Source organism: Bradyrhizobium sp. Crot121, assembly GCF_059512385.1.
On sequence record NZ_JCAMOR010000007.1, the window covers coordinates 115,344 to 173,014 of the forward strand.

Annotated in this window: 46 protein-coding genes (2 of these 46 cut by a window edge); 14 read left to right on the forward strand and 32 right to left on the reverse strand. The window is 58.1% G+C overall.

Going from position 1 to position 57,671, the window contains the following annotated elements:
• The 3 genes from rfbA to AC5ZGW_RS09775 form a co-directional block, all read left to right on the forward strand.
• Nucleotides 1-850 carry the 3' portion of a glucose-1-phosphate thymidylyltransferase RfbA gene (gene rfbA / locus AC5ZGW_RS09765; RefSeq protein WP_130223731.1) on the forward strand. It extends 26 nt beyond the left edge of the window, so only the last 850 of its 876 coding nucleotides appear in the window; the start codon falls outside the window, past its left edge; its stop codon occupies nucleotides 848-850.
• A gap of 25 nt (nucleotides 851-875) precedes the next feature.
• Complete coding sequence (gene rfbB / locus AC5ZGW_RS09770) at nucleotides 876-1,958, forward strand: dTDP-glucose 4,6-dehydratase (protein ID WP_463326807.1); 1,083 nt, start codon at nucleotides 876-878, stop codon at nucleotides 1,956-1,958.
• Nucleotides 1,959-2,020: 62 nt separating this feature from the next.
• Nucleotides 2,021-2,587: a hypothetical protein gene (locus AC5ZGW_RS09775; protein WP_245474660.1), complete on the forward strand. Its 567-nt coding sequence runs from the start codon at nucleotides 2,021-2,023 to the stop codon at nucleotides 2,585-2,587.
• A gap of 10 nt (nucleotides 2,588-2,597) precedes the next feature.
• On the opposite strand, the gene AC5ZGW_RS09780 is transcribed toward AC5ZGW_RS09775, so the two are convergent.
• From AC5ZGW_RS09780 to AC5ZGW_RS09825, 10 genes are all read right to left on the reverse strand, one after another.
• Complete coding sequence (locus AC5ZGW_RS09780) at nucleotides 2,598-3,335, reverse strand: class I SAM-dependent methyltransferase (protein WP_028166697.1); 738 nt, start codon at nucleotides 3,333-3,335, stop codon at nucleotides 2,598-2,600.
• A 163-nt stretch (nucleotides 3,336-3,498) separates the two neighbouring features.
• Nucleotides 3,499-4,479, reverse strand: a complete 981-nt coding sequence (locus AC5ZGW_RS09785) for a glycosyltransferase family protein (RefSeq protein ID WP_130225299.1) — start codon at nucleotides 4,477-4,479, stop codon at nucleotides 3,499-3,501.
• Between the two features lie 88 nt (nucleotides 4,480-4,567).
• Nucleotides 4,568-5,872, reverse strand: a complete 1,305-nt coding sequence (locus AC5ZGW_RS09790; protein WP_130225300.1) for a glycoside hydrolase family 71/99 protein — start codon at nucleotides 5,870-5,872, stop codon at nucleotides 4,568-4,570.
• 162 nt (nucleotides 5,873-6,034) lie between these two features.
• Nucleotides 6,035-6,475: a hypothetical protein gene (locus AC5ZGW_RS09795; protein ID WP_130225301.1), complete on the reverse strand. Its 441-nt coding sequence runs from the start codon at nucleotides 6,473-6,475 to the stop codon at nucleotides 6,035-6,037.
• A 36-nt stretch (nucleotides 6,476-6,511) separates the two neighbouring features.
• Nucleotides 6,512-10,327 (reverse strand): glycoside hydrolase family 99-like domain-containing protein, encoded by a 3,816-nt coding sequence (locus AC5ZGW_RS09800; RefSeq protein ID WP_245474661.1) that lies wholly within the window; start codon nucleotides 10,325-10,327, stop codon nucleotides 6,512-6,514.
• Nucleotides 10,328-10,627: 300 nt separating this feature from the next.
• Nucleotides 10,628-12,676 carry a tetratricopeptide repeat protein gene (locus AC5ZGW_RS09805; protein WP_130225303.1) on the reverse strand — a complete coding sequence of 683 codons (2,049 nt, stop codon included), beginning with the start codon at nucleotides 12,674-12,676 and terminating at the stop codon, nucleotides 10,628-10,630.
• Nucleotides 12,673-14,022, reverse strand: coding sequence for an HlyD family type I secretion periplasmic adaptor subunit (locus tag AC5ZGW_RS09810; protein WP_028166703.1), 1,350 nt, complete (start codon nucleotides 14,020-14,022; stop codon nucleotides 12,673-12,675). Before AC5ZGW_RS09810 ends, AC5ZGW_RS09805 begins: the two co-directional genes overlap by 4 nt.
• Nucleotides 14,012-16,246: a peptidase domain-containing ABC transporter gene (locus tag AC5ZGW_RS09815; protein WP_028166704.1), complete on the reverse strand. Its 2,235-nt coding sequence runs from the start codon at nucleotides 16,244-16,246 to the stop codon at nucleotides 14,012-14,014. Before AC5ZGW_RS09815 ends, AC5ZGW_RS09810 begins: the two co-directional genes overlap by 11 nt.
• Before the next feature lie 203 nt (nucleotides 16,247-16,449).
• Nucleotides 16,450-17,064, reverse strand: coding sequence for a class I SAM-dependent methyltransferase (locus AC5ZGW_RS09820; RefSeq protein ID WP_130225337.1), 615 nt, complete (start codon nucleotides 17,062-17,064; stop codon nucleotides 16,450-16,452).
• A 191-nt stretch (nucleotides 17,065-17,255) separates the two neighbouring features.
• Entirely contained in the window at nucleotides 17,256-18,215 is a 960-nt protein-coding gene (locus AC5ZGW_RS09825; RefSeq protein ID WP_130225304.1) for a calcium-binding protein, read from the reverse strand.
• A gap of 514 nt (nucleotides 18,216-18,729) precedes the next feature.
• Here AC5ZGW_RS09825 and AC5ZGW_RS09830 point away from each other — a divergent pair.
• Nucleotides 18,730-19,371, forward strand: a complete 642-nt coding sequence (locus AC5ZGW_RS09830) for a nucleotide-binding protein (RefSeq protein WP_028166707.1) — start codon at nucleotides 18,730-18,732, stop codon at nucleotides 19,369-19,371.
• A 268-nt stretch (nucleotides 19,372-19,639) separates the two neighbouring features.
• On the opposite strand, the gene AC5ZGW_RS09835 is transcribed toward AC5ZGW_RS09830, so the two are convergent.
• A complete protein-coding gene (locus tag AC5ZGW_RS09835; RefSeq protein ID WP_245474662.1) occupies nucleotides 19,640-19,888 on the reverse strand; it encodes a hypothetical protein in 249 nt (82 codons plus the stop codon).
• A gap of 1,378 nt (nucleotides 19,889-21,266) precedes the next feature.
• Here AC5ZGW_RS09835 and AC5ZGW_RS09840 point away from each other — a divergent pair.
• Both AC5ZGW_RS09840 and AC5ZGW_RS09845 read left to right on the forward strand, forming a co-directional pair.
• Nucleotides 21,267-21,479 (forward strand): hypothetical protein, encoded by a 213-nt coding sequence (locus tag AC5ZGW_RS09840; RefSeq protein ID WP_130225306.1) that lies wholly within the window; start codon nucleotides 21,267-21,269, stop codon nucleotides 21,477-21,479.
• Between the two features lie 348 nt (nucleotides 21,480-21,827).
• Nucleotides 21,828-22,184: a VanZ family protein gene (locus AC5ZGW_RS09845; RefSeq protein ID WP_130225307.1), complete on the forward strand. Its 357-nt coding sequence runs from the start codon at nucleotides 21,828-21,830 to the stop codon at nucleotides 22,182-22,184.
• Here AC5ZGW_RS09845 and AC5ZGW_RS09850 read toward each other — a convergent pair.
• Entirely contained in the window at nucleotides 22,181-22,807 is a 627-nt protein-coding gene (locus AC5ZGW_RS09850; RefSeq protein ID WP_130225308.1) for an acyltransferase, read from the reverse strand. The genes AC5ZGW_RS09845 and AC5ZGW_RS09850 overlap by 4 nt on opposite strands.
• A 601-nt stretch (nucleotides 22,808-23,408) precedes the next feature.
• Between AC5ZGW_RS09850 and AC5ZGW_RS09855 the strand changes: the two genes are divergently transcribed.
• The 3 genes from AC5ZGW_RS09855 (at nucleotide 23,409) to AC5ZGW_RS09865 (ending at nucleotide 25,933) form a co-directional block, all read left to right on the forward strand.
• Nucleotides 23,409-24,275 carry a glycosyltransferase family 32 protein gene (locus AC5ZGW_RS09855; RefSeq protein WP_130225309.1) on the forward strand — a complete coding sequence of 289 codons (867 nt, stop codon included), beginning with the start codon at nucleotides 23,409-23,411 and terminating at the stop codon, nucleotides 24,273-24,275.
• Between the two features lie 319 nt (nucleotides 24,276-24,594).
• Nucleotides 24,595-25,449 (forward strand): hypothetical protein, encoded by an 855-nt coding sequence (locus AC5ZGW_RS09860; RefSeq protein WP_130225310.1) that lies wholly within the window; start codon nucleotides 24,595-24,597, stop codon nucleotides 25,447-25,449.
• Entirely contained in the window at nucleotides 25,427-25,933 is a 507-nt protein-coding gene (locus tag AC5ZGW_RS09865; RefSeq protein ID WP_130225311.1) for a hypothetical protein, read from the forward strand. Before AC5ZGW_RS09860 ends, AC5ZGW_RS09865 begins: the two co-directional genes overlap by 23 nt.
• A gap of 548 nt (nucleotides 25,934-26,481) precedes the next feature.
• Here AC5ZGW_RS09865 and AC5ZGW_RS09870 read toward each other — a convergent pair.
• The 5 genes from AC5ZGW_RS09870 to AC5ZGW_RS09890 form a co-directional block, all read right to left on the reverse strand.
• Nucleotides 26,482-27,798 carry an HlyD family type I secretion periplasmic adaptor subunit gene (locus AC5ZGW_RS09870; protein WP_028166712.1) on the reverse strand — a complete coding sequence of 439 codons (1,317 nt, stop codon included), beginning with the start codon at nucleotides 27,796-27,798 and terminating at the stop codon, nucleotides 26,482-26,484.
• Nucleotides 27,783-29,564 carry a type I secretion system permease/ATPase gene (locus AC5ZGW_RS09875; RefSeq protein WP_496113909.1) on the reverse strand — a complete coding sequence of 594 codons (1,782 nt, stop codon included), beginning with the start codon at nucleotides 29,562-29,564 and terminating at the stop codon, nucleotides 27,783-27,785. The genes AC5ZGW_RS09870 and AC5ZGW_RS09875 overlap by 16 nt, the downstream gene beginning before the upstream one ends.
• Before the next feature lie 245 nt (nucleotides 29,565-29,809).
• The gene (locus AC5ZGW_RS09880; RefSeq protein WP_130225312.1) at nucleotides 29,810-32,578 is read right to left on the reverse strand and encodes an Ig-like domain-containing protein; all 2,769 of its coding nucleotides are present in this window, start codon (nucleotides 32,576-32,578) and stop codon (nucleotides 29,810-29,812) included.
• 91 nt (nucleotides 32,579-32,669) lie between these two features.
• On the reverse strand, nucleotides 32,670-32,993 hold the full coding sequence (locus AC5ZGW_RS09885; protein ID WP_130225313.1) for a hypothetical protein: 324 nt from the start codon (nucleotides 32,991-32,993) through the stop codon (nucleotides 32,670-32,672).
• Between the two features lie 368 nt (nucleotides 32,994-33,361).
• The gene (locus tag AC5ZGW_RS09890; protein ID WP_130225314.1) at nucleotides 33,362-34,399 is read right to left on the reverse strand and encodes a glycosyltransferase family protein; all 1,038 of its coding nucleotides are present in this window, start codon (nucleotides 34,397-34,399) and stop codon (nucleotides 33,362-33,364) included.
• 251 nt (nucleotides 34,400-34,650) lie between these two features.
• On the opposite strand from AC5ZGW_RS09890, the gene AC5ZGW_RS09895 reads away from it, so the two are divergent.
• From AC5ZGW_RS09895 to AC5ZGW_RS09910, 4 genes are all read left to right on the forward strand, one after another.
• Complete coding sequence (locus AC5ZGW_RS09895; protein WP_207231000.1) at nucleotides 34,651-35,271, forward strand: 2OG-Fe(II) oxygenase; 621 nt, start codon at nucleotides 34,651-34,653, stop codon at nucleotides 35,269-35,271.
• Nucleotides 35,272-35,560: 289 nt separating this feature from the next.
• Nucleotides 35,561-36,496, forward strand: coding sequence for a hypothetical protein (locus tag AC5ZGW_RS09900; protein ID WP_130225315.1), 936 nt, complete (start codon nucleotides 35,561-35,563; stop codon nucleotides 36,494-36,496).
• Between the two features lie 588 nt (nucleotides 36,497-37,084).
• Entirely contained in the window at nucleotides 37,085-38,494 is a 1,410-nt protein-coding gene (locus AC5ZGW_RS09905) for a nucleotide sugar dehydrogenase (protein ID WP_130225316.1), read from the forward strand.
• Nucleotides 38,495-38,512: 18 nt separating this feature from the next.
• Nucleotides 38,513-39,736, forward strand: coding sequence for a glycosyltransferase family 4 protein (locus AC5ZGW_RS09910; protein ID WP_130225317.1), 1,224 nt, complete (start codon nucleotides 38,513-38,515; stop codon nucleotides 39,734-39,736).
• 107 nt (nucleotides 39,737-39,843) lie between these two features.
• Here the strand turns inward: AC5ZGW_RS09910 and AC5ZGW_RS09915 are convergent, their stop codons facing one another.
• The 4 genes from AC5ZGW_RS09915 to AC5ZGW_RS09930 form a co-directional block, all read right to left on the reverse strand.
• Nucleotides 39,844-40,569 carry a polysaccharide deacetylase family protein gene (locus AC5ZGW_RS09915; RefSeq protein WP_028166721.1) on the reverse strand — a complete coding sequence of 242 codons (726 nt, stop codon included), beginning with the start codon at nucleotides 40,567-40,569 and terminating at the stop codon, nucleotides 39,844-39,846.
• Nucleotides 40,566-41,732 (reverse strand): glycosyltransferase family 4 protein, encoded by a 1,167-nt coding sequence (locus AC5ZGW_RS09920; RefSeq protein ID WP_130225318.1) that lies wholly within the window; start codon nucleotides 41,730-41,732, stop codon nucleotides 40,566-40,568. The genes AC5ZGW_RS09915 and AC5ZGW_RS09920 overlap by 4 nt, the downstream gene beginning before the upstream one ends.
• Before the next feature lie 263 nt (nucleotides 41,733-41,995).
• On the reverse strand, nucleotides 41,996-43,345 hold the full coding sequence (locus tag AC5ZGW_RS09925; protein WP_130225319.1) for an O-antigen ligase family protein: 1,350 nt from the start codon (nucleotides 43,343-43,345) through the stop codon (nucleotides 41,996-41,998).
• A gap of 118 nt (nucleotides 43,346-43,463) precedes the next feature.
• Nucleotides 43,464-44,471 (reverse strand): glycosyltransferase family 2 protein, encoded by a 1,008-nt coding sequence (locus AC5ZGW_RS09930; RefSeq protein ID WP_130225320.1) that lies wholly within the window; start codon nucleotides 44,469-44,471, stop codon nucleotides 43,464-43,466.
• 408 nt (nucleotides 44,472-44,879) lie between these two features.
• Here AC5ZGW_RS09930 and AC5ZGW_RS09935 point away from each other — a divergent pair, with 408 nt between their 5' ends.
• Entirely contained in the window at nucleotides 44,880-45,794 is a 915-nt protein-coding gene (locus AC5ZGW_RS09935; protein WP_130225321.1) for a class I SAM-dependent methyltransferase, read from the forward strand.
• A gap of 64 nt (nucleotides 45,795-45,858) precedes the next feature.
• Here AC5ZGW_RS09935 and AC5ZGW_RS09940 read toward each other — a convergent pair whose 3' ends face one another.
• The 11 genes from AC5ZGW_RS09940 to AC5ZGW_RS09990 form a co-directional block, all read right to left on the reverse strand.
• A complete protein-coding gene (locus AC5ZGW_RS09940; RefSeq protein ID WP_130225322.1) occupies nucleotides 45,859-46,803 on the reverse strand; it encodes a glycosyltransferase family 8 protein in 945 nt (314 codons plus the stop codon).
• Nucleotides 46,804-47,865 (reverse strand): glycosyltransferase family 2 protein, encoded by a 1,062-nt coding sequence (locus tag AC5ZGW_RS09945; RefSeq protein WP_165435169.1) that lies wholly within the window; start codon nucleotides 47,863-47,865, stop codon nucleotides 46,804-46,806.
• Nucleotides 47,866-47,944: 79 nt separating this feature from the next.
• Nucleotides 47,945-49,084 (reverse strand): DegT/DnrJ/EryC1/StrS family aminotransferase, encoded by a 1,140-nt coding sequence (locus AC5ZGW_RS09950; RefSeq protein ID WP_028166725.1) that lies wholly within the window; start codon nucleotides 49,082-49,084, stop codon nucleotides 47,945-47,947.
• 7 nt (nucleotides 49,085-49,091) lie between these two features.
• Entirely contained in the window at nucleotides 49,092-49,952 is an 861-nt protein-coding gene (locus tag AC5ZGW_RS09955) for a glycosyltransferase (protein WP_130225324.1), read from the reverse strand.
• Nucleotides 49,953-50,010: 58 nt separating this feature from the next.
• A complete protein-coding gene (locus tag AC5ZGW_RS09960; RefSeq protein WP_165435171.1) occupies nucleotides 50,011-51,006 on the reverse strand; it encodes an NAD-dependent epimerase/dehydratase family protein in 996 nt (331 codons plus the stop codon).
• A gap of 75 nt (nucleotides 51,007-51,081) precedes the next feature.
• Nucleotides 51,082-52,191: a DegT/DnrJ/EryC1/StrS family aminotransferase gene (locus tag AC5ZGW_RS09965; protein WP_130225326.1), complete on the reverse strand. Its 1,110-nt coding sequence runs from the start codon at nucleotides 52,189-52,191 to the stop codon at nucleotides 51,082-51,084.
• 130 nt (nucleotides 52,192-52,321) lie between these two features.
• Nucleotides 52,322-52,816: an acyltransferase gene (locus tag AC5ZGW_RS09970; RefSeq protein WP_130225327.1), complete on the reverse strand. Its 495-nt coding sequence runs from the start codon at nucleotides 52,814-52,816 to the stop codon at nucleotides 52,322-52,324.
• Nucleotides 52,817-52,853: 37 nt separating this feature from the next.
• Nucleotides 52,854-54,371, reverse strand: coding sequence for an oligosaccharide flippase family protein (locus AC5ZGW_RS09975; RefSeq protein WP_130225328.1), 1,518 nt, complete (start codon nucleotides 54,369-54,371; stop codon nucleotides 52,854-52,856).
• 3 nt (nucleotides 54,372-54,374) lie between these two features.
• A complete protein-coding gene (locus AC5ZGW_RS09980) occupies nucleotides 54,375-55,436 on the reverse strand; it encodes a Gfo/Idh/MocA family protein (RefSeq protein WP_130225329.1) in 1,062 nt (353 codons plus the stop codon).
• 196 nt (nucleotides 55,437-55,632) lie between these two features.
• Nucleotides 55,633-56,949, reverse strand: a complete 1,317-nt coding sequence (locus AC5ZGW_RS09985) for an HlyD family type I secretion periplasmic adaptor subunit (protein ID WP_130225341.1) — start codon at nucleotides 56,947-56,949, stop codon at nucleotides 55,633-55,635.
• 98 nt (nucleotides 56,950-57,047) lie between these two features.
• Nucleotides 57,048-57,671: the final stretch of a peptidase domain-containing ABC transporter gene (locus AC5ZGW_RS09990; protein ID WP_035691424.1), read on the reverse strand. Its footprint extends 1,527 nt past the window's final position; only the last 624 of its 2,151 coding nucleotides appear in the window; its start codon lies beyond the right edge, outside the window — the gene reads right to left on this strand; the stop codon is at nucleotides 57,048-57,050.

Below are 57,671 nucleotides of genomic sequence, written 5' to 3' on the forward strand. Positions count from 1 at the left end.
GACGGGCTCGCGCCTTTACCCAGTGACGACGGTCGTATCAAAGCAGCTTCTGCCGGTCTTCGACAAGCCGATGATCTATTATCCGCTGTCGACGCTGATGTTAGGCGGAATTCGGGACATTTTGATCATTTCGACGCCGCAAGACAAGCCGCTGTTTCAGCGGCTGCTCGGTGACGGCGGCGAGATCGGCTTGCGCTTCGCCTATGCCACGCAGGAGACGCCCCGTGGGCTTGCGGACGCATTCATCGTAGGCCGCGACTTCATAGGCTCGGACTCGGTCGCGCTTGTGTTAGGCGATAACATTTTCTACGGGCACGGATTGCCGGAGATGCTGTCTGCCGCTTCGTCCCGCAACCAGGGCGCGACCGTGTTCGGCTATATCGTCAATACGCCCGAGCAATACGGGGTGGTTGAGCTCGATCACACCGGCCGCGCGCTCTCGATCGAAGAGAAGCCGAAACAGCCGAAGTCGAACGTAGCCGTCACTGGGCTATACTTTTATGACAACGACGTCGTCGAGATCGCGGCTCGGATCAAGCCGTCGGCCCGCGGCGAGATCGAGATCACCGACGTCAATAACGCCTATCTCGAGCGCGGTGATCTCTATGTCGAGGTGCTCGGCCGCGGCTTTGCCTGGCTCGATACCGGTACGCATTCCTCGCTGGTCGAGGCGAGCCATTTCGTCCAGATCCTTGAGCAACGCCAGGGTTTGCGCATCGCCTGCCCCGAAGAGATCGCGCTGCGCCAGGGCTATATCTCGCTTCAAGCGTTCGAGAAGGTCGCCGAGAAGACCGCGAAAAGCAGCTACGGCGAGTATCTGAAGTCCGTTGCCCGCTCGTATCAGGGCTGATTCCACTGCATGGAGGCGATAGATCATGCGCTTTAAGGGCTCGACTATTTTTGTCACCGGCGGCGCCGGCTTCATTGGTTCAGCCGTGGTGCGTCATCTCCTGCGAGACAGTCACGCCCGCGTGGTCAACATCGACAAGCTCACCTATGCTGCCAATCTCGACTCGCTGCCGGCAGCGAAAGAGAACCTGAACCACGCCTTCGAGAAGCAATGCATTTGCGATGGCGCGGGGCTCCGCCGCCTGTTCGAGAAATACCAGCCCGACGCGGTGATGAACCTCGCCGCCGAGAGCCATGTCGACCGCTCGATCGACGGCCCCGGCGAATTCATCCAGACCAACATCGTCGGCACCTTCACCATCCTGCAGGAAGCGCTGCGCCATTGGCGCACGCTCTCGCCCGAGAAGCGTGCGGGCTTCCGCTTCCTCCACATCTCGACTGACGAGGTGTTCGGCTCGCTCGGCGATGAGGGCTTCTTCACGGAGACGACGGCCTATTCGCCAAACTCGCCCTACTCCGCGAGTAAAGCCTCCTCCGACCATCTGGTGCGCGCCTGGCGCGAGACCTACGATTTGCCGACACTGATCACCAACTGCTCGAACAATTACGGCCCCTATCACTTCCCGGAAAAGCTGATTCCGCACATGATCATCAAAGGCTTGGCCGGCGAGCCCCTGCCGGTCTATGGCGACGGAAAGAACATCCGCGACTGGCTCTATGTCGAGGACCACGCGAAGGCGCTGACGCTGGTGCTCGAGCACGGCGCGGTCGGCGAGACCTACAATGTCGGCGGCCGCAACGAGCGCAGCAACCTGCATGTGGTCGAAACCATCTGCGATCTCCTCGACGAGATCGCACCGCGCGCACAAGGTGCCCGCCGTGACCTGATCACCTTCGTCGCCGATCGCCCCGGCCACGACCGCCGCTATGCCATCGATGCTTCCAAGCTGGAACGTGATCTCGGCTGGCGCGCGGAAGAGAATTTCGAGAGCGGCATCGCCAAGACCGTGCACTGGTACATCGACCAGCAACCGTGGTGGCGCGGGATTTTGGAACGGGGATATCAAGCCAAGCGGGTCGGGTTGAGCCTGTCGGCAACAGCACACTGAATCGTAGAACTCCATTCCAGCGATCCTATTGATCGGGCTCGCATGGAGCAACGGGACATACAATGCAACTTGCGATGGATAGTCACGAACAGAGCCTGTTCAAGAGCTTTCTGAATCTGTCCGACCGGTATCTGGAGTTTGGATCAGGTGGCAGCACGTGGCTGGCTTCCCAGATGAGAAAAGAGTGGGTCATTTCGATTGACTCATCTCAGGAGTGGCTTGCCAACGTCGCCAATGCAACGAAGGATTGCCCTACAAAACCTGATTTGGTTTACATCGACATCGGCAAGCTTCGAGAGTGGGGGTTTCCGGCAGACCGGGAACGAGAGAGCTCATGGCCCCAGTATCACGAGAGCATCTGGCAAAGGCCCGAAAGTCGCAACGCTGACCTCTACTTCATCGATGGCCGATTCCGGGTCGCTTGCTTTACGCAATGCCTTCTTCACTCGCCGCCAGGGACGTTCATCGCGATACACGATTTTGCCAGTCGACCCCAATACCATGTAGTCAGGCAGATCGCTCGGGAAGTCGCCCGAGCGAACAACATGTCGGTCTTTCAAAGGCCGCTTCAACTCGACAGCGAACGAGCCCAGCAGCTACTCCAGAGGCATCGCCTCGACCCGCAGTGACCGGCTCGCCCTACAGCATGTTCGGTTCTGATTGAATCAGAGCCGAAGCTCTGGACTTCTGTTCAGACGCCTCGCGCGACCCGGTATCAACTTCGCTCGAAAGCGCTCTAAGCCTTAGCAGGGTCACCCGGTCCAAATCGTCGAGCCGCGCCCATTTGATGGGGTGGCTCTCCTCGATCAAAAGGCCGGCGTTGCGCGCATACTCCGAAAACAGATCAAACGTCATATGGTTACGCGCGTGGGGATTTGCCCCATAGCTGGTGGTGTTCGGTGCGTCGTAGTTGGAGTGGTGATAGAGAGCCATCCCCCCTGGCGCAAGAACACGTGCCGTTTCCTTGAGATAGTTCTCAACGAGATCAGGGCTAAAATGCACCATTGCGTCATAGCAATAGATCGCAGTCATCGAATTATTCGGAACGCCGCTAAACTCGTAGCCATTGTTCTTGAGATAAGAGACATTCCGATGATGCGCCAATCGGCTCTTGCAAAACTCGATATTCTCTTCATGTATGTCGACAACGAGCAGCGAACCGCATTGAGACGCGATTTGCTCCGCATGCCGACCGCGACCGCAAGCCAGTTCAATCACCGTAGTAAGATCGAGACGAGAAAACAGCTTCGAAAAAATCGTCTCAGGATTCCAAAAAATCGTCTTGGTCCAACGCTCTGCATCGTCGTAGTAGGCACTCTCCTTCCAGGCGTGACCTATTTTCTCAGCGGAAACGTCCAGGCTCGATCTATCGGACATTGTTTTTCTCTACTGGTTCACTGAATGACACGGTGCCGAGCAGCTCATGGACGCCGGACGTCGAATTCAACCAGTCCGTGGCGCTGCTGCGACGTTAAGTTCCTCCCGTCCGGTCAGACATATAACATATATAACATACAGAAGTTTCCCAGCCAACCAGCGATCAGGAGGATGAGTGCTGTGCCAGGCCAAGCGCGATGATGTCCGCCGGTGAGTTAACAAACGAGAGAAGCATCTCCTTTTCGCTGCTGCCGGGAAATTCCAGCCGGCCATCCGGACCGAACTTGACAAACCCGCGCACGTACCTCTTGCCAGCCCCGTCCGCATTTCTCAATTCGAGTATTTCCCTCAAATAGAGAACGATGTTCGGATCCGTTGCTTGCGAAATTCGGTCGTGTATGCGCTCGACACTTTCATCGAGCTCGACGATCACGCGGCGCTGCCGGAGCTTGTTGATATTCGACATCAATCTCTGCTCACGGTGAACGCGGTTGCGATGTTGCACCACGAGCGAGCCGCACCGCGCCGGCAAGAGACCGCATTCGCGCGCCTGAATGTTATGGTTGATGAATGCGTTTCTCAGCGACGATGCCTTGAGTAGCGGCTTCCCCCACTTCACGCCGTCAAGCAGGATCTTGTTGTCTTCGCCGATCCAATATCTGGTTGCATCCCAGGCGACGTTCGGGAGCCAGGTGCCACAAAGGAAATCTCCTTCCGCCTCTCCGAGCTGCCTGGAGAGACGATCGGCTATATTGGTATCGTAGTGGCCACTGCCATCTATCCAGTGCAGGAACTCATCGGTATCGAGAAAGATGAAGAAGCGACAGGACTCCGCCAGAGCCCGATACAACTCCGGATTCTTGTCAACAAAGTGCAGATTGTTGTGGTGACCCGAGAAGTTGTAGATGAGCAAGTCAGGATGACTGCTTTCGTAGATTTCAAGCACGTGCTCATCGCTGGAATCGTTATCGAAAATGATCAGCGAATCCATGCCGCATATAGGTGCATGGTGCTCGATCCATTCCTTCAAAAGCCAGCGGTCATTTTTTGTCTTTAAAAGGATCTTGAAATCCGACTTGCGCTCCGCGATCGAAGCCGCATTGGATTGTATCTGTTCGTGCCATTTTCTGAGAGGCGAGCTCACCTATAACTCCCAAGAGGACCGTCAACCAACTCGTGACGTAATGAACGAAGGTGCAATTTCAGACTGTCACTGATCGTCACGGTGCAAATCAACCGCCGATACACGTCCGCTCGATCCAAAGTCCGGACCAGTAAAGCGCCTCAAGACCGGTCGGCGCCCGAACGCGGTCTTCCGACGAACGCATCCCTGGTGGACATGGCCATCGCGGCATCTCACTCACCTCGACGTTGCGAGAGCATTGTTGCAGGACTTCCTTTCGATCTCGCTCCCCGGTTCTCACAGGACATCGATCGCTCTTGGCTGCGTCGGGCCAAGTGATCGTTACGCGATCGATCGTCCGATTCCGGCCGGTCGCCTTGCGGAACTCGTCGAGCTTCGCCGTTCCGCCATTCCAGGTTGGAGCAAGCCACCCGCCCTCAGTGAATTCATTCCAAGCATAGACGAGAACACTCCGGAATGGCAAAGGGCCGGGTTGACTTGCGACTGCATGGAAAGCCGACTGAAGCAGTTGTTTCAGATTGTTGTCTCGAGGTGGATCGCACCAGGATTTGACCTGCGGCTCCTTGCCCTCACGAACTCTAACCGAGTCCCGCGGCCGCGGGTCCCATCCAAGCGTAACATTGGGCACGAACGGAAATCCCGCATTGCTCGCACGCCCCCAATAGTTCGAGTTGTTGGCAACGCAATCCGAAAACACATGTTCCCCCGGCCGAGGTGGCGAGAAAGTCGAATAGGCACTAGCCATATCCATGCCGGTTTTGCGCGCCTGCTCGGCTGCAACCGCGGGATCCGGGTATTCAAGAATGAAGAGCAGATTTACTCCCGACTTCTCGTATACACGCTTTTTTATCTGCTGAACGACCCGCCTCGCGGCTTCATCGCTCCCATAGACCGCTCCCCATCCCTTCGGATTCTGCGTAAAGACGAACAAGGGAGCGCTGCCATTTGCAGTACGAACGTAGCCTTTGTCGGCGACGAACGCCGCGATGCTCTCGGATATGTCGGCGACGTCCTGTTCCGGAAAGCTTTGATTGAGCGAGACGGCGAAACGTATGCCCTTCCGATCCTTCAGGCGAAGGTAAGTTGCGAGTGCGCGATTGAGCGCCAACGAATCAGTTACGTTTCGCCCCCACGACCCCGTCTCTGGATAAAAGCCAAATACAAAATAGTCGATCCCCGCTGAGTAGGCATAAGCCACCTCAGCCGTCAGAACATTGTCCATGTCACCCGAGATGGTCAGGTGCCCCTGCTCGTCATAGCGCGCAAAAAAGGGAACGCGATCCTTCCACTCCGGTTGCGCTAGGACCTTCACCTCGGGACTCTTCGAGGTCCAGTTATCCCAGCGAAGAGCGCCGATCAGGACGTCGTCTCCGGCCAACGCCGGCCAACTCATCAACACCACCGAAAGAACGCACACAGCGAGAGCCTGCAAGGAGGCCGAGTTATATCGGGCATTGAGTCGGAGTGATTTCATGCAAATTGACAACCCGGCGACATTACAGATGTGTGACAATCCAGGGCCGCCACACTTCGGAAAAGCGTTTGCGACGCCTTGTCAGGATCGCAGCGCTTTCTTCCACTGTGCTGCATTCTCCTCCTGATCGAGGTTCGGACTTCGTCCTTCCGCACCGCCAATCAAATGAAAATGCTGCTTGGCTGACTTGATCTTTCCTTCGCGAATGGCAGCGGCGACGTCTGGATATTTCTGCGTATACCAGTCCTCGTCAACTTCGGGACCGCCGCCCTGCCGTCCCTCAAAATAGCCAAATCCAATAAAATGCATGTGAGCGCTCTCAATCTCACCACTGCCGAGCGCCTTCGCTACATCCGGGTTCTCTCTCAAATAGCCATCCTCGTCGAAGTCAGCTGACGCCAACGCAATCTGAAGCAACAGCTTGAAAAGTCTGGCAGGTATTTCAACCCGTCCCCCGTTTTCGAAGGTCGCATAATCGATCTTCAGCGAGTTGAGCATCGAAACGGCAGACGGAACGAACATTGATAACCCCAACCTCTACTCGTTATTCCCAGATCCTTACGCCTTGGCACTTACCTTGGCGGGCAGCTTTTCCGTGGCCCGCTTCGGCTTCTCCGCTTCCAGCGGCGCGCCGAGCAGTTGCGTAGTCACCTCTTCCAGATAGGCGGCCTGCGATTTGGTTTCGCGGTCCGCGAAACCAAACCGCTCGCGGGCGATACGGTGCATGCTATCGATCTCCGCGATATGTTTCTGCGCCTTCAGCGAATGCGTGACGCTTGCGGCGTGGCGACGGTGGATGTTGAGAGGATCGGCGACGTAAGCGACCTTGGCGCCTCGCGTGCCGAGCGCCTCCAGATAGATGCGCCAGTCGCCGGCCATGCGAAGGTCGCGAAGGTCACCGCGGCAGGCTTCGAGCGCGCGCAACAACGCCTCGCGGCGCCACAGTACCGAACTGACGTTCAGGATGGTGTTCTTGACACCGAGGTAGCGGGTCACGAAATCGCGGCCGTCAAACACCTCGGTCCGCGACAATGCGCCGGGCTCAATGGTGGCGTAATACGGTTTGTAGCTCGCATAGAGATGGGAGCCGTCGGCATCGATGGATTTCGAGTCGCTGAAACCGAACGCGATGTCGGGATCACCATTCATCAATGCGAGCAGGCTTGAGAGGAAGGTGGGCTCGGAGAGATCGTCGGCTTCGGCGATCCAGAGGAACTCGCCCCTCGCCATCTCCGCCGCTTTGGCCCATTGCGCGAACACGGAACCGGAATTCTGCTCGTTGATGACGAGTGTGAGATCGCGCTGGCGCTCGTCGGCGAGCTTCATGATGACGGAGATGCTGTCGTCGGAGGAGCAGTCGTCCAGCACGATGATCTCCTCGACCGGATGGTTCTGGTCGAAGATAGTGTAGAGCCGCTCCGGAAGACAATGCGCGTAATTGTAGTTGGGAACCGCGACCGAGATGGTCGGCAGCGAAGGAACCGCAAGCCGGAGCAGATCGCGGACATAGTCTGCGAACGCGAATTTGGTCTGGATGATCTCGGTCATGCGGTTGCGCTCGGGCTCAGATGGCGGCCGACGCAGGAAGTTCTCTACGGCTTGCGCCATCGCCGGCACGTCGCAATACGCCACGACGCGGCCGACATTCTCCTTGAGAAGGAAGCCGGGGATGCCGCCGGAGTCCTGAAAGGCAACCACGGGCACGCCAACGCTGAGCGCCTCCAGCGCCACCGTCGGGAATGGATCCTCGCGCGAGGTCAGGGCGTAGATATCGGAAGCGGAATAGAGCGCCTGCATGTCGGAACGAAAGCCGGCGAGATGGAAACGGCCGGTGGCCTCGGCGCGCTTGATTTCAGGCCCCAACCATTCCTGCAGGCCGGGATCGATGCCGCCAGCCCAGCAGAAATGGACGTTCGGATGCTGTTGCCGAACCAAGTTCCAAACCTGCAGGAACAAATCGAACCCTTTGCGCAGGTCGGCATAGCCGACCCCAAGCACCATCTTGTCGGTGGGGGCGATGCCAAGCTCCTTGCGAACCAAGACGGCTTCCGCCGGCGCCGGCTCGATCTGCTTGTAGCTGCCTTGCGCGCGGATCATGAATCGCCCGTCACCGGCGTCGAGCTTGAGCGCTTCCACCAGCCTGTCGCGGACGAATTCGGAGGCGAACACGACGTGCTGTGCGTTGCCGATCGCCATCCGTGCAACGTCCTCGAGATTCTTCTCGCGAAGGATCCGCGGCAGTTCGTGCACCAGCGAAATGGTACGAAAACCCATCTCGGCGAGGAACTTGGTGGCGCGCCCGCTCGCCGAAGTGTTGGCGATCGCGGCCGTGAACCCCTTCTCCCGGAAGTGCCGCAAGGTCGCCGGGATTTCAGAGGCCTGCTTGAGAACGGTGAGTGGAGCAACCGACGCGTATTCGGCCTCCATCGCGCCGCCCTGCAGCAATAGATACTCGACCTCAATGTTGAAGGCGCTCCGCAACGTCCTGCCGATATTGAGCAACAAATGCTGCGCGCCGCTCGGGAATGCATCGTGCCCGATCAGCAGAATCTTTGGCAGCGAAAGGTCGCGCGTCAGGCCGGTGGCCGCACGCGCGGTGGCGTTCAGGTACGCCGATCCGAAATGCAGGTCCGGCTCGAGATAGGCACCTTCGCACCACTCGTTCCAGGCATTGACGCAGACGAACGCATCTCCGAAAAACGTGTGCTTTTGCGCCTGCTCGACCAGAGTCGCCAGCCACGCCTCGTATTTCTGCGGCGTCGAGCCCTGGACCACCAGACCCGTGCCCTGGCGGCGCGCGTCATTGTCCCAGCTCGGGACGACCGTCTTGATCAGCGGAAAATTCGGGCGCGGCTCCTCGATGGAATATTTGGCGACGTCGTCGTAGCTGTAGATCTGGCCTGAGTAGGTATCGTCCAGGATCTTGGCTTCGGAGTTGACCAGCGGGACATATTTGGTGAGCTTATGCGGCGGAAACTCGATCGCGCCATCCATGCCGTTCGGAGCAGGATCGTAATCATCAAAGCTCTGGCTCATGATGATGATCGGATCTTCGTTGAACTTCTTCGCGAAAATGGAGCGCCAGCGCGCAATCACCTTGGCGGTGTCCGGAATGAGGCGCGGACGATAGATCATCAGGAGCGGCCGGCCCTGGATGCGGATGTAACGCTTGTCCTTGAAGTGCCGGTTGAAGTCCGACAACAAGCGCTCGTCGTCGTCGGCGAGATAGTCCTGCGAGATCAGGACCTCGCCTTCCATACCGTCCCAGCGCCGCGTCCAGTTCTCGTTCGCCCACATCAGGCAGAACGGCATGTTGATGTCGCGCGCCTTCAAGAACTGCTCGAGCGGCCTCTCCAGCAGACGCTTGCCGTTGAACCAGTAATAGTAATACACAAAGCCGTAGACACCCGCCGCCTGGGCGAGCCTCGCCTGCTTGCGCATGGTTTCGATGTCGCCGAGCGAGTAGAAGCCGAGATCGCGCGGGATCCGCGGCTGATAGTGATCCTTGAACCGCGGCACGCCGCGCGCGATGTTGGTCCATTCGGTGAAGCCGGTGCCCCACCATTTGTCGTTCTCAGGGAAGGCGTGAAACTGGGTCAGGTAATAGGCCAGGACCTTTGCACGCGGCTTGGCACTTGCGGGCAAGGGACGCAGTTCCTCGAACTGCGCGCTCGGCTTGGTGAAGCGCTTGATCTCGGCCGGGATAGTGGCTTCGTTTTCCGGCGGCGACGGATAGATGCCGTCCTCGTGCCGATGCTCCAGATAGTGCAGCAGCGGATTCTGGTCGGTCTTCCCCTTGAAGTAGCGCTGGATGTAAAATTTTGTATCGAACTCCGCCGACGGGTTTCGTCCTTCCTTGTAACCGTGGAAGATGAAGTGTTCGAACGGATCGACGCCGGCGGTCGCGACGTCCTGATAGGTCTGCAGATAGTAGTGCGCATCGAATTCCGGAATCGGGCTGAACGGACCGATCCGGTTTTTCAGATAGTGCGCGAGCGGACTCTCCTTCTCCGGTATGCCGTACTTCTCGCGATACCAGGCAGGCTGGAAATACGGGCTCGGCCGCCTCCCTTCGGGCTCGCCGATCGATGCATAGTGCAGTAGCGGCTGCACATCCACGTCCTTCACATCGGGATAGGTCGTGACGTACCAGATCGGATCGAAGATCGGATTGGGCTTGCGGCCTTCCTTGTAGCCATAGAGGAAGAAGTGCTCGAACGGATCGGCGCCGACGGCGATCACGTCCGGGTAGCTCGTCGCATAAAAGTTTTCATCGAACAGCCCAAGCCCCTTGAGCGTTCGCGCAGCATCCGTGAGATCGACGGCTGGTGCAGCCGGATCGGGCGAAGGCGGAAGCTCTGGTTGCTTGCTCACGGGCTCCTTGGCAGCCGCGCCGTTTATCTTTGCGACGCTTGTCTCTCCCTTGAGTTGAGCCCTTGCGATCGCACCGCGCCTCATCCGAGGCTCCTTTTGGCCGGCGTCGCGCGCGAGTTTCGAAAGAAAATCAGCCATCGTCACACATTCACTTCAGCGTTGAGCACTTTACGTCGCAAGCGCGAGATTAGCGCACTCTTTCTGTCTTCGATATGAAAGCAAGCTTCAGTTGTGCCCGAATTGTTGTTGTTGCTTGCCTCCTTTTGCATCTTTCCGCTCCAGAACGAACAACATCCTTCTTCATCGCTCAGTGTCCACCAACGTCAGGCCGATCGCCCTCAGGCGGCGCACTGCGCCTTCATTGTTCTGTCGCGCCGCCTGTTGATACCAATGCACCGCCATGTCCCTATCCTGTGCAACGCCGGCGCCCGACATCAGCGCGTCTCCTACCGCTAGCTGCGCTTCCGCCATTCCCTGCTCCGCGGCTTTCTGAAACCATTCGGCCGCCTTCTTCGGATCCGCTTCGCGGCCCTGCCCTCTTCCGAGCATCACAGCGAGGTTGTACTGCGCAACCGTGTGTCCCTGCTGCGCGGCGGATTCGTACCAGGTCACACCCTGAGCAACATCCTGGGCAACGCCATTGCCGGTGCAATACATGACGGCAAGCTGGAACTGCGCGGCCGCATTGCCTGCGCGCGCGGCCGCGGTCATCCAGGTCGCTGATGCTCGTGCATCATTCACGCCGCTGTTCGGGTCGGCAAATAGTAGCGCAAGGGTGTATTGGGCTTCGACATGGCCTGCTTTGGCCGCGCGCGTAAACCATGGGATAGCGCCTCGAACATCCGCAACCCCACCGAACTTGCCCATTTGCATCGCGCCGAGCTGGAAGGCCGCGGGCGCGTAGCCGGCTTCAGCAGCTTCGGTCAACAATGACTGCACCTGCGCAAGTCGGTCCGCCGAGCCATCGTGATGCAAGAGGAACAGCGCATAGGCGGTCTTGGCGTCAGGATCCCCGCCAACAGCGGCCTTGCTGAGCCATTCTCCCGCGAGCTTTTGATCGCGCGGAACGCCGTTGCCTGCGGAGTAGAGCCTGCCAAGCTGCACCTGCGCGGCGCTGATGCCGCCCTCCGAAGCGCGCTCAAACCACTTGATCGCGGTTTCCACATTACGTTCGACGCCGGAGCCGTTGAGATAGAAGATCGCGACGTTGAACGCGGCGGTGGCGTGGCCGTTCTCGGCCGCACGCTCGAACCACTTTGCGGCTTGACGAATGTTCGGGGAGACGCCGGTTCCGGTCGCATAGAAGCGCCCGATGAAGAATTGCGCCTGCACGTCGCCTCGCTCGGCGGCCTTCTCGTACCAAGTGGCCGCTTCCCGCAGATCCGGCTCGGCCCCTGCGCCGTGTGAATAGAACTCCGCCAACGCCTGGATCGCCGGAAGGTAGTCCTTGCGCGCCGCCTTGCGTAACGCGGTTTCGGCCAGATCGAGATCTTTGGTGACGCCCTTGCCGTTCAAGCGCAACAGACCGATGTTGTAGAGCGCGATCGCATCGTCATGCTTTGCCGCGCTCTGGAACAGGCGCGCCGCTTCGGCGGGAGCCTCGGGCATCCCCGCTCCCTTCAGGTTCATGAAGGCAAGCGCAACCTGCGCCCTCACATGATCCTGATCGGCGGCCCTGCGATACCAGATCGCGGCCTGCTCGAAATCGACGGGGACGCCCCGGCCCTGATAGTAGACATCGCCAAGCGCGAATTCGGCCGGCGCACACTTCTGCTCCGCCGCGGCCTGGAACCATCCGAGCGCCATCTGGAAGTCTTTCGTGCAACCCAGCCCTTCGCTGTACATGTTGCCAAGGACCGTCTGCGCCTCGGCTTTCCCGCCTTCCGCCGCAGCCGATATCCAGCGAAAAGCGGTGTCGACATCCTTCGCTACGCTTGTTCCGTGCGGGAAGATCAGATCTTGCACGTTTGCCGCTTCGTCCCCCAACCGAGCGGCGGACGACTGGTACCATGTCTCATGCCGATAAGGACCGAGCACCGGATTCGCCCCGTAAAGAAAGATCAGGCCGAGCTGAAATTGTGCATCGATGTTGCCGAGTTGAGCCGCACGCTCGTACCAGATCGCAGCATCCGGGACGCTTCTCACGACCCCCTCGCCCCTCGCATAAAGCATTCCGATCCGATAGCTCGCCTCGGCCTCACCGGCTTGCGCCGCGAGCTTCCAGAGCTTGAGCGCCTCCAAATACTGACCGCTCTCGTGTGCAGCCTTTCCGCGCTCAAACGGCCCTTCCTGGGAGAACGCGGAAGGCGGTCGAATCCACTGAAAGAGCGATCGCGCCGACAGTGTCATGGCTCGCGCATGGCCTCTCGAATGCCCTTGAGCATCCCGCCGAGCAGATACATTCCGACCGATCGGGTGCCGACATTGATATCGCCCGCAAGCGTCATTCCGGGGATCAGGCGGAAATTATGCGGCACGTCCTTGAAATTGGACGAGTCCACCGAACAACGCGCCTTGTAGTAAGCATATTCGAGCGGCTTTCCATCCTCATCCGTCGTAAACGCGCCTTCGCTGATCCAGCGCACTTTGCCTTCAGCCGTGCCATGCTCCGCGGCATTGAAGGCGTCGATCTTCATGGTGCAGGGATCGCCAGCCCGGATGAACCCGATATCCCGCGACGATATCCTGATTTCCGCTTCGAGCTTGGTATCGACCGGCATGAGTGTGATGAAGGGATCGCCTGGCTTGAGGACCGAGCCGACCGAAAGCCTTGCCATGGTCAGCACCACGGAGGGTTCGGCGGCGGTCCAGCGGACGAGATCCTGGTGCTTCTCCGCCTTGTCATAAGCCGATCTCGCGTCGTCGAGCTTGTTGCGCGTCGTGACCAGATCCTGGCTCAATTGCGCGAACCACTGCTGCTTGAAGGCGTCACGATCGGCGATCAGCGATCCCAGCGTATTTTGCGCCTCGATCAAGCTGTTATGGGTATTCTCCAACGTCCGCAGCAATTCCAGCCGGGTGTCCTGGGAGATGTACATGTTGAGCTGCGAGCCGGTACCGTGCTCGGCAAGCGTGGTGCGCATCGTTTCGATCTTCTGCAGAACCTCGTCGCGCTGCCGATACCTGGCATCGTCGCCGCGAAGCTTTTCGATCGTCGCCTGCGTCTGCTTGATCTTCGATTCAAAACTGTTGAGTTGGGCGGTGTATTGCGCCATCCGCTGATCATAGAGCGCCTTCTGCAGCGCCGCGTACTTCTGGTAGTCGGGGTCCGACTTGTCGGGGAACACCAGCGGCTGCTGCTTCAGCTCGGCCTCGTCGCGCGCCACTTGCGTCTCGAGGCTCGCGATCTGCAATTTCGCCTGGGTCAAATCCGCCGACGTAAAGGTCGCATCGAGCGTCGCGAGCAATTGTCCCGGCTGCACCTGCTCGCCTTCCCGCACGTCGATCGTCTTGATGATCGAGGGATCGAGCGCCTGCAAAACGCTGACCTGCCCGGCCGGCACAATCTTGCCGCTAATGCTGGTGATGACGCGATCGATCCGTGTCAGGCACAGAATCGCGACGATCGCAACCATGAACGCCGAAAGTACAAACAGGGTGGCTCGGGCAACGAGCGGCTCCGCCTCCTCCCGGATCGCGTCGGTCTCCGATTGGAATTGGCGAACGGTGGCAAGCGACGCTTGATTAGGAGACAAGGGTCGGGCTCCGGAAGTTCGGTCTATCGTTCCGGTTCGCGGGCACCAAATGCGTATTCTGCTGGTACCAAAGCGAACTGTAGATGTCGTTGCGCTCCAACAGCTCCTCGTGGCGGCCGATGTCGTCGACCACGCCGCGATTGAGCACCAGGATGGCGTCGGCCGATGTCAGCGACGACAGCCGGTGCGAGATGATGATCAGCGTCCGGCCATGCGCGATCCGCGAGATATTGGCGTTCACGATCGCCTCACTGTCGGCATCGAGCGCGCTGGTCGCTTCGTCAAGAATCAGGATCGGCGGATTGACGATCAGCGCGCGCGCGATCGCAAGCCGCTGCCGCTGCCCTCCTGACAGATTGGGCGAACCTTCATAGATTTGGGTTTCGTAGCCACGGGGGAGCTTGTCGATGAATTCCTCAGCGCCCGCTAGTCTCGCGGCCTTGACGATGTCATCGAAAGTCGCGTCCGGCTTGGCCGCGGAGATGTTTTCCCGGATCGTGCCGCTGAACAGGAAGTTCTCCTGCAGCACGACGCCGACGTTCCGGCGCAGATGGTCGACGTCGTATTCGCGAACGTCGATGCCGTCGATCTTGATCAATCCGTCATAGTCCGAATGCAGCCGCTGCAGCAAACGCGTGAGCGTCGTCTTACCGGAGCCGCTCTTGCCCATCACGCCAAGCGTGGTTCCCTGTGGAATTTCGAAGGAGATGCGGTTCAGCGTCGGTGAGACCGCGCCCTTGTATTTGAAGGTGACGCCGGAAAACTCCACTCTGCCGACAAGCGGCGAGCGGACGCCATGTCCGGAACGCCCCTCTTCAGCAGGCTGGTTGACCAGGTTGCCGACGGTGGCGACCGCGCTTCGCGCTTCGTCGTACTGATTGATAAGTTGTGCCATCTGCATGAGGGGACCCGACACGCGCTGCGACAGCATCAGAAAGGCGAACAGCGCTCCGATGACGACGGGATCATTGCTGACGAGCGCGAGATAAACGCCGAGCGCATATGAACCGCTTACCGCCAACCGCTCCAGCGGACGCACGACCGCTTGTATCGCGTTTCCGGTCATCCCTTCCGCAAGCCTGGCCCTGGAGACGCGCGCGACCAGCACGTCCCACATATGGCGCTGCCTCGCATCGAGCGCGAGCGACTTCACCGTCCGGATGCCGTTGAGCGTCTGAACCAGGAAGGCGCCCTGCGCACCTTCCGCTGCAAGGACGGCGGCCGATGCCTTGCGGTAAGTCGGCAACATCAAGATAAGCCATGCGACGATCAATCCCGACATCGCCAGGACCACCAAGGTCATGACCGGGCTGAAGAAGAACATGACAGGTAGGAAGAAGATCAGTGTCGTCGAATCCAGAATCGTGCCGAACAATTGCCCCATCAGGAAGGTGCGAATGCGGAACACTTCGCGGATGTCGCGGGCCACCAGACCGACTGCAGTCTGCTCGAAATAGTCGATGGGAAGATTGAGAACCCTTTCGAAGACGTAGGTGGATAGCTTCACGTCAAGCCTGGTCGTCAGGCGATGAACCAGAAACTGCCTCAAGAACGAGAACGTCGCCTCGAAAGCGATGATCACCAGCATTGCGAGGCACAGCACATAGAAGGTGTTGTATGCCTGGTAGAAGATCACCTTGTCCGATAGCAGCCGCCAGAACATGATCGGCGCCAAACCAAGAAATCCGAGGATCAGCGCGGAGATTGCGACGTCCCGAACCATCCGACGCTCGCGGAACATCAGCGCGGCCACGAGACCGAAACTGAACGGCTGCGATTCGTCGGAGATCTCGTAGTTGCGCTTGACCAGAACAACATCCCCGGACCAGATGTCCTCGAAGCGGGGCCGGTCGATCACGAGCAGCGCGTCTTCCGCAGCATTCGGATCCCTCAACACGATGCGCGTGTTGTTGGCATCCCCGTCGACCCGCAACAGCACCATATGGCTTCCGTTGCGCAGGCGGACGATGGCGGGGAGCGCCTTTTTCAAATGGGAAAGCCCGTCCCAATCGAGCTTGACGAGCTTCGCCCGCATGCCCGCCTTTTCCGCGCAGCGGACGAGTTGATCGGGCGTCACTTCCTGATCGGTCAGAAGGTTGTCTTTGATGAGCTGCGTTGAGGTGAGATGCAGCCCGTGCTGTCGAGCGACGATGATCAGACACTCGAGCGCCGACGGAGGCACAGGATCCGCATCAGTATTCTCGGCGACCGCTTGAATGATCATTAAAGCTCAGTCCATGTATCTGTTACGAGCGTCTGTTACGATCTTTTACGCACGCACCGCTGCGCGACCAGCGGCGCGCTGTTCTTCCACTAACATATATACAACAAAAACGACAGGAACACTAACATTTACCGTGATAGCGAACGCTCGCAGCCGTCGACTGCAGGTTGCACTGCCAGCCGAACCGGCGCCGTGATGAGCGTCTAGGCCGACGCTTCCTGAAAATTAAAGCCCGTTTCTAACAAAGTCCTCTGGATGCCCTCGCTATCGGCCTCGGGCATCAGCGCGAGCGCGCAAACCTCGAAGTTCTCCGTTGTTATCGACACGGTTGGAAAGCCCGCCATCAACAGCAGGTTGCCAAGGCGCTCGGCCGTAAATCCGGTACGATGGGCCATATAGACATGCCCCTCCTCGATGGCGCGCGAATGGCCGTAGAGCATGTCAAGCGGTCTGATCGGACCCGCCGGCGAATTGTAGGCGACGGCGGCAATCCCGCGCTCGACAATGAATTGAGCGACTGATTCGATATCCGGGCTTGTGATCAAGGCAAACCCGTCGGGTTTCAAGACCCGATGGAACTGACGCAGCGTTGGAAAGACCTCGTGCGCATAGAGATGCTCGAGCACATGCGACGACCAGACAGCATCGAATAATTGCGGCTCGAAGGAACCGCCGAGATCAAGGATTGAGCCGAGAACGTCCGGCTTGACTTCCGGATCGATGTCGAAGCGCACTTCCTCCCAACCTTGCTCGCCAACCATTCGAGCAATTCGGCGGGCAGGTCCCGGGCCGGAGCCCGCATTGAGCAAGCGCTTCATACTGGCGGACAAGACTGGTTCCTGACGCAATCGGACGAGGGTGAGAACAATACGAAATCAAGTGTAAACGACATCATCTGATCGATGTGGCCTGACAAAGGCGTAAATCGCACCTGGACTCATCTTCTGATCACAAAAGCAAAAGCCCCGCCGAAGCGGGGCCTTCACCAGCATAACCTTCAGCAGCCGAGTTAGAGTTTCGGCAGAGTGACGACCTGGTCGTTGAAGTGAAGATCTTCAACTCCGCTGACCGCAACCGTCTGGTTGTCACTGAAGTGGAGCGTATAAGTTGACGTGCTCGCATCAACGTCAATCTTGGTGACATCAAAGAAGGAACGATCCGCAAAGTCGACGGTATCGTTGCCGTTGCCACCAATGATCGTATCGTTCCCGGAGTGCGACTGGATGTGGAAGGTATCGTTGCCGTCTCCGCCCTGCAGCGTCGAGTTCGCACCCGCAGCGCCACCATAGAGCCAGATCTGATCGTTACCGCTGCCACCCTCGAAAACATCGCCCTGCACGCCGACCAAGGTGTCATTGCCGCTGCCGCCCGAAAGCGTGCTGTGCCCGGACGTGAGATCCCTGATCAGATCGTTGCCATCGCCGCCAACCAGCGACTGGGCACCGGTGCCAGCCAACAGGTAGTCGTTGCCGCTACCGCCATCCAGCGTGTCGTTGCCGGTGCCGCCATAGATGCTGTCGTTGCCGGCACCGCCAAACAGCGAGCTGTTGCCGTGTCCGCCGGTGATCAGGTCGTTACCGCCACCGCCATAGACCGTATCATCGCCACTATCGTGCAGGTGCACCGTGTCGGAGCCCTTCCCCATTGCAACGAATACGTCGTTGTCGGCACCGGTCACGTTAAGCGTTTTGCCGCCGGCGTCATCGAGGATGATCGCCTTCAGATTGGGCGTCGTGTCGACTGTCGTGGAGGTTTTAACGTCCAGCACCTGAATGGTGGGAGCGACCGGCCCACCGGCAAATGGTCCGGATTGAAACCATCCCCTGGTGCCATCCTCTCCCCCATCGTTGAACACACCGCTCTGCTCTAGCGAGTCGATCAATGCCGATCTGACACTCGATTCGATGTTGTTGCCGCTGTGGTGGAGAAATTGACCCAGCTCAGTCTTCGTCAAGTAGGTAACGGCCATGGTACCCTCTGGCAAGATTCCAAGATTTTTCACCGATCAGCTGACACGCCGGTCAGCGCCAATGTGCTGCAAGTTGAAGGTGCTACAACTACAACGAGAGTGAAGAGGCCTAGCTTAACCCGACACGACCATGTTCAATGTTAAGGTGCATCGCGCCGTTTGTTAAGCCATTGTTAGTCGCGCTGCACAATCGAAGTCAAGGATTAAATTCACGCGCGATTAACTCAGATTTGAGCTCAATGTCACGCCATTGTTAATCGCCGGGTCAGCGATCCGAGTCCGCCCTCGAAGGGCGCTTTTTCGGGTAATTTCGGCACAATCCGCGACTACAACCATACGGAATCTGCAGATGAGGTATGCGTGAAGATCAGATAGGCCATGATCGAACATCCCGGGAGATGCAATGAGGAAGCCAATTGTCGATATGCGTTAGGCAGTGATACTGTAATCGGCTGATTTTGCTTTTAAATGTGAAGATTCGTTAGTGTGGCGCCGCATGACCTCTCCCATACCGATGCGGAGGACCATTACTGTTACCCAGCGAAAAGGCGGGGTTGGCAAGACCACGATTGCGGTCTGTATCGCGGCCGAGCTGGCGCGCCGCGGTCATGACGTCGCGCTGGTCGACAGCGATCCGCAGCGCTCTGCCTCGCAGTGGGCCGAGCCGGGCAATCTGGAATTCCCCGTTTACGAAATGGCTCTCGAAGGCACCACCGTATCCGCCTGGGCCCAGGAGGTGCGAAATATCCAGGCCGGTCTCGTGGTGATCGACACCGCCCCGAACGCGCGCGAAATGGGTGCGTCGATCGCCCTGGCAAACCTGATCCTGGTCCCCTGCACCCCCTCCGGACTTGATCTCGACGCGACCGCACAGACGCTTGCCATCATCGATGCGGCACGCGAGCGCCGGCGCGATGCGATTAAGGTCATTCTGGTTCCTAACCGTCTCGATCGCCGCACCCTCGAGGGCCGACAACTGGTCGAGGAGTTGAACGAGTTCGGTGAGATCGTCGCGCCTCCCATCGCCAGTCGCTCAGCATTCGTCCGCTCCTTTACAAGCGGTCAATCGGTCGCGAGCTTCATGCCCGGAGACGCGGCGGATCAGGAGATCCAACAGCTCGCAGACGCAGTAGAATGGGCGGTTGGAGAGGACTAGCGCGAGTTCCACCACTTCCGCCGAAGCCGACGATCGCGCGCGATGTCTACGAAAAGCGTCCGCGATATATATGCCGGCCGCTCGGAGCGGGTTTGTACACGGTCAATCAAGCGTTCGGATCATTGCAACATCCAACGCCCGTCCCCGCAACAACGCTCAGCCGTGCCGGCAAGCCCTTTGGCTGCCGGAAGCCCCGCCATGGTGTTTGCGATTGTCGCCCCAGTGGAAGATCAGCTAGCTGCGGTCACGAGGGCTCAACAAGGATTGATCAGGCCTTGCGCGCCTGGCTTACGGGAAAGGCCTCGGCCGAAGCTTCTTCGAGCCGCATCTTCTCCAGCAGGAGATCCGTGACGATCTTCCGCAGCCGCTGGTTCTCGAGCGTGAGTTCCTCCAGCACACGGCGCATTTCATCAATCGTCGGCGAGTTGGCCGGCACCTTCCCTTCACCCGCAGGATCGGACGGAACGACCGCATCAGTCCTGCGCAGAGGCAGTTTCCGCCAACGATGAAGCGTCATCACGCTTACCCCGAGCGCCTTGCAAATCTCCACTTGGGAACTGCCCGCTCGCGCAAGCTCGTCTGCTCGAACGAGCTTCAACAATATCTCCTCGTGAGAGTGCTTCTTCATCTTCCCGCCTAAACGCGCTCGGGCCGGCAGCTAGCGGCCGGATCCGCCACCCGACATAGCCGAAGACTCGGCTCGAGCAGCATCACAATTATCATAAATACCCACAGTCAGAAACGAGAGGCGAAACACCGAAAGGGTCGCTAACGCCCTTGCTCCAGGTAGAATGTTAGTCATTATCCGCGCAAGCTAGCCGTTCGTGTTAGATGCGGTGCAACCTGATTTTCATAGCGGTAACCGCGTATCAATTTGACCTCGTTCGCCGGTCGTGTCGCGTGAAACCAACCTTCCGCTACCAGGATCATCACGATCCGAGCCCGCTTCCTTGATCGCTATTGGACATCATCGGCGCTCCACGGCAGAGCGCCGCAACAACGTTGTTTCGATCGCATCGCCACTTAACAGTCGAACCGCTCATATCCGATTGCACTGCGAGGTCAATTGAGCGAAGCGCACATTCAAGCGATTTCTTCCGAAGGCACCAAACAAATGGTTTCCTCCGAAGGGTCTCGAAGATCAGGATACCGCTGCATCAGGCCCAGAACTATCTCGGCCCATGACCCTGCATGGAATTTTCGGCTCACTTAATTCGAGAAGTATGAGCTGTTTTAACTATATGATACCCTAGTCAGGGCGGAACCGCGGGTCAACCACCAATGGATTCCCACCTCAAAATAAACACTACTGCGAGCATCGCCTTCATTTTTCCTCTAGCATTCCCGTAATCATCGTTCTGAACACTGCTATGTGATGGCCCTGTTAACAAAGCTCCACAGCCTTCTTTGATCTCTCTATCCGAGCGAGACGCTGGCCCGCCGACGCTCACGGACGCTTGAGCCGGCCTTCTCCTTCGATCTTATGATCGACTCCCGGTGCACAGGCGGAGCCAGGCGGCGTTCAAACTGTCCGGTTGCGCCCTCGCATTCACCACTACGAGAACGGAAACACGATCGCCGCGCCGTACGAGACTGCCCGCAGCCTGCAGCATCTCGAGCGGTACGGTATGTCAAACATTGACGCGCTCAACCGTCACCATGCGGTAAGCATCGTCACATGCGGACCGCTTGCCTACGGCACACCTTCGGATTGCAGGCCTGCACCGGCGGTCTGCCACATACTCAATTATTTTCTTTTAAATCGCTCCGATTTAAATATATTTAATTTGCTTGGGGCCGGCGACCACGTCTCCGGGCAAGCGCGGCTATGACATTTGAGTGGGTTCCGACCTGGAAGATAGTGCAGCGCAGCTAAAGTATCGCAGGAGAGGACAGTGTCCCAGCGCAGCATCTGCAGTCTGCCCAATGACGTTACGACCAGGGTTTCGACCTGGAAAGAGATGATGCCGCCAAGTTCGATCGAACCTCCGAAGCCCCTGCGCGATGGCTCGACGACCGAAATCGCCGGCGAAAGAGAGACCAAGACGTTCCACGTCTCTTCGGGCATGGATTTCGGCCCGTCCCGCTTCGACTGCCCGCATGATTAGAGCGGCGCAAACAACCGCACCGTCGCCTCAACGGACGCGCGAGGCGGATGCATATATTGGATCCTTGCCGCGCGCGCCCGTCGATTTCAGCGCAACCGCGACACTGAGGAAATGGCCTTCAATTGGGAATGAGCGCGCAAAGAGAACCCTCTGGCCCGAACCTTACCTTTTGCTTGAGGGTTCTTTGGACGCATGCATCCGGGCATTCCTGGCGAAGCCTGCACACCAACGCCATCTCTACGAGATAGGTACTGAACCGCAAACGCAACTCGTGACGGCCGTATTGTCCGTCGAACAGATCATCGAAATCGCTCGCCTCCGGGATTTCCTCTAAGAACCAGCGCCCCCATGCCTCAGAAACTCGTCGCGATCGTCGCCTGGGCACTCCTGTGCTTTCTTGCCTATGCCTCAGTATCGCCAATCGGCGCGAGGCCAACACTCCCGGCCTCAACCAGCCTGGAACATATTGCCGCATTTGCGACCGTAGGCTTCCTCTTCCACTTGGCCTATCCGCGCCACGTCATGTTTGTGTGGCTCGTCGTCATTGGCAGCGCCGCACTCTTTGAACTCATGCAGCTCGTGACCATAGATCGCCATGCGCGACTGGTGGACGCCTTTGAAAAGATGGTGGGCGGCAGCGTGGGCATGTTCTTGGGCCGCGCGGCGCTCTATTTCGAGCAAGCGCTACGCCGTCGGGAGATCTAATCGGCAGAGCCGGCGGAAGCACGAGAAGGGCTGGCGCCGTGATCGCAGCCAGCGCCACCAGCCGGTGATTCCGCGGCCTCTCGCATGCGCGCCGGGCACCCGAATACTTTCGCGCCCGCCGGCACATCCCGATTGACGAACGAATTCGCACCGATGATGGCTTTGTCGCCAAGGGTCACGCCCATCTGAACGATGGAATTCGGACCGATATAGACACCGTTTCCGATCTTAGTCGGAGCGTAGTCGACCGGCTTCTCGCCGAGCGAGATAGAGCGATTGACGGTGTGATGTGTATAGATTTGAACGCCGGCCGATATCGAGCACCAATCGCCGATCTGCAAGCCTCCGCCCGAACCGTCCAGAATGCAGCCGGGTCCGATCCATGTATGCCGGCCGACCCGGACGTCTCCGAGCACGAGCACATTGTCGTACATCGTGGTGCCCTCGCCGAAGCCGTATGCGGCCGCGTTGTCCCCTCGCTCTGTGAGGAGATCGCCGATCGACACCCTTCGGGAGAACTGACGTTTCTTGCGCGCTGCGAGAATCTGCAGAAAACGCCTGACGAGCCCGAGCCATTCGTCGACGCGCTGTTCGGACATTCCGGAATTGAAGTCTGGCGACATCCAAAGCCCCTTGTTCAGCCGAATCCTGGGCGGGCTTCATTGTATCACCATCATGCGTCGAACGAGGACGCGGGAACCGCCGCGCGAGGCCTGCTGCTCATCTCGCGTTCTCCGTCACCCGCAGTCGCCGGAGGCCGCAAGTATACGGTGCGCCCATGACGCCAGCGGGATTTGATCAACCACTTTAAACATAATCTAATATTTCCAACCTTCGAATTAAATAGACCTATTAACGATCGTAAATCAACCTTTTAATTGACTAAAGCCCCACGATAGCAGACGATAATGGCGTAGCACCCGTGCAAGCGCATTTTATAAATATTCATAGATACAACACGTTACTGAAGTCGCTACTCTCCAAAGCTCAGGCTAAGGTCACAAGGTTGACTGGATGGGATGGTCATCGGCTCGCGGCACGATACTGCCCTTGCGCAGGCCCCGTGTCCCGCCGCCCCCTCGCGGTTACCTCCACGACCTTGGCGCCTCGCTGCGCCCGTCGTCGTATCCGCCTAGGTAGGAGAGTTCTACAAAGGCGACGTTCTGCACCGTCATACCACCGCACACCAAACCGCCCTTCGAAGTACGCCGTACGGAGATCAGCATGAATGCTCCAATCGAAATTCCGACCTTTGATATGGGATCTCAAATTCCCCGGATTATCCATCAAACATGTCCCTCGAAAAATCGGCTATCTGACGTCTTGGCAGACAATATCCAAGCCATCAAAGCCATGAACCCGGGTTGGGAATATCGACTGTACGACGACCGAGCGGTCGATACTTTTATCGTCAACTCTTATGGCGCAGAAATTAGCAATCTGTTCCGTAGGATCAATCCGCAGTACGGAGCAGCGCGAGCGGACCTTTTCCGCTATCTCCTCATGTACAAGCATGGAGGGGTCTATCTTGATATCAAAAGCACAACTCTCAAGCCCCTCGACAGCGTTATTCGACCGGACGACAAGTTCATTCTAGCGCATTGGCGTAATGAGCCTGGTGAGCCGTTCGCTGGTTGGGGCATGCAAAAAGAGTTTGGCTTTGACCGAAAACGGGAAGTGCAGCAGTGGCATATCATAACCGTGCCTGGCCATCCGTTTCTGAGGAGAGTGATTGAACAGGTCCTGAAAAATATTCAAAATTACCGATCGTGGGTACACGGCGTCGGAGGCAGGGGCGTCTGGAAAACAACAGGCCCTATAGCCTATACATTAGCTATTGAACCCCTCATGAGCACGAACAGTTACCGGATGGTAGCAAATGAGACTGAGTTGTCATTGCAATACAACATATATAACGGAGCCGGTCACTATAATCTCTTCGGCACCAAGTATTATGGGTTACGTTCAGATCCCGTAGTCTCAATGGAAGGTTGGTGTTCCATGCCTATGCACCATATCTACCTACAGGCGCGTAAGGTGTACCGCCACTTTGTCTTAGAGAACTTCCATAGAGAAATGAAAAACGGCTAGACAATAGAGTCTGCAGACTCCGCGCAACTACGCAACGATGTGAAACGCCAGATCCCGGCAGTGGCTTCTTCGAGTATATTGCTCCGTACCGATCGGGTTGCACTGTATGGAACGCAAGTAGTGTAGAGCAACTCGATTTGGTGAGCGGGCCTGCCACGGCCGCCACATTGGGTGAGTGGGCTCCCTACATGGAATCCCGGCGCGCCCATCCACCGCTCGGGGCGGCCCCATCAACGATTCATATCAGAGCTTGACCCTAAAAAACTCCGTAATCGCAAAAACGATGGATAAAGCAAATAAATCGAGCTATTAAATCTCAATGACCGCTTTAAATGAATTAACCTTGGCCCGAAACCTATCGAAAGTGGCGAGCGATCAGTCGCGCGGCGAGTTCTTCGCGGGACTCTTTGCCCTTGGCTGCCTAAGTGGGCTCGCGGCACGCGTCATCCAATCGATAAACAAGCTTGGGTGGGTGGAGGCCTTCTTTGAAACCTTCGAGGTGAGCGTACTTGTTTGGGTGTCGTGTGCCGCGGGGATATACCTCGTTCTTCAAGATCGAACGGTTGGGATTCGTTCTTTCGAACTCGCCATAGGCGCAGCATTTGCATTTCTGGTCATTCTGCCAATCGGCGCTTTGAGCTGGCTCGCAGTAACGGCGCTAGGCTTCTACGTCATCATCTTTACCGAAAATCCGTCATCTCGGCGTGGTGCTTTCATATTGGTGGCAACCACCGTGCCTGTGCTCTGGAGCCGGCTGTTGTTTCAGTTCTTTGCCGACTTCATATTGCGGATGGATGCGTCGCTTGTCGGCTGGTTATTGCACACTCCCCGGACCGGAGACATCGTTGAGTTCGCCGACGGTTCGGGAGTTTTGGTCATCCTGCCAAGTTGTTCTTCGCTTGCAAACATGTCGCTTGCATTTCTCTGCTGGGTTACCATGAGCCGATTGGTGGATCATAAGAGATCTCCCCGCGATCTGTTCTGGTGCTTACTGGCTTGCGCGTCGGTGATCGCGGTGAATGTTACGCGGATGAGCTTGATGGGCTTAAGCCAATGGCACTACGAAACATTCCATAGCGATTTGGGAGCTGCTGTTAGCAATATCCTCATGCTGGGCTTGATCCTCGGTTGTTGCCTGCTAGGGGTAAGACGTGAATTTTTCCAGCGCGTTTAAGGGAGCGCTTGCCGTCGTGCTCGCGCTGGCCATCGCATGGAAGATCGTGCTTCCGCCTGACTATCAAGGTCATCTAAAGGACGACCTTGTTGAGTTTCTTGAAGGCAAGCACTTCAATGTGGCCGCGACCTACGAGACGGGAACGCTGGTCATCCGCGCCACTACAGCATCATGCGAAATGCACGTTGCAAAGCTGGCCCCCGATGGATCGAACGCGAACCTCATTCGGCATCTGACCGCAGGAGCGCAACGCTCGTTCGTCGTCTTTCGCGGCGAGATGTACACGCGACAACCAGTATTCTGGACCGTTTTGGATTATCTGTGGTCCAGATTTCTTCGTGAGCTCCGCCTGATCAGGACCGTTTCGCCTGTCATTAGCGTGGCGGAGAACTCATCTTGCAACGCCGAACGACTTCCGTGGAGTGAGCTTCAAAGTTCCACCACGAAACTGCGCCGTGCGGATCCCTCGAAACACAATTCATGACTGTTTTTTTAAAGATCCCTCAGGTCGGACGGATCGGCATCGCCCTTTTAGTCGTTGACCTCCCAAGGGAATAACTCAACGACTTCGCCGTGGTTGGCTTGGGCCAGCTTCGTAATGAGGAATGGAGCAAGCTTCTCCACTATGTTCTGTCGTTCAAGGTTTATCTCACGACCAATCGCGTCAGAATACAATCGCAGCACGTGAACCGTCTCACGAGGTATTCTGCAAATGGCTTGACCGGAAGGCACGGCTGCAGGGACCAAAAGGGCCCGTCCGTCCCATACAACCTCACCCCTCAACAAATCGATCATTGAACCGAACAATCCTCAAAATCATTATAATCTCATTTAAAAAATAAATGTTTTGAGGGCGCATTCAAGTTACATTCCAAAATAAAATCGCGACGCATCGTCCCCGCTATGAATCGGCCGGCCGGACCAGCGCGGTTCGGCAGGACGAAGGCATCGATGTCGATGGTCGAGCCTGCGCGAGCGGGTGGATCATCGACGTTGTCATCGATGAACCACCACGCCCCCAGTTCGCGAATCTCAGCGTTCCTTGAATGCGCGCCCGGCCTGATCCCGCAATGGCTTGACCAGGTACGACAGCGCGGTTCGCGCCGGCGTCTTGATGAAGACATCGACCGGCATGCCCGGCACCACCTTGGCCGACCCGAGCCTTGCAAGCTCATCCGCCTTGAGCAGGACGCGCGCCGTGTAATAGCTCGCGCCGGTCCGCTGGTCCTGCGTCAGATCCGCCGACACCATACTGACCTCACCGTCGACTTCCGGCGTCGTCTTCTGATTGAACGCCGCAAATTGCATGGTCGCAGTCTGGCCGGCATACACCTGATCGATGTCGCGCGGTGCGAGCTTGACTTCGACCGCGAGGGCGTCCGCATCGGGCACGATGAGCATGATCTGCTCACCGGGCGCGATCACACCTCCTACGGTGTGAACCGAAAGCTGGTGAACGCGGCCGGACTGCGGCGCGCGAATATCGATGCGATTGAGCTGATCCACGGCCGCGGTCTTCCGCTCGGTGAGCTCAGAAAGCTTGGAGCGCGTTTCGATGAGATCCTTGCCAACCTCGGTTCGCAGGTCCTGATCGATCTGGATAATCTGAAGCTCGATTTCGGCGATCTTCCCCTTTGCCTGCGCCATCATGCCGCTCAACTGGCTACGCTCACCTTCCAGCCGCGCGCTGTCGCGCTCGAGCGCAGTCAGGCGTGTGATCGGCACCAGATTCTTCTGGAAGAGCGTCCTGACGCCTTCGAGTTCCTGGCGAATATAGTCCACCTCCTTCTGCTTGGCCTCGGCCTGACCGGCATAACCTTTGATCTCGTCCTGAAGCTGGGCCTTGCGCTCCTTGAGCTGCGCCTTTTGGCCGCTCCGAGACTGTCGGCGCAAATCGAACAAGGAGCGCTCCGCCGAGATCGCGCGCCCCGCCTCCAGCTTGCTGTCTCTGGCCCGTTCAAGCAGCGTCGGCGGAAATTCGATCTGATCGGCACCGTCGCGCTCGGCCTCGAGGCGCGCTTGGCGAGCGAGCAATTCGTCGAAACTCTTGGTGACGATCGTTGCATTCGCAAGCGTCTGCGTCTCGTCGAGGCGGATCAGAATATCTCCGGCTTTCACGCGGTCACCGTCGCGAACGCGCAGTTCGCCGACAATGCCGCCGGTCGCGTGCTGGACCTTCTTCACGCTTGAATCCACCACGACGACGCCCTGGCCGATCACAGCGCCCGACAATTGCGACGTCGCAGCCCAGCCGCCGATGCCGAAGGTGACGAAGCCGACCATGAACATGCCGACGATGATGTAGCGCTGGATGGAGTGCAGCGCCGGCGTTACTACTTGGCGATCCATCGTCCGCCTCCCTGCCCGTCTGCCACCACCCGGAGCGGAGCTGCTGGTCGCAGCACCTTGTTGAGCACCTCCTCTTTCGGCCCAAACGACTGAAGCCTTCCTTCGCCGATCACCAGGACATGGTCGACCGCTTCGAGCGCCTTCGGCCGGTGCGCAACCACCGCCACAATGCCACCGCGGCGGCGAACGTTCAGGATCGCTTCCGTGAGCGCCTCTTCGCCTTCGGAATCGACGTTCGATGTCGGCTCATCAAGCACCACCAGGAAGGGATTGCCGTAGAGTGCCCGGGCGAGCCCGATGCGTTGCCGCTGACCGGCGGATAGGGCCATTCCGCCCTCGCCGACTTTGGTGGCATAGCCATCCGGCAGCGAGAGGATGAGATCATGCGCGCCGGCTGCCTGTGCGGCGTCCAGCACCCCCTGGGATGTGGCCTGAAGGTCGAACCGCGCGATGTTGACGGCAATGCTGCCCTCAAACAGCTCGACGTCTTGCGGCAGATAGCCGATGTGCTTGCCGAGCGCGTCGGGCGACCATTGCTCCAGCGCCGCGTTGTCGAGCTTGATCTTGCCGCGCAGCCGCGGCCAGACGCCGACAAGGGCCCGAACCAGCGTCGACTTACCGGACCCACTGGGGCCGATAATTCCCACGCCCTGGCCTCCTTTCAACTGAAACGAGACATCGGAGAGGATCAGCTTCTCTGAATCCGGCGGCGCGACATAGAGCTGCTCCACGACGAGTGCCTCTTTGGGCGCCGGCAGGTCAAGCGGCGAAACCTCGTCGGGGAGGAGCTTCAGCAAGCGATCCAGCCGATGCGCCGACTGTCGGGCGCCAACGAATCCCTTCCAGTTCGCGATCGCCACCTCCACGGGCGCAAGCGCCCTCGCCGTCAGGATCGAGCCGGCGATGATGATGCCGGCTGTCGACTCCTGGTTGATGACGAGAACTGCACCGACCGCAAGAACAAGCGACTGCAGAAACGAGCGAAAGAACTTCGAGAGCCCACCGAGCCCGCTCGCAACGTCACTCGCCCGCTCGTGCGCCGAGAGATACTTGCCGTTGACATCCTGCCAGCGCAGCGCCGCCTGCCGCCTCATCCCCATCGCCTGCAGGACCTCGGCGTTTCGCCGCCCCTCGGCGGCAAGTGCGTTGCGCGCAACGCCGAGACGCGAGAAGGCCCTCGCCGGACCGCGCGTGCGGGTCTCCGTCAGGATTGTGACTCCGACCAGCACCAGCGCACCCAACAGCGCGGTCACGCCGATCCAGAAATGGAACAGGAAGCAGATGCCAAGATAGATCGGCATCCAGGGCAGATCGAAGAGTGCGGTCGGCCCGCCTCCGGACAAGAAGCTGCGGACCTGATCGAGATCGCGCAATGGCTGCAGGCCGTCGCCATCGCCGCGCGTCTTGAGCGGCAGGCGCACGACTGCATCGAACACACGAAGCCCGAGCCTTTCATCGAAGTAACGCCCGATCCGAACACTGATCCGGCTTCGGACCAGGTCGAGGCCGCTCTGGAACAGATAAAGCACCATCGCCAGCACCAACAACGCAACCAGCGTCGGGATGCTGCGACCGGGCAGCACCCGGTCATAAACCTGAAGCATGAAGAACGAGCCGGTGAGCATCAGCAGATTGCTCAGGCCGCTGAAGGCGGCAAGGCTCCAGAATATCCGACGGCACGAACTCAGGAATGCCGATATTTCGGATTGCGGCTCATCGTAGAAGTCGGCGGGACGCGGCGGGCGGGCAAACAGCCGCGCTCGCACGACCTCGACCGAACGCTCGCCCAACCTGGTGAGCTCTCGCGACGATGATCGCGCCCGATCTGCCAGAAGTCCCAAGGCAGCGATAAATACCGCCCATCGCGATACTTCCATCTCCTCAATATTTACCGACGCGGCGGCATCTCCCCGCCGTCCAAGATTAGTCATGGCACGTGTCCCCTAACGTGCGCCGTGGAGATTAAATCTCCACGGCGCTGAATGTTCTTCGACTTATTGCGCCTTTTCGCTTACGCGAAATGGAAGTCGTGGCTCTGCAGTGCACCAAGCTTGGTGTTCTTCAGCGTGAGCGAGTCAGCTCCGTTCGCAATGACCACGTCCTGCCCGACCTGCGAAGCGTGATTGAGAACGCTGGCAAAGTCACTGAACGCACTCTTGCTGAACTGGATCGTATCGTGCGAGGGCCCGGAAGCAGCGAAGTCCTTGATGACGTCCTTACCGAAATTCGCAGCGAACACGAACGTGTCCGGATGACCCTTGCCGACGAACAAGTCGTTGCCCGATGTGCTCGTCAGCGTATTGCTGCCTGTCGAGCCAAGGATCGCGCTACCCGAACTGGCCGTCGTGTGACCGGCACTGTCGACTCCTACCGCTTTGAACGAGTGCACGGTGTCGGATACGGCAGACTTGCTCGTGAAGCTCCAGTTACCGTCGGCACCGGCTTTCGTCGTCCCGATATACGCCTTGCCGTCGTACATCTTGACTTGGCTGAATGCATCAGCAGTGCCTTTCACCGTAACTACATTGCTCGAGTTCGTGGTGAGCGAACTGAAATTCACCGCTGAAGCTGGAGTGGTTGGGGTCGTTGGCGTCGTCGGGGTCGTCGGGGTTGTGCCCGGAACACCGATGGTGTGATCCCCGTTGAGATCCTGATGGAAAATATTCTCATACGATTGGACCGTTGTGCTGTTGGCAGCAAGAGCAACGCCGTGGGTCGGGTAGGACTGGAAGTTGCCCTGACTATCCGTAGTCCAGAAGGTGAACTGCCCACTTGAGTCTTTCCACGCAACATCGTAGCCGCCGCCATCCAGCTTGACTGAGCTGATTGGAATCCAGTCATCGAATTGGCCGGCTGTCACAGCGGCGCCGCTATATTTCAGCTCGGGGCCGGTCGCTCCGAGGAAATAATGGTTGCCGACCTCGACAAGGCCAGTCAATCCAGACGGTGTGGTCGATCCACCACCGATCACCGAATGGAAGGGCTGCGACGCGGCGCTGACATTGCCCGCAACGTCCGTTGCCTTCGCGGTGAGGTCGTGAGTGCCGTTCGACAGAGCGCTGGTGGTGACGCTCCAGCTACCATTCGCAGCGGCCGTACCGGTACCGACGACATTCGACCCGTCATAGACCTTGACAGTGCTGCCAGCCTCGGCCGTTCCGGACAACAGCACGTGGTTGGTATCGACAACAGAGTTCGCCTTCAACGCCGGCGCGGTCGGCGCCGTGGTGTCGATGGTGACGGCAAGCGCTGCTGACGTCACGCTGCCGGCTTTTACCGCCGGATCGGTGCTGCTGGTCGTAGCCGTGAAGCTATGAGCACCGTCCTTCAGCGCCGCGGTCGTCAGGCTCCAGTTGCCACTGGCATCAGCCTTGACCGTCCCGACCTGCGTGTTGCCGTCGAACACCTTGACCGAGGCGTTGGCCTGGGCGGTGCCTTTGAGCGTCAGCGTGTTGTCGTTGGTGATGTTGTCGCCGGCCTTCCCACTATCGTTCGAGAAGGAAACGATCTTGGGCGTCCCAGAAGGCTGCGTCGGCGGCGTCGTCGTCGGGCCACCGACCACCGGATCGACCACCTGCGAGGCAGCACTGACATTGCCGGCAGCGTCAGTCGCCGTGGTCGTCAGCGTATGAGATCCGCTCGACATGGAGTTAGTAGTGATGCTCCAGGTACCATTCGCGGCCGTCGTGCCGGTACCGACCAGGTTCGTCCCCTCATAGACCTTGATCGTGCTGCCCGCCTCGGCGGTGCCGGACAACAGCACCTTGTTCGTTTCAACGACCGAATCGCTCTTCACCACCGGGGCAGTCGGAGCAATATTGTCGACCGTCACCGTAAGCGCGGCAGAAGCGGCGCTGGTCTGACCGGCCGCATTGGTGGCCGTTGCCTTCAGCACATGCTGGGCGTTGGTCAGCACCGACGTAATATACTCCCAACTGCCGCTCGCATTCGCAGTGGCCGTACCGATCTGCTTCGTGCCGTCGAAGATCTTGATGGTGCTATTTGCCGCAGCGGTCCCCTTCAACTGAAGCGTGTTGTCGCTGGTAATACCGTCACCGACCTTTCCTGTGTCGTTCGAGTATGAAGCGATCACCGGCGCGTCCAGTGGCGTGCTCGGAGGCGTGCTCGGAGCGCCGCCGCCTTCCACCGGCAAAGGCGCCGGGATGAGATCGCCCGGAACGAGTTGACCATTCACGATCGTCGCGCTGCGTACGTTTTCCCATTGAGTGATATGTATTTTCGCATTCACTTGCTGAAAGAGTAGCGGGCCACCACCAAAGGGTCCCACAAAATACACGTCCTTGAGAGCTACCCTGATATCTTGATCATCGGCGGCAATACGCAGTCCATACGGACCGCCCTCGAACATCACATTGTCCAGCGTGAGCGACCCGCCATAATTATCCGCAATCCAAATTCCGGCGGTCGCATTTGCGTTGTCGTGGGACACAATAGATGAATTTGTGACGGTGATATTCCCGCTGGCCCCGGGGGCATAGGCCTGAATACCATCGGCGTGATCGCCCGCCAGTCCGGTTGTTTCGATATACGAGTTATTGATGTTGAAGTCGCCGCCGGTCCCAACGCGCACGCCTTCCCTTGACTCAATGCGGACGGTGTCAAGGTTGAACGAGCCCGTGCCTCCGACCGACGCATCGCCGCTGGACATGTCGCTGATACTCTTATTCGAAAGCGTCCCGCCCTGTGCAACTGAAGCGCCATTGATATTAGTGACGCTGTTAAACATCGGGTCATTCCAGCTCAGCGGAATGGATGCCATCTAGTTCTCTCCTAATAGTGCCTATCTAGTTTGTCCCAGGCACGCGCCCAATTTTCGAGTCCCGAGCGACGATACCCCAAGTGCAGCTCTGCTAGCGCAGCGCCCGGGTACGCGTCTTGGTCGTTGGCAGAGGCTTTTTTGGGACGACATGACGGCCCACCCAAGGTGATTTCTTAGCTACCCTGGCCAAAGTCTCAGTGTGCTCGAAAAACCACAAGAATAATAAATCCGGTGTTCTCAGCACCGCAACGTTGACCTCAAGGTAAGGAGCGACGATTTCTGCGCGGTTAATTGCATTGCGAAAAAACGCCGGCTTCGAGCAGTTCTTGCGCAGAGTAAATTTCGCATCAAGGCATTTAATAAGATCGCGGCGTTTAATACGACCCAGCAGCCGCGAGAACGGTTTGATTTTCACGCGGCGCTCGTTTCAGCGTGCCGCAACGGCGAGCCTCAACACATGCTGGGAAATACTGGGGCCGCCCGAATCAGCTCGCCCCATCAATATTATCTTGGAGACAAGAACGATTAAATAATCGAACCTTCGAGGATCGACGGATCTGCCGCCAGATACCTGGACTGATACGCTTACCGGTTGGAGAATACAGATATTGAAACGAGCATTTCGCCCGCCAAAATCAAGAACATACTCGGCTCGATTGTCGGTTCGATTGCCCCGTTGGGGCGGTAATTGGAGGGGACCGTTGAAATGCTGGCGCCCCCTCCGCCATCCGGGCAAGCTCAAACCAATGGCGTGTGCTTAGATCTGATCGGGATCGGCGCCGATCAACCGAGCTGTTGCGGCCCGGGCGCGGCGTCCGGTCGCCCCGTCTTCCCTTTTGCGCCGTCCAGCAACCCAATAAAAGCAACTCTTCCGGCCGACAACGAGCCTTTGAGCATATATCGCGCTGCAAACAACAGTCCGACTCCGAAATGGCAGATCCAGCGCCATCCCGCAAAGCGCCGAGCATAGAGAATGCTGTTGCGAGCAGATAGATAGATCGAAAGGTGCGAGCGCTTCTCGGGGGCAACGGCAGATCCGATGGTCGTCCCCCCAATGTGGCGAACGATAGCTTTGCTCGCGAAACCGATGCGATGCTTTCCCCGCCGGCGCCCCCAATCCAGGTCTTCCATATAGAGGAAATAGTCCTCGGCCATGAGACCGACGTCTTCGACGAACGCTCGCGTTACCAGAACACACGCGCCACTTACGGCATCGATCCTGCCGAGGTCCTCGGCCGATGGTGCGCTGCCCGCTGGCGCATTCCTTCCTACGGCGACGACACGGCCCGTCACATGGGACCAATGCAACCCGTAGTTGATCACCTTGTCGGGGCTGTTGTCGAAAACCAGGCTTCCGCCAACCATGCCAAATCCCTCAGCAGACTTGGCAATTAATTCAGACAGGCTACGGCTATCCACTTCGGTATCGGGATTGAGGACAAGCGCTGAACTCCAATCGGGGACGCCGAGCAATGGCTCAAGCCACGCGTTGACGCCACCTCCGTAACCGAGATTTTCGGTCGCGAGCCCAACTCGGACGACATTCGCGCGGGCCTGGAATCGGCATTTCGTCACTGAGACCAGTCGTTTCTGTGGCTGGTCGAGACTGTCCGACGCCTCGGAAGTTCGTTGCAACGTTCGATCCTGTCCCACGAGCGTAGCCAGTAACCTTCCGTAGGCTGCTTCCCCGCCATTCTCGCAAATGAATATCTCAAAGCGATCCCAATCCGAACGAGCGAGCGACTTCAGGCAACGATCGACATCATCGGCATTGCAGTATGAGACGATGATGACAGCAAGTTTGATGCTAGCGGTCGACATAGCCCGGACACCTTCTCATTTGCTGTCGACGTTGACGAACGACCGTCACCCACTAAAGACCTGCGCATGTTCGAACGCAGCCTTCGACAGACCCAGTCCCAGAAATTCTCTGATAGCAATGCCAAAATGCACTAAACAACTAGCCACATATTCATCATGTTTCGGCCTATGGACAACCCCAATCCTGGGACAGATGCCCATCTATAGGTCCGTCGGGCTGCGAGGTACGACTAATGTCATCGGAAAAAACAATGTCAGCGACGCCAACGGCAATCCAAGGCCAACCCTCCGCGAGTCAGCGCCAGTACAGCGCCGCGGATGTCGAAGTGATAGACAACTATCTGAACAAGGTCGAGCAAGAGCAGATGTATGAGTTCTTGCAGGGCCCCGGTTGGGGCTATGGCGCCCGTTCACATATGGGCAACGATGCCAGTCGTTACTGGTACAAGCACTTCGCCGGGTTCTGGGAGGTCCCAACTGCTGGGCTTGATCGACATACGCAGGCCGAGCAGGAGCTGCGCCAATATCCACTGGTTGAAGCAATGTGGCAGAAAGTGCGCGGTCAGTCGCGGCTGCTGCGCTGCTACGCCAACGGTTATCCGTCCGGAGCCGAGGGCGGGGTGCACAAGGACTCGATGGGGCCCGAGCACTATACGCTGCTCTATTATCCACATCTGCATTGGCACCCGGACTGGGCGGGCGAGACGTTGTTCTTCAACGAAGGCGGCGATGACCTGCTGTGCGCAGTGTATCCCAAGCCGAACCGACTTGTGAGATTTCCCGGTTGGATTCCGCATGTGGCGCGCGGCATCTCGCGGCAGTGTCCGTTGTTGCGCATCACGCTGATGTTCAAGGTCTCGTTGGTAAATTAGCCGATTAGAACCAGCATCCTGCCAACGGCGAAATGGGTTGCAGGTGCAGCGGGCGGCTGGATCGCTGCCTTCGGCTCGCTCCCGATCCACCTGTGCAGCCAGCAACGCCAAATCTGCTGGCGGCAACAGAAAAACCGCACGAACAGGGCCTCGATAGCGACCGGAACATCAGCTATCTTGTGATAACGCCTCGCCGTCTAGACACTTCGATGCGCTTATCTGCTGCGAGATATCCGGGCTAGACGGAGGTGCAGAGATTCGGCGGAAAATTCCGCTTTAGGAGCGTCCCATGCGGTACCTGATGACGCTGGCGCTATTGCCGGCCGGGGCAGTAATTGCCCAACCGACCGTCACATCGACGCGGGCTGAGGCTGCACAGTCGATGTGCCGAGATTCCTCGAGCGCGATACCCTCGAGCCACACACTGGCTGATAAGGCGGAGGACGCTTGCAATAAGCGCGCCTTGGGAGCTCCAGAGCCTCTCTCCGAGATGCCCGCGGACGGCTATCGTCTGACCGCAGAGGAGCGTGGGGTGGTCGCTCCTGCCCCGACGCCTCATCCCTCGTCCGATCCGGTGCCGAACTCTGCCGACGTCCCTCTGAGCTTCAACGATCCCGTCTACGCCAACGTCACGAGCGGCACGACCAATATCGCCCTGCAGCCGGATTCCTCCCGAACAGACTTGTCGATCATTGAGAACTCAGGGGACCCAACGATCACCTGCCTTGGCTCCTGTAATCTCACGCGGGTTCGTATTCAGTCACGAGAAGGCATTCGCTGCAAGGGCGGCAATATCAATCTGACGTGGGTCTATATCGAGGCCACCGGGGTCGAGAATGACCATGCGGATGGATTGCAGTGCTACGCCCCAGGTTCCACGGGCACGGTCACGGTCAAGAACTCGACGTTCAAGATGGCCGGAGTCACGACCGCAGGTTACTGGTCGGCGGACGGCTGGCAAGGCTCTCACGTGTTGGAAAACGTACTGTTCGAAGGCGGCTCTTACGGGCTCCGTATCCCGGCAGACGGCGGCTCTTCGGTGAGCCTGAAGAACGTCTACTTCGTGCGCGGCTCGTTCCGTTACAGGGCTTTCCTGTTCGACGTGGTTAAGGGGCGGCGCATCAACATCGCGCAGTGGGAGAATGTGCGCTGGGCAAGTTGGGAAGGCGACCGGCTCGTCCTCGGAAATCTCATCCCGCGGCCAGCTGCGTACCCACCGCGGTGACGGGAACGGATCGACCTCTCGCCGGTTTGCGGGCGCAAAACGCATTAAATGCTTGGCGCGGACGGCTGGGATCCACAATCCCACAACCAATCAGCAAGATGGGCAGGACGTCAGGAGCGCCCCACACCTAGACCGCGCAGGCAAGGAGGCCGCGTCGAGGCTATCACATCGGAGCGCCGACGCGCTTGCGAGAAGCAAGCGCGTAGCGGCATCGCTGCGGTTGACATTGAATTCGATGACGCTGATGCCCAAACAGGCGTTCACGCGCGCCGACTCGGCACAGCGGAGGCGCGATAGCGGCCACCTAGTGGTGCGGGCGAGGCCCGACCCAAACCTACTGCCTTTTGTCTAGCGACAATCCTGCTCCACACCGCCTGCCGATGAGAGCAAATATTGTGTGGCTATGAAGCCGACGCACAACCATCGGCATTGGTGCTGCCGCCCTCCCCCGCCCCGGTCAAGGTTTACCACTTGCCGAAGTTCCATTTTAATATTTAATGTGACATTAAATTTTGGTTGATTTCCAATTATATTTAAATATAGTTTTTTGGCATTTAATTTGTCCCATTAAAAGCCACGAGATTAGACATGGATGCACTCGTTCACAGTCCGTCCCGCCCGGCATGGGACAGCTCAATTCTGGACAAGAAAGAAAAGACTCGCGTAGACAGCGCGAACAAGTACAGGATTTGCGTCTTCGGGATCGGTTATGTCGGCACAGTGTCGGCAGCCTGTCTTGCACGCGATGGACATGACGTCCTGGCGGTCGATGTCAATCAGGACAAGGTCAATGTCCTGAACCGTGGACTATCGCCAATCATAGAGCCAAAGCTCGCTGAAAGCATTGACTCCGGTGTCAGCGCTGGCCGCCTCAAGGCAACCACCGATTCTTCGGCTGCCGTCTCGTCAACGGACATTTCATTGGTCTGCGTTGGAACCCCCTCGCAGGAGAACGGATCACTGGAAACATCATTCCTGACGCGGGTGGCGCAGGAAATTGGAGAAAGTATCCGCAAGACGACAAACTTCCATTCCGTTGTCATGCGCTCGACGATGCTGCCGGGCACGATGGAAAACGTAGTCATACCCATTCTGGAGCGGTCATCTGGCAAGAAAGCGGGGCAAGATTTCGGAGTCGCCTATCTGCCCGAGTTTCTGCGGGAGGGAACGGCTATAGCCGACTACGATGATCCTGGAACCATCGTAATTGGCGTCGACGATGATCCGCTTACGCTTCGGCGGCTCATGGAAATTCACGAGCGATTCGCGGTAACGCCTCTGGTCCTGTCAATTCGTGCCGCCGAGGCGGTCAAATATGCGAACAATGCCTGGCACGCGACCAAAATCAGCTTCGCGAACGAGATGGGATTGCTTTGCAAGGCGATGGGCGTCGATAGCCACCAAGTCATGAACGTCCTGGTTGCCGACAAGAAGCTAAATATCTCGCCGGCATACCTCAAACCAGGGTTTGCATTTGGCGGCTCCTGCTTGCCAAAAGACGTGAGCGCTTTGCGCTATGCAGGACGAAATGTCGACGTTGACACGCCCCTGCTCGACGCCGTGCTGCAGGCGAACGAGAACCAAATTCGCAGCGCTTTCCGACTTGTTGCTGCGACCGGAAAACGGCGTATCGGGCTCGTCGGGCTGAGCTTCAAGCCGGACACGGACGATCTGCGCTACAGTCCGATGCTTGAGATTGCGGAACGGTTGATTGGTCGCGGCTATGAGCTCGCGATCTATGACTCGAACGTTCGCCTGTCTCAGCTCACGGGGGTCAACAGGGATCACCTGACGAGTCGCCTGCCGCACATTGCCTGTCTGCTTCGGGAGAAAATGAGCGACGTCGCCGCCTTTGCCGACGTTCTCGTCGTGGGGAACCGTAAGGAGTTTCTGAAGAACTCATTGGTCTTGAACGGCCATGACAAAGTAATCATCGATCTTGTACGCATTTCGCCTGAAAAGCAGACCGCAGACGACTATCGCGGCATTTGTTGGTGAGTCGCCGGGACAGCGATCATGACACTGGCATCGGTCGTTGAGGCCACGCGCAGCGTACGCCGGCGGAGAATTCTGATCATTGTTGAAAATCTCCCCGTTCCGTTTGATCGCCGGGTCTGGGCGGAGGCGCAATCATTGCACAGGGCAGGTTACGAGGTCTCCGTGATCTGTCCCCGTGGTCCGTTCGCAGAAACTCCGTTCGAATCGATCGACGGCATCGACGTTTACCGCCATCCGCTACCAATCGAGGCCAAGGGCAAGCTCGGCTATCTTGCCGAATACAGCAGCGCGCTATGGTGGGAGTTCGCCTATTCGCTCAACGTGTTTTGGGGGCGCGGTTTCGATGTGATTCACGCCTGCAATCCGCCAGATCTCATTTTCCTGGTCGGGGCCTTTTACAAGTACCTGTTCGGCAAGAAGTTCGTATTCGACCATCATGATCTGAACCCCGAGCTGTTCGAGGCAAAATTTGGACATCGCGGGCTGATGTGGAAGGCGCTTGTCTTTCTCGAGCGCCTGACTTTCGGCCTGGCTGACATTTCCATCGCCACCAACCGGTCTTACGCCAATGTCGCTGTCCAGCGCGGCAAGATGGAACCCGATCGCGTGTTTGTCGTCCGCTCAGGGCCAAATCTCGCGCGCGTGCGTGAGCTCGCCCCCGATAACACATGGCGCAACGGCCGGCCGCATCTGGTCGCCTACGTCGGCGTGATCGGGGAGCAGGAAGGCATTGATCTTCTGCTAGAGGCGGTTCGGCACATCACGTCCACATGTCAACGTACCGACATCCAGTTCGTTATCATGGGCGCAGGGCCGAGCCTGGAGCAGCTCAAAGAGACATGTGTGCGGATGCGACTTTCGGAATTTGTCACTTTCACCGGCAGGGTCGACGACACGACGCTGTTCAAGGTGCTTTCAACTGCGGACGTCTGCGTCAATCCGGATCGTCCCAACGCGATGAACGACATGTCCACCATGAACAAGATCATGGAGTATATGGCGCTCGGCAAGCCGATCGTGCAGTTTGATCTGGTCGAAGGACGGGTGTCGGCCCAGTCTGCTTCTCTCTATGCGCGCAACCCCGACACGGCCGATTTTGGTGACAAGATCCTCGAACTTATCGACGACCCAGATCGTCGCCGCGAGATGGGTATGTACGGACGCAAGCGTGTGCGCGACGAGCTGTCGTGGGAGCACGAAGAGCCGAAATTGATTGCGGCTTACGACGCTCTTTTCAAATAGCGCTTTCCCCAGCTCGAAAGAACCACGATTCCGCGTCCCACCTTCCGGCAGGCCTGACCGAGTCAAATTGACTGTCTTTGTTATTGCCGGCTTTGGGAAGGCTCGGCTTATCGATGCCGCCAGCGCATCAGTTGGCGATAGAGCCCCAGCCTTGTGCTGACCCTCCAGGCAACACCACGCATCGCATCCGGATCGCGCAAGTGCTGGCGCATATAGTCCGCATCCATGTTGTTCGTCAGACATAGGCGGGAATAGAGAAAAGGTTCAAATCCCCGATGATAACCAAGCTGGATTGTAAAGAGGTGCGTGTAACCGGCCTTCAGAGCCGCGTCCCAAACCCGTCGGGAAAAGCGCCCGTATGGGAAGGCGAAAAGAGTAACCTGTTGCCCGAGGCGATCCTCCAGCATCGACTTCGACACCGTAAGCTCGCGACCGAGTTCGACGTCCGAGACAGTAGTCAAATCGACGTGGGCCATGCCATGGGAGCCGATCGCAACGCCGTTCCTGCCAAGTTCCTCAATCATCTCCCAGCTCATACGTCCCGGCGAGCCCACAAAATCCACCGGGATGAAGGACATGAAACCCGGAATCCGGCCGGTCTTCACGTAACGCGCATAGACATACGTGTAGTCCGAGAGACATCCATCGTCGAAGGTCAGCAGGACCGATCCGGTACGGCTGGCTTTCGGATTGGGGCAATACTCCAGAAAACACTGAGGCGAGACCAGCCTGTCCCCGCAAAGCGCGAGATGCGCATCGAATGTCTCATGCGTCAGGCACCACGCATTCGAAGGCGACGCTTCCACCAGCTCGTGATAGTTCAGAACAATCATAGAGTTTGTATCAGATCTGAGACACGCCGGCTCCAGGCCTGCCAGTTCAGCCGGACTTCGAAAGCGTCGCGGCTCGATTGTCTCAGGCCTGCCAGCCGTTCCGGGCATGCAAAGGTCTCGGAGATGACCGTCGCATAGTCCTCCTTCGTCGCATCCGGCGGCAACAAGATGCCTGTCTCCCCATCGCGGATAGCACCGGGCACGCCACCCGTGGCCGGCGCGATGCTCGGTACGCCGTGCGCCGCAGCCTCGCAAAATACGATACCGTAGCAATCGGCCCGGGTCGGTAGCAGAAAGAAATCCGCGTCGCGATAGAGTTGATCCAGTCGATTGCGCTGTTCGCGATCGTTCTTATTGAGGAAAGGAATGATTGTCAGGCCATCCTGGGTGACAGGTTTGGACGGCGTGCATCCGCAGATCACGAGCTCAGCGTCTACGCCCCTGCCCCTTAGTTCAGCGAGGGTTGCGACCGCGATGTCCGCGCCCTTCTCTTTCCAGTTGGCACCAATGAAGAGGAGCCGGCACGGACCTGGCTTGCGGCGGCCCAGCACAGAGGTACGATCCGGCGCTTCCTCGAGGTTGGCACCCCACGGAATGACATGCACGCGCGCACGGTCGACGCCGTAGTCCCTAACCGCAGATTCCGCGGCCCATTCCGAGGGGTAGAGGACCAGATCCGCGCGCGCGATCGTGTTGCGTTCCAGGCGTTCAGCAATCTCCCGAGCGTTACGCGACAGGTTCCGATAGTTGGGATGGTAGTTCTCGACAAGCCGAAAGGTCGCGTCAGATGCATAGACGAGAGGAACGCCCTCAGGCACATTCCAGGCGAAGTTGGACCCGGCGGGTGCGAAGACGATATCGGGCGACACGGCGCGGATCTTGCGTGCTGCGTCCGCTGCATACTGCGCAACAACAGGCCCCGCATGGAATGGGGAGAGGCCCGGCCTATGAAAGGTGCGGCAAAGTCTGGAATACGTCTTGTAAAGAGGCAGGATCGGTGCATTCAGGGGACCGATATGGACCACCTCATGACCTTCGTTTGCGAGCGATCTCGACATGTGAAACGGGGTGCCGGACCAGAACCTGACCTCGCTTGCGTCGCCGATCGTGGCGAAGGCGATCCGCCGCGCTGCCTGGCTGCCGGAAAGGTGGCGCTGATTCATTTCATTCCCTTACACACGGCGCAACCGGCAGATTGTGCCAAAAGCAATCATGGCACTCTTCGAAAAAGTGCGCTCCACTCTTCCGCGTCTTCCGCGCTGATTCAACGACCAGAATCTCCGGAGCATTAAATATTAACTATCAGACATTTCAATAATTATCTAATTTATTTAATTTGATTGCCGGCGACATAACGATCCGCTCCGCGGGCTCCTCCGCTTGGCACGGCGCCATGACCTCGCAGTCAAACATCTCCGGTTATCAATCACACCCATGTTTCCGCCGCTCGTGCGGCTCTATCACGCAGGACGGCGGTTTCCGCGAGGTTCGCTCGCATCCCAGCAAAGACAGCGATAAGGATCAAACAGATGCCCCAAAAGTGCACCATGAACCCCAGAAAAACGATGGTTGTTATGACAACTCCGAGCGCGACCGACAGCCGTCCTTCTTCCGGAGTAAGGTGACGCGATTTATCGATCGAACCAAGCCAGCATGCGCCCACAATCGTCAAAAGAACCAATATGCTTCCGGGAATTCCATACGCCATTGCATTAGCAAGCCAAAAGGCATCCACACTCTCACTCAAAAGCGCGCCGTTGGATTGCCAATCCCAGTCGCCGTTCGCACCAATTCCGAAGATCGGCGAACCGAGTACGACACGCCCCCCGACCTGCCAGATCGCTTGACGATACCAGGCCGCCTCCGGACTTACTCCGCAAAGGCGTACAAGCGTTACGACAGGGTTGCCAGAGAAAGTGAAAACAGTAACGACTAGGGCAGTCACACACAGTCCGACCAACTTCCATCGAGCCGTGAAGCGAGGGGTTGCAACATAGAACATGGCGAGCGCAAATCCGATCAGATAAGCCAGCAATGGACTCCGCGCCTGCGAAAACAACACACCGATGAGCGCAATACCTGCAACAGCCCAGCCAAATACCTGGGACCTAAACGTAATCAAGGCCACGGTCCCAAACCAAGCGCAAACAGCGCCGAATAATATCGAATGCTCCAGCGGCCCCATGGCGCGAATGACCCCTTCCCTATACAAGGTCTCGGCCTTCGTCGCTAATGCGCCTTCATAGCTGAATTTCACATAACCAGTAATGCCTTTGATGAATTCATAGGTGAACAGTTTATCATTCAAAGGGTCGAGAAGCGCGATACAGACAATCAGAACTGCCAGCATGCAGGAGAAGCGTGCGAGTCGCACGGAACTATCGCCAGGAGTGAGATACCGGAACGTCAGATATCCGCCAGTGAATACAATTGCGTCTATTCCCGCCCCTTTAAGGCCCGTAAGACCACCGGTGATGGTGGCGGCAAACATCATCCAAACGCCCGCAACCGGGGCCAAAATATCTGATGGCACGCAGACTACAGCTCGCGCGCTTGAGAGTCGCGATATCGCCGCGATGGAGGAAACAAAAATCAGAACTCGAGCGACCGAGAGGCGAAAATCACCGACGAAGAAAGACAGGCCCTCGGGCAGAAAAATCGCGACCAGTAATACTTTGAGATATAGCTCAGTACGTGAGTGCGAGCCGCTTGCCGCACGCCTGACTGAACTCAGCTGCCGATCCTGCAGATAGGCAAGTTGAAAACCCGAATCCAATTCTAAGCTTCTGCGGTTCAACGTGAATACCCCCAATGCCGAAGACGTTCCGCAAAAAAGAAACAGCGCTCAAAATTGAGGCGCCGCGTAAAGCGACCGTTCCTTCCGAAGACGCGCATCATTTCGTCGTCTCCAAAGGAATAGCCTGGAAGTTACGACGCAGGCGCCTCGCTACGGTGGGTGAAATCAGCGCGTAAACAAGCGCCTTGTAGTAGTGCGGATCCGCGGGATGCAAACAAGCACATTGCCAACCCGTCCTCAACGCCGAAAGGCGACGGTTTGACCGACGAAAATCCAACACGCTTCTCATAAAATGGGCCGCGATGTTGTTGTCCAGCAAACTGTTACGAGAGCTGTGGCTGCTGTCCTCGCATTCTGGCTCGAACCGTACACCTCGCCGCTCGCACGCTCGCTTGAATGCCGCAGCCTCGAACTGCCTGCGCCACGTTGGCGCACGCCGGGTGAGTGAATTGGGAAGGATGCGATACGCGTAAAGGCACTCGCCCAACACGGTCATCGGATATATTTCCCCAATTCTCAATATATAGTCGTAGGTCTCAGCAACCTTCAACGAGGGCTCGAACCGCATGTCCCCGACCAATGACATTCGAAACATTCCTGTCGGATCAAGGGCAGGCATTCGAAAGGCTCGAATCTCAGACTGGCAGTCGTCCTCGCTTTGCGGCGCAAACACGGGCGCCATGAATTTCCCGTTAATGATAAGCTCGTTACCGCAGAATACGGCAGCCAAATGCGGCTTGTTGAGCAGCGCACGAACCTGTCTTTCAATTCGCGTTGGATGACTGATGTCATCCGCGTCTTGAATTGCGTAAAACTCGCCGCGGATCTGATCGAGCGCCCGATTGACGGCCACAGGCTTGGTCGAATTTGCCTGGTGGATCACACGGACACGCTCGTCCACTAGCAAGTCTTGAACTGAGTCGAAGCAGCCGTCCGTGCTGCCGTCGTCGATAACGAGGATCTCCAGATTTTTATACGTCTGATCGATTATGCTCAGCAGCGACGGCCGTAGATATTCCCCTGCGTTGTAAACGGACATCACGACCGTGACGAGGGGACCTTCAGCTACCCCTTCGACTTTGGGCGGATGTGCTCGGAATGTCATGAAAAAGCTCCTGGGCGGTCGAGTCCAGCGTTCAGCCTTCAAAAGGCCAGCAAATTAATAGCCATTATTTAATTTGGACAATGCCTATTTTATCCAATATAATATTATAATGCAACAAACCTCAGCCAGAGCGTTAATCGGCATCCCGGTGAACATCATGGTGCGGGTCGCTGCCCAGCGAGATCGACAGATGGGGCGAGCGAGCACCTTCAGATGAATAGGCGGCAAAGTGACAGAGCCTGCGCTCCGATCAACGGGGCTGGGCAGAGCGACCAGGCCGAAGGCGGCGACATCGCCGAAATCGTCAATTTCGCCGCGACCGTTATTGCGACGACCACTACATCCGTTACGGCTTCTCCGATGCTGGCTGAGCCGGATTCGAACCCCTGGAGCGGCTAGGTACTCGAGATGATTTGTAAAGCTTGCTTGTCAGACGGCGAACATCGCCGCCACGTATTTACCGAGATGATGTTTGGTACAGGAGAGCGGTTTGAATACCAGGAATGTATCGATTGTGGGACGATCCAGCGCCTGGCGGATGTCGCAGACGAAGGTCGCTTTTACCCCGATGGGTATTATTCATTCGCCAAGCCTTCGCGAAATTCGCGGGTCATCGCAATCAGGGACGCGCATGCACTCGGCATCAAAAGCATATTGGGAGCGGTGGCATCCTTTGTGAGGTACGACCCTATCGTGGGGGTCATCGGAGATTTTAAGATCGATCCTAGCTCTCGGGTGCTGGACGTTGGCTGCGGTTCCGGGAAACTTCTTCATAGAATGTCTGCGGCAGGGTTCACGAACCTTACTGGAGTAGACCCTTACATTTCCAAGCCGACATCAGGTGCCGTGACGATTCATAAGTCGGATCTTCAGAGCCTGTCCGGCGAGTTCGATTTCATCATGTTCAATCACTCGTTAGAACACGTCCCTGATCCGGGCCAAAGTCTTGGCAATGCAAGAAGGCTACTTGCACCCGGGGGCCGCATTCTGGTTCGCATCCCAACTTCGTCCTCGCAAGCATGGATGGAGTACGGCCCGAATTGGGTGCAACTGGATGCACCGCGCCACATTGTGATTCCCTCCCGCATAGGAATGAACGCATTGGCGGAGCGCTGCGGCCTCTCTGTCAGACAATCGATTGATGATTCTACTGCGTTTCAGTTCTGGGGAAGCGAAATGTACCGGAAGTCTAAGCCGCTCACATCGTCCGGGCCAAACGATGTGTTTAGCCGTCATCAGTTGAGAGGGTTTGCCAAACGAGCGGCAAAGCTAAATATCGAACAACAGGGAGATCAGGCAGCTTTCCTGTTGACCGCTGCTTAGACTGAATGGCCCGAATCGCAAACTCCTGCCCCTCCGACGAATGATTAGAGAGGAAACTGCTCGATTATTTGAAGCTACTCTGATCAGCCTGACGATCAACCATAGCGTCCGAGCGAGCTGATTTGTCTTGTCTCGCCTTCTGGAAGCCCTTGATGTGGGACCAACCGATACGCAGCGTAGCTTCCATTCTGTCCATGGAGTTGCGCGGGAACCGCGTGCGGCTTCGAAACGAGTCGTACAACGCGGCATTCGCGTTTGGAACGCCAGGTCTCCAAGGTTTGTTCCAGGTCGTGAAATGAACTATGCTGGGCTTGTGTTCGCCAGCCAGTTCAGAGACGTCGAGCTTCTCGTTGTAAGCGAGATAGTTCCATCGGGAATCGAGCTTTTTCCAAAAGCCGTCGCACGCAACATTCAGCGCGTCTTGATCCGAGTAGGGAGATCCAGGACAGCGCTTGAGATAGTCTAACGCTGTTTCGACGATCTGCGCCTTTCGCCATTGGTGCAGGTCTATCAGAAGTACACCGGCGTTAAAGTAGTCCCGCACGCGAGGTACCGGTAGGCGAACGGTTTGATTTTTGATCTGAGAATCGAGACGGTCCAAAACCGCGCCAAGAACATTTCCCTCCAGATCTGTTGCCCAGAGCGCCTGCAAGTCATCAAGAGCAAGAAGGTCGCAGTCTAGATACAATACCTTGGAGACCGTATCCGGGAAAATACGCGGAATGAGGAATCGAGCGTAGGTGATTTTGGAAATGTAACTAATCGTCGAGAACTCCTGGAACATTCCCAAGTCCACCTCGATCCATCGGATCGACGCAGAACCATGCGGAAGGGAGTCCAGTATCCTCCTTCGAATACGCTCGGAAAGCCCATCGGCAAGCACATGAAACTCGAGCGGCTCGCCGCTTCTATCCGTTTCCACAATCGACCGCAGGGTCGTGGCAAGCGGCATGGCATACCGCTTGTCACAAGCGAGCACGATTGGACCTCGTGTCTGTTTTGACTCCATCTAATGACCTACATGGTTCCCGGAAGAGAAACGGCCGCTATCGACCTCGGGTTGATGCTGACTCTTCGGCGATTGCAATGCCCACCCCAATAGCTTGCCCGGCGTCCTCCTGATGACGGACAAAGCCCATTGACGGCCGCCCTCGCCCGGAACCTTCAGCAATCGCCATAGCGGCGGCAAGTAACGCAGCCGGCGATCCATAGCCATCGCTTCGCGCATGAGGCCGAGGCCGTCATTGAAGCGTCCCCGTCGCAGCCGCCCGATTCCCCGATGGAATATTCGCTCGGCCAATGCACGACGAGCTGAACCTTTCAAGTCACGTGAGGTGCCGAGACGATCCCCGTATTCATCGAAGAAGCTCTCAAACGCGAGTTGACATTGTCGATAGTCGGATATGATTTCGGCAAAGTACGCGTTAGACATTGCAGTTGAGTGCCTTCGATAGATTGCCTGCACCGCATGGATGCGCGCCACCGAGCCGCTCGCCGCGAAACGAAGCCACATCTCCATATCACCGCTGTGCGGCAACGATGCTCGATAGCCGCCGATCGCTTTTTGCGTACTCGTTCGCGCAATAGCGGTAGGCGTCCAAACAAAGTTCGTCGCGGTCGCACACATCTCTTCCAAGAGCTCTTGGCGAGCCCACGTGTAGTTCTGCTTCGGTTCGATATTCGGGATCGGAGAATCATCATTCCAATTGACGCATTCGCCATGCGTGAGAACAATGTCCGGATTTTTGTCCATGACTTCGACAGCGCGTTCGAGTGCGCCGGCAACCAGCAAATCATCCGCAGACAGCAGAAGGAAGTAATCGGCCGAGGCCCAGGCAATTCCCTCATTGTATGTGCCGATATGCCCCTTGTTCTGCTCATGCGCGACCACGGTCACTCGGGAATCGTCTCGCGCCAATTTTCTCGCCACCGAGAGCGAATTATCGGACGAAGCGTCGTCGATGATCAGCACGCGAAGATCTGCGACGGACTGCCTGAGAACGCTCCCCACGCAGGCTTCGAGGAACCGCCCATAATTGTAACAGGGTACAACGATATCAACTTTGGCCATGCGCCTGATTCCCTGAGCCCAACCGAAATGATCCGCGTCATCGGCGCAAGTGCCGGCTCGCGACATCGACACGATCTATTTAGACTTGAAGTTCCTTCTTCAAGGTCTCTGCAATCAGCACCTGATTCTCGTCAGTCATCTGAGCGTACAGTGGCAGCAGGATCGAGTGATCCTGCGCAAGCTCCGATTGGCGAAGGTCGTGAGGCTGCTTGTCATTCGAGTAGGGCTTCTCGCGATGCGCACACATGATGCCGCGCCGAGTTGCAATTCCCTTATCGAGAAATCGCTGCATCAGCACCTTCTGATCCACGCGATCCGGCAGTCTGATGCAGTAGCTCTGCCAGTTCGAACGAGCCCATTGCGGTTCGAAAGGCAAGATCAATCCCTCGATGTTACCGAGCAGTTCCGTGTAGCGCAAGGCAAGCGAGCGACGGCGCGCGACAAGCTCGGAGAGCCGCTCAAGTTGCTTGCGGCCGACCGAGGCTTGGATATCGGTCATGCGGTAATTGAAGCCCACCATCAGATAGTCTTCGAAAATCACTTGCGCCGAGCCATGGCGCACTGTGTCCGGCACGCTCATGCCGTGCTGGCGCAGCAGTCTGAACTTTCGATCCAGCTCCGCGTCCGCGGTGGTGAGCATTCCACCCTCGCCGGTCGTGATGACCTTGCGGGGGTGGAACGAAAAGCACGCGATCAGGCCGTGCGGCTTGCCGATCCGCTCCCAGTGGCCATTCACGCGGACCTCGCTGCCGGCGGCACAGGCCGCGTCCTCGATCAGGATCACGCCATGACGATCGGCGATCGTAGCGAGCGCCGCGAGATCACAGGGCATGCCCATCTGATGAACGGCGATGATCGCACGCGTGCGCGATGTGATCGCTTCGGCTACCCGATCTGGGTCTATGTTGTACGTGTCCGGGTCGATATCCACGAACACCGGAGTTGCGCCACAATATTTGATGCAGTTGGCTGTTGCGATGAAGGAATGACTTGCGGTAATCACCTCGTCGCCTGGCCCGATGTTTGCCGCTGTCAAGGCCACGTGCAATGCCGTCGTGCAGTTCGAGACCGCGCACGCATGAGGCGCACCAACCAGAGCAGCGAATTCCCGCTCGAACGCAGCAACCTGTGGCCCCTGCGAAACCCAGCCGGATAACACGGCCTCGCGAGCCGCGTCGGCCTCCTCCTTGTCAAGAAGCGGAATGGCAATCGGGATCATTGCGCCCTCACTTGAGTGAATCTGCGGTTAGCGCTGCACGAGAAGTCTCATCGCGTTGCCAGAGATGGGCTCCACTTCGGGAAGCCATGCTCGCCCTGCGCCGGGCAACAATGTTGACACAACAGTAGACCAGTAATCCGGGCCACAAGTGAGGCTCTTTGAACAGTGCAACGAGCGTCCGATGATTGGCTTCCGCTTTGTTGACGCGCAGTTCGGGAAAGCGCTGGACGAGCTCGAATATTCCCCTGTACGCACGCGTTCTGACCGCGATCAGTTGCAGCACAGTGCGTGGGGGGAATACCGTGGAGCTGACGTAGGGTAGTGTCTCCCGCTCTCCTGGTCTGTACTGAAGGCAAACATAGGTGTCATCAGCAATGACATCCGGAAACTGGCCGAATCGCCTGCGCCCCGCCTCGGATAAGGCGTAGACGCCAGACCCACCGATTCCCTGGCGCGAAGATGGCAGCCGTGACCGAATTCCGTAGTATTTGCGGACCAACCAGGAACAGCCCGTCACATTGATCTCGGCGGTAGGTGCCGCCGCCAAAACGTCGCCTTGCTCGAGGCGTTTCGCCAGAGCTCGAACGGCGTCAAGCGACAGAACAATATCGGCGTCAGCATAAATCCTAGGAAACCCATTTGAGATTTGATCACCCAGATTCAGCGCGTGGGTTTTGCTTGCGATATCCGACTCGACAACATGGACGGCCGGACTGAAGCGCCGGGCGACGTTCGCAGTGTCGTCAGTACACCCGTTACAAACGACAACCACGCCGATTTCGTCTGAAGCCGGGTCGGTAACCCACTGGCTCAGCGTCCGCGCAATCACGGAATTCTCGTTGTGGGCCGGAACGACGATCGAAATCATGGCTAGCCGGGTCGGAATGGATCAAACTCACCCGCGAGCAGCGGCAGTGCGATCGGCATCACGAAGCCACCGCTTCTTTCTGGCGCGATGGCTCGAGCGATCCGCGTTCGACTCGCCACCATTTCACAAGATCGGCAAGTCCCTGCTCAAGCGGCACACTCGAGCGGAAGCCGAGCAGGCGCTCCGCCTTTCCCGTCGAAGCCAGGCGGCGCGGCACCGGATTGACCGATCGCTCCGGAGCGAATTCCGGCGACAAGCCACGATGGCCCATCACCGAAGCCAGGGTCGTAGCAAGCTGCAACAGGCTGGTCTCGGTCCCGCTGGCGACGTTGAAAACCTGATCGGTGAGCTTTGCCCTCGCTCCCATAATGTTGGCGCGAGCAACATCGCGAACATGGATGAAATCCATGGTCTGCTGACCGTCGCCAAAGATAATCGGGGGCAGGCCCGCTTCCAGCCGCTCCATCCAGCGGATCAGCACCTCGGTATAGCGGCCATGGATGTCCATGCGGTCGCCATAGACATTGAAATAGCGGAAGGCGACGTAGTCGAGCCCGTGCATGTCGTTGAAAGTGCGCAGCAGCCCTTCGTTGAAGGCCTTGGCCGCCCCATAAAGGGTACGGTTGTCGTAAGGATTCTGCCGCTCCGTCGTGGGAAACTCCTCCGCCATGCCGTACACCGATGCGGAGGACGCGGCGATGACCTTCTGGACATTGTGCTTGACGCACAGTTCGAGCAGATCGAACGTCGCGTCGACCATGACTTCCATGGCCAAGCGCGGCTCGGCGGCGCAATGGGTGATGCGGAGTGCGGCCTGATGAAAGACTATGTCGGCCGCCTGCACCAGCGCTGCCATGAGCTTGCCGTCGCGTATGTCTCCGTGGACGAGGCGCACAGGACCGCGCGAGACGGCGCGCTGAAGATTTTCGGGCCGTCCTCTCACCATGTTATCAAGCGCGACGATCTCGAGGCACCCTTCGTCGCACAGCAGGTCAATGATGTGCGAGCCGATAAAGCCGGCCCCCCCCGTAACCAGAATCCGCCTACCCTTCAGATCAGCCAAGACGCTCTCCTGTTGTTGGACCTCGGCAAGCAGACGTGCATGACATGCTGCTTTGACCGGGATGCCTTAGGCAGCCTCGACAAGTACCGCCTTCTGCAGCCGAGACACGACTTCTGCCGCCTGGTCCGGCCGCAGTTCCGGATAGATCGGTAACGAGAGGAATTCGTTCGCCAGCAGTTCGGTGACAGGATAGTCGCCCGCGCGACAGCCAAGATTCGCGTAGGCCTTCTGCAGGTGAACCGGAACGGGATAGTGAATGCCCACACCAATTCCGCCTTCCTGCAGCGCCTTCAGCGCCTCGTCACGCTGGGGAAGCCTTACCGCGTAGACGTGGTAGACATGCCGGCTGTAGGTCGGCGCTCGGGGCCCTTCAAACGGAAGCTTCTCGAGCAGGGAATCATACTGCCCAGCAACTGCTCGCCGCCCCTCGGTCCAGGATTCGAGATGGTCCATTTTGACGGACAGCACGGCGCCCTGAATGCCGTCCATGCGGAAATTGTAGCCAGCGACAACGTGATTGTATTTGGACTCCTGGCCCCAATCACGGAGCAGCGAAATTCGTCGTGCGAAGTCCGGGCGGTTGGTAACCACCGCTCCGCCTTCCCCGTATGCTCCGAGATTCTTGCCGGGATAGAAGCTGAAGCAGCCGAGATCGCCGATGGATCCGGCGCGCCGCCCCTTGTATTCCGCACCATGGGCTTGCGCCGCATCCTCGATGACGACGAGCCCGTGGCGGCGAGCGATCTCCATGATCGGATCCATGTCCGCCATTAGTCCGTGCAAGTGCACAGGCAGTATCGCCTTCGTTCGCGGCGTGATCGCGGCTTCTATCAAAGCCGGGTTCATTGTCCAGGAGACCGGGTCGACGTCGACGAAGACCGGCTTGGCGCCGCTGTACAGGATCGCTGCGGTCGTGGCGACGAACGTCATCGAGACGGTGATCACCTCATCGCCCGGCCCGATCTCGGCCGCGAGCAGCGCAAGATGCAACGCCGACGTTCCGCTATTGACCGCGCGACAGTGATCAACGTTGCAATAAGCCGCAAAGCGATCCTCAAAGGCGGCGACGTCCGGCCCCAGAACAAATTGAGTGCTGTCGATGACCCGCGCAACCGCGGCATCAATCTGTGGCTTGATCTGGCGATACTGAGCCTTCAGATCCAGAAAAGGTATCAAGTGGCTATCCTCTCCGGGCCTCTCAGACCCATTAAATATATTAAATGACTATTCCAGATAAAATTAAATCATATAAATCACGCAATGAAAATAGCCAGGCTAAGAAATTTGGGCCGAATCTAATCCTTGATTAACGGCCTGCGATTTCTGCCGCGACGTGGCGAGGCTCACGAATCTGCGCGGGTACGCCGGCAACAATCGCCTGCGGTGGAACATCCCTTGTCACCACCGAGCCGGCGCCCACGATGGCCCCAGCGCCGATCGTGACACCGCAAAGAATGGTGGCGTTGGATCCAATGGATGCCCCGCGGCCGATGTGGGTTCGTTCCACCTTCCAGTCCGCAGGTCCCTGCAGCTTGCCGTCCGCAGTGGTTGCCCTCGGGTATTTGTCGTTGGTGAACATCACGCCATGCCCGATGAAAACTTCGTCCTCGATGGTCACGCCTTCACAGATGAAGCTGTGTGAAGATACCTTGCAGCGCGCCCCGATTTTCGCGCCGATCTGGATTTCGACGAAAGTTCCGATCCTTGTGTCGTCCCCGATCGAGCAGCCGTAGAGATTAACGAGGTCCGGATGGAATATTCGGACGTCGCGACCGAGTTGAACGTCCTTCGCGATGGGCATCTGCTATCTCCAAGCTCTCAACAACCTTGCGACAGTCTCATAGACGCCGCAGCCTGAGCCACGGCGCAATCACAACCGCCCCACCTGCCGCTCGATAAAGATGATGCAGCAGAGGATGTCCGGTGAGCATCAGCCCGAGCCCCCAACAGAGGGCGGCGACACCGCACGCAGCGATCAGGCCAACGAAGGATGGTACGATCCTCGCTTCGATGAGCGCTGCGCAGACCATCACACCTGAAGCGGACATAGCCGTCACAACGGCGCTCTTCAGCAAAGCACGAGAAAGGTGTTTTGGCTCGAGGGCAAGCCGTCGACCGATGAAATACAAAGCCACAGCAGCCTGGAACGGCAAGGTCAATAATGCTGAAGCTGCCACGGCCTCGGCCCCAAAGACAGCCGCGCATAGAATGACGAGAAGCGAGGGCGGTAGGGAGATCAAGGACGACGTGAGCGCGTCGCGCACGCTGCCGGTAGCCACCAATGTCGGATAGCTCAAACAGGCGGCGAACAGCGCCAAATTCGCGACGCAGAGAAAGCGAACCAGAGGCACGATTTCCAGCCAGTTCTGGCCGAGCAGGATCAGAATGATCGGATGCGCCATGATCGCGATGAAGAGCAGAAAGGGCCACTGTACAACCGAAAGCAGCTCAATCGCCTCAAGGTAGGCACTCCTCAGACCCGCCGCATCTCTGCTCCTCGAGACAAGGGCGGGCATGATGATGGGGTTCAAGACCTGCACGACGAGCCTGTCGAAAACCTGGGTTATGCCCGTGGCACGGCTGTACAAGCCGACAGAGGTAAAGTCGAGAATCTTCGCCAGAAACAGCTGAGGCGACAGGTTATACAACACGTTTATGATGCTTATGCCGCTCGAATACAGGCCGAAACCGACGACGTCACGAAAATCCGCAACCGATGGCCGAAACACGCCGAAATCGCGATGCTTCCTCAGCAACATGATGGTCAAGACCACGCTGCCCGCTACGCCGCCCCAGACCGGCGCCATAAAACCGAAGCTCAACATTGCAAGTGCGATGGATACCGTGGCTCCCACGACGGCGGATGCAAGGTTGCATGTGGCGAGCTTCCCAAACTCCATGTCGCGGCGAAACAGGCCGATAATCGTTCCAGAGAATGGTGCAAGCAGGAAACTTAACGCCGAAACCGCGATCCCTTTCCGCAAACTTTCCTGCTCGAATAGCTGTGACAGAACGCCTGAAAGTGCGAGCAGCGCCAGCCCGGTGAATGCCGAAATTCCAAACGTGACCGTAAAAGCGGTCTGCACGCTGGCGCGCGACAACTCGCGCTTCTGAATCAGGTAGTTGGCACCTCCGAACTCCTGGAAGGACGCGACAACGACTGCCGTCACAGCATTGACGACCGCATAAATCCCGAACTCCGCGGGCGTCAGCAGACGTGCCAGCACGGCAGTCGTGACCAGGAACACAACAAGATTGCCGTACCGTTCGATCGCGGAAAAGAGGATCGAACGTTGCACGGAGCGTCGCGAACCCGGCGCGGTGCCTGACGGACCAGGCTGATCAAGGCCCTTCATCTATCAGGCCGTCGCTCTGACCGGCGTTACAGAGGTTCGCCTCCCAGGCAGCAGAACGGGACGACCCTGGTCGGCAATCGAGCGTGATGCCGCCTCGAGAATTTCGATCACGCGCAGGCCCGACATGCCGCCGGAGATCGGCGGCGATCCCGTACGCACGCAATCGATAAAGTGCTCGACCTCGGTCTGCAGCGCCTCCTTCGCGGAGATGTGAGGCGCCCACATGTCGCCGGCGCGATAGCCAATCCGGAATTGATGGGCGTCTTCGGACGGCTCGTCGAGGGTGATGCCCTTGTCATAGACCTTGATCTTTTCGGTAGGCTCAAGATCGTCATAGACGATCATCTTCTTGCTCCCGCCTACGAAGGTCTGACGGACCTTGATGGGGGAGAGCCAATTGACGCTGACATGAGCCACGCACTTGCTATCGAAGAACAGCGTGATATGCGCCATGTTCTCCGGCGTGCCGGCCACATGGCAAGATCCCGTCGCCGAGACAGCCACGGGGTCCTCGTTCAAGATATACTGAATGATCGAGATATCATGGACCGCAAGGTCCCATATGACGTTCACATCGCTTTGGAACAGGCCAAGGCTCGAGCGCGTGCTGTCGTAATAATAGATCTCGCCGAGTTCTTCCTTAAGCACCAGTTCGCGGATTTTCTGAACCGCCGGCGTATAGAGGAAGGTGTGGTCGACCATCAGCGTTAGCCTTCGCCGATCGGCCTCGTCGATAAGTCGACGTACAAGATCCGCGCTTGGCGCTAGCGGCTTCTCCACCAGCACGTGCTTGCCCGCCTTCAGAGCTGCAAGCGCCAACTCGTAATGCGTTCGCACCGGTGTGGCGATCGCGATCGCATCGATGCTCGGATCCTTGAGCAAGTCCTCGTAGCGGTCAGTGGTGGCTACGCCCGGGTAGAGGCGCGTGCTCGCCGCAAGCTTCCCCGGGTCGAGATCGGCGATCGCAACGAGGCGAGCGGACGGGTTGCTGACGAAGTTGCGTACGAGATTCGGCCCCCAATAGCCGTATCCAACGACGCCCATACCAACGCGGATATCTTGCATGAAAATGTCCTCAATTTCTTGGATATGAGTTCAGTGACCGTGCTCCCGCAGCCAGCACCGCTGTAAACCTCTCGGCGCGTAGTCCACCAGGCTCGACGTCCGTGACCGCTCGTTCGCGGTCATAGGCATCACCAGCAGGCGACTGGCATTGGATTCCAACTTCATGAAATGACCGATATGCAATTTGTGTCTGCAGCTAGTATTCGCGGATACTTTCGTCCAACCCGCGAAGTAGTGGATAGAGGAAATAGGACATCACGGTGCGCCGCCCGACTTTCATCTCGGCGGTCACCGCCATGCCGGGGATGAATTGAGCGCGCTCCGCCGGCAGCCGAAGGTGCGTATCGGACAAGTCGACCAATACGCGGTAATAGGGAGCGGTCGGACGGTGCGCACCTTCGGCTTTCGGATCCGGCGGGAACGAGTCCTGGCTGATGACGGCGACCTCGCCTTTGGCTGTCCCGTATTTCTGGAACGGAAAGGCATCAAACTTGATGCGGACAGGCTGGCCGACCGAAACCTGACCGACGTCCTTGCCCTCGACATTGACCTCGGCCCGCAGCGGCACATCGCGGGGAACAAGTACGAACATCGGCTCGGCCTCACGCGCGACCGAACCGACAGTTCGGTTGGCAATATCGAGCACGATTGCATCGGCCGGCGCCTTCAGCACAATCAACTGCCGGCGAAGCTCAGCCTTCTTGAGATCCTCCGCCGCGCTATCCCGCTTCGCCAGCGTCTCCACGAGGTCCTGATAAGCCGTCTTGCGAAAATCCTCGGCGTAGACCTTCTGGTCCGCCTCGGCTTTGTCGAGGCGATGCGTATAATCGGCGATATTGCCCCGGACGCGGGCCAGATTGCTTTCTACGTCGAGGCGAGCATCGCGCGACAGCAGCAAGTTCAGCTTCGAGCCGACCTCCTTGTCCATCAGCGTCGCGCGCATGACCTCGATCGACTTCATCGTTTCGAGCCGCTGAAGCAGCACGGTCTCTTCGTTTTGCGCGGTCCTCAGATTGGCGCGCGCGGACGCGATCTGCGCCTGGTAGTTCTCCACCTGCGCATCGTAGGCCGCCTTGCGCTGCAGGAACATCTTGCGCTGCAGGACCTGGTCGGCGTTGGCGGATTCGCCGATGACATACTCCTCACCATTCAACTCAGCCTTGAGACGGTCAATCGCGGCATTGAATACACCGACCTTGCTGCTCAACTGGTCGAGATCCGCCTGCGAGAATGTCGGATCGAGCGTCGCCAGCAGGTCGCCGCGATTGACCCGGTCGCCGGGTTTGACATGTATCTCGCGGATGACGGAGGTCTCGAGCGGCTGGACGACGATATTAGGGCGCGTGGTGACCAGCTTGCCCTGCGCCGTCACGATCATGTCGACCTGCGACCCCGCGGCCCAGCCGATCGCGGTGAGTATCAGAGCCAGGACGCAATAGAGCGTCACGCGGGCGATCCGCGGCGGCGAACGGTGCTCGACTTCGATCGCGTCGGATTGGAATTCCGTCACTATCTGCGGCCGGCGCCTGGTGGGCCGGAATAGCCCGCGCCGCCGCCGTTCGGTCGTCCGCACCGGCGCGTTTGCATCGGTGCCGGATTTCTCAGGCTTGGTCATGCGATCTGCTTCGTCTGCTGGTTCCAGAGATGTCGGTAAATCATGCACTTCGACAGCAACCGGTCGTGATGATCGACGTCGACGATCCGGCCGCGGTCGATCACGAGGATCTGGTTCGCGTCTGCGAGCATCGACAGCCGGTGCGAGACGATGATGACGGTACGCCCCTCTGCGATACGGCGCAGGTTGCGCCGGATGATCATCTCGCTTTCGGAATCGAGCGCGCTTGTTGCCTCGTCCAGGATCAGGATGCGCGGATTGACGATCAGCGCCCTCGCGATCGCGAGGCGCTGCTTCTGTCCGCCCGACAGGTTCGAGGCATCCTCCTCCAGCATGGTGTCGAAGCCGCGCGGCAGCCGTTCGATGAATTCATCGGCTCCTGCGAGCTGCGCCGCGCGGACGACCTCTGCAAAGGTCGCGTCGCGCTTCACGCAGGCGATGTTGTCGCGAACCGTACCCCGAAACAGGAAATTATCCTGCAGGACCAATCCGAGATTTTGGCGCAGATGAGCGAGATCGAGCTCCCTCGAATCGTATCCGTCAACGCGCAGCAGGCCCTGCTGCACCGGATACATCCCGGAAATGAGCCGCGTTAGCGTGGTCTTGCCGGAGCCGCTTCG

Coding starts and splice junctions, on each gene's coding strand:
- AC5ZGW_RS09805 (WP_130225303.1), bottom strand. CDS start 12,676: ATGACACTGTCGGCGCGATCGCTCTTTCAGTGGATTCGACCGCCTTCC.
- AC5ZGW_RS09825 (WP_130225304.1), bottom strand. CDS start 18,215: ATGGCCGTTACCTACTTGACGAAGACTGAGCTGGGTCAATTTCTCCAC.
- AC5ZGW_RS09950 (WP_028166725.1), bottom strand. CDS start 49,084: ATGATCCCGATTGCCATTCCGCTTCTTGACAAGGAGGAGGCCGACGCG.
- AC5ZGW_RS09835 (WP_245474662.1), bottom strand. CDS start 19,888: ATGACGCTTCATCGTTGGCGGAAACTGCCTCTGCGCAGGACTGATGCG.
- AC5ZGW_RS09855 (WP_130225309.1), top strand. CDS start 23,409: ATGAATGCTCCAATCGAAATTCCGACCTTTGATATGGGATCTCAAATT.
- AC5ZGW_RS09830 (WP_028166707.1), top strand. CDS start 18,730: ATGCGGAGGACCATTACTGTTACCCAGCGAAAAGGCGGGGTTGGCAAG.
- AC5ZGW_RS09895 (WP_207231000.1), top strand. CDS start 34,651: ATGTCAGCGACGCCAACGGCAATCCAAGGCCAACCCTCCGCGAGTCAG.
- AC5ZGW_RS09815 (WP_028166704.1), bottom strand. CDS start 16,246: ATGATCATTCAAGCGGTCGCCGAGAATACTGATGCGGATCCTGTGCCT.
- AC5ZGW_RS09780 (WP_028166697.1), bottom strand. CDS start 3,335: ATGTCCGATAGATCGAGCCTGGACGTTTCCGCTGAGAAAATAGGTCAC.
- AC5ZGW_RS09905 (WP_130225316.1), top strand. CDS start 37,085: ATGGATGCACTCGTTCACAGTCCGTCCCGCCCGGCATGGGACAGCTCA.
- AC5ZGW_RS09845 (WP_130225307.1), top strand. CDS start 21,828: ATGCCTCAGAAACTCGTCGCGATCGTCGCCTGGGCACTCCTGTGCTTT.
- rfbB (WP_463326807.1), top strand. CDS start 876: ATGCGCTTTAAGGGCTCGACTATTTTTGTCACCGGCGGCGCCGGCTTC.
- AC5ZGW_RS09890 (WP_130225314.1), bottom strand. CDS start 34,399: ATGTCGACCGCTAGCATCAAACTTGCTGTCATCATCGTCTCATACTGC.
- AC5ZGW_RS09795 (WP_130225301.1), bottom strand. CDS start 6,475: ATGTTCGTTCCGTCTGCCGTTTCGATGCTCAACTCGCTGAAGATCGAT.
- AC5ZGW_RS09900 (WP_130225315.1), top strand. CDS start 35,561: ATGCGGTACCTGATGACGCTGGCGCTATTGCCGGCCGGGGCAGTAATT.
- AC5ZGW_RS09870 (WP_028166712.1), bottom strand. CDS start 27,798: ATGGATCGCCAAGTAGTAACGCCGGCGCTGCACTCCATCCAGCGCTAC.
- AC5ZGW_RS09860 (WP_130225310.1), top strand. CDS start 24,595: ATGACCGCTTTAAATGAATTAACCTTGGCCCGAAACCTATCGAAAGTG.
- AC5ZGW_RS09850 (WP_130225308.1), bottom strand. CDS start 22,807: ATGTCGCCAGACTTCAATTCCGGAATGTCCGAACAGCGCGTCGACGAA.
- AC5ZGW_RS09820 (WP_130225337.1), bottom strand. CDS start 17,064: ATGAAGCGCTTGCTCAATGCGGGCTCCGGCCCGGGACCTGCCCGCCGA.
- AC5ZGW_RS09955 (WP_130225324.1), bottom strand. CDS start 49,952: ATGATTTCGATCGTCGTTCCGGCCCACAACGAGAATTCCGTGATTGCG.
- AC5ZGW_RS09915 (WP_028166721.1), bottom strand. CDS start 40,569: ATGATTGTTCTGAACTATCACGAGCTGGTGGAAGCGTCGCCTTCGAAT.
- AC5ZGW_RS09930 (WP_130225320.1), bottom strand. CDS start 44,471: ATGACATTCCGAGCACATCCGCCCAAAGTCGAAGGGGTAGCTGAAGGT.
- AC5ZGW_RS09945 (WP_165435169.1), bottom strand. CDS start 47,865: ATGGCCAAAGTTGATATCGTTGTACCCTGTTACAATTATGGGCGGTTC.
- AC5ZGW_RS09935 (WP_130225321.1), top strand. CDS start 44,880: ATGATTTGTAAAGCTTGCTTGTCAGACGGCGAACATCGCCGCCACGTA.
- AC5ZGW_RS09920 (WP_130225318.1), bottom strand. CDS start 41,732: ATGAATCAGCGCCACCTTTCCGGCAGCCAGGCAGCGCGGCGGATCGCC.
- AC5ZGW_RS09970 (WP_130225327.1), bottom strand. CDS start 52,816: ATGCCCATCGCGAAGGACGTTCAACTCGGTCGCGACGTCCGAATATTC.
- AC5ZGW_RS09980 (WP_130225329.1), bottom strand. CDS start 55,436: ATGCAAGATATCCGCGTTGGTATGGGCGTCGTTGGATACGGCTATTGG.
- AC5ZGW_RS09775 (WP_245474660.1), top strand. CDS start 2,021: ATGCAACTTGCGATGGATAGTCACGAACAGAGCCTGTTCAAGAGCTTT.
- AC5ZGW_RS09975 (WP_130225328.1), bottom strand. CDS start 54,371: ATGAAGGGCCTTGATCAGCCTGGTCCGTCAGGCACCGCGCCGGGTTCG.
- AC5ZGW_RS09790 (WP_130225300.1), bottom strand. CDS start 5,872: ATGAGTTGGCCGGCGTTGGCCGGAGACGACGTCCTGATCGGCGCTCTT.
- AC5ZGW_RS09910 (WP_130225317.1), top strand. CDS start 38,513: ATGACACTGGCATCGGTCGTTGAGGCCACGCGCAGCGTACGCCGGCGG.
- AC5ZGW_RS09940 (WP_130225322.1), bottom strand. CDS start 46,803: ATGGAGTCAAAACAGACACGAGGTCCAATCGTGCTCGCTTGTGACAAG.
- AC5ZGW_RS09880 (WP_130225312.1), bottom strand. CDS start 32,578: ATGGCATCCATTCCGCTGAGCTGGAATGACCCGATGTTTAACAGCGTC.